This is a genomic window from Roseococcus sp. YIM B11640 (assembly GCF_049727625.1).
Classification (GTDB): Bacteria; Pseudomonadota; Alphaproteobacteria; order Acetobacterales; family Acetobacteraceae; genus Roseococcus.
The window spans coordinates 331,505-389,175 of the sequence record NZ_JBBJOZ010000003.1; the positions used below are offsets into that span (position 1 = coordinate 331,505).

48 protein-coding genes (2 of these 48 running past the window's edge) are annotated in these 57,671 nt (G+C 67.1%); 20 read left to right on the forward strand and 28 right to left on the reverse strand.

The genetic code is table 11. The features are described from left to right. From WJM96_RS15485 to WJM96_RS15495, 3 genes are all read right to left on the reverse strand, one after another. Positions 1-949, reverse strand: the 5' portion of a protein-coding gene (locus WJM96_RS15485; RefSeq protein WP_424813418.1) for an isopenicillin N synthase family dioxygenase. 62 nt of this gene lie to the left of the window's left edge; 949 of the gene's 1,011 nt are visible here — the first part of the coding sequence; the start codon lies at positions 947-949; the stop codon falls past the left edge of the window. Between the two features lie 67 nt (positions 950-1,016). Further along, positions 1,017-1,847, reverse strand: coding sequence for a TauD/TfdA dioxygenase family protein (locus WJM96_RS15490; protein WP_424813419.1), 831 nt, complete (start codon positions 1,845-1,847; stop codon positions 1,017-1,019). Between the two features lie 122 nt (positions 1,848-1,969). After that, a complete protein-coding gene (locus WJM96_RS15495; protein ID WP_424813420.1) occupies positions 1,970-2,143 on the reverse strand; it encodes a hypothetical protein in 174 nt (57 codons plus the stop codon). Between the two features lie 393 nt (positions 2,144-2,536). Between WJM96_RS15495 and WJM96_RS15500 the strand changes: the two genes are divergently transcribed. The 3 genes from WJM96_RS15500 to WJM96_RS15510 are packed head-to-tail and all read left to right on the forward strand — an operon-like array spanning position 2,537 to position 5,376. Next, entirely contained in the window at positions 2,537-3,580 is a 1,044-nt protein-coding gene (locus WJM96_RS15500; protein ID WP_424813421.1) for an ABC transporter substrate-binding protein, read from the forward strand. Positions 3,581-3,583: 3 nt separating this feature from the next. Further along, on the forward strand, positions 3,584-4,588 hold the full coding sequence (locus WJM96_RS15505; RefSeq protein ID WP_424813422.1) for an ABC transporter permease: 1,005 nt from the start codon (positions 3,584-3,586) through the stop codon (positions 4,586-4,588). Continuing rightward, positions 4,582-5,376, forward strand: coding sequence for an ABC transporter ATP-binding protein (locus tag WJM96_RS15510; protein ID WP_424813423.1), 795 nt, complete (start codon positions 4,582-4,584; stop codon positions 5,374-5,376). The genes WJM96_RS15505 and WJM96_RS15510 overlap by 7 nt, the downstream gene beginning before the upstream one ends. A gap of 132 nt (positions 5,377-5,508) precedes the next feature. On the opposite strand, the gene WJM96_RS15515 is transcribed toward WJM96_RS15510, so the two are convergent. The 9 genes from WJM96_RS15515 to WJM96_RS15555 are packed head-to-tail and all read right to left on the reverse strand — an operon-like array spanning position 5,509 to position 16,679. Further along, the gene (locus tag WJM96_RS15515) at positions 5,509-8,304 is read right to left on the reverse strand and encodes a PAS domain S-box protein (protein WP_424813424.1); all 2,796 of its coding nucleotides are present in this window, start codon (positions 8,302-8,304) and stop codon (positions 5,509-5,511) included. Positions 8,305-8,323: 19 nt separating this feature from the next. Beyond that, on the reverse strand, positions 8,324-8,962 hold the full coding sequence (locus WJM96_RS15520; protein ID WP_424813425.1) for a chemotaxis protein CheC: 639 nt from the start codon (positions 8,960-8,962) through the stop codon (positions 8,324-8,326). Further along, complete coding sequence (locus WJM96_RS15525; protein ID WP_424813426.1) at positions 8,959-9,342, reverse strand: response regulator transcription factor; 384 nt, start codon at positions 9,340-9,342, stop codon at positions 8,959-8,961. The genes WJM96_RS15520 and WJM96_RS15525 overlap by 4 nt, the downstream gene beginning before the upstream one ends. Positions 9,343-9,385: 43 nt before the next feature. Continuing rightward, entirely contained in the window at positions 9,386-9,646 is a 261-nt protein-coding gene (locus tag WJM96_RS15530; RefSeq protein WP_424813427.1) for a hypothetical protein, read from the reverse strand. Continuing rightward, positions 9,643-11,544, reverse strand: coding sequence for a chemotaxis protein CheA (locus WJM96_RS15535; RefSeq protein WP_424813428.1), 1,902 nt, complete (start codon positions 11,542-11,544; stop codon positions 9,643-9,645). The genes WJM96_RS15530 and WJM96_RS15535 overlap by 4 nt, the downstream gene beginning before the upstream one ends. Continuing rightward, the gene (locus WJM96_RS15540; protein ID WP_424813429.1) at positions 11,534-12,388 is read right to left on the reverse strand and encodes a CheR family methyltransferase; all 855 of its coding nucleotides are present in this window, start codon (positions 12,386-12,388) and stop codon (positions 11,534-11,536) included. Before WJM96_RS15540 ends, WJM96_RS15535 begins: the two co-directional genes overlap by 11 nt. Next, positions 12,385-13,470: a chemotaxis-specific protein-glutamate methyltransferase CheB gene (gene cheB / locus WJM96_RS15545; protein ID WP_424813430.1), complete on the reverse strand. Its 1,086-nt coding sequence runs from the start codon at positions 13,468-13,470 to the stop codon at positions 12,385-12,387. Before cheB ends, WJM96_RS15540 begins: the two co-directional genes overlap by 4 nt. After that, positions 13,467-14,891, reverse strand: coding sequence for a chemotaxis protein CheW (locus WJM96_RS15550; protein ID WP_424813431.1), 1,425 nt, complete (start codon positions 14,889-14,891; stop codon positions 13,467-13,469). The genes cheB and WJM96_RS15550 overlap by 4 nt, the downstream gene beginning before the upstream one ends. A 3-nt stretch (positions 14,892-14,894) precedes the next feature. After that, entirely contained in the window at positions 14,895-16,679 is a 1,785-nt protein-coding gene (locus tag WJM96_RS15555) for a methyl-accepting chemotaxis protein (protein ID WP_424813432.1), read from the reverse strand. Positions 16,680-17,041: 362 nt separating this feature from the next. Between WJM96_RS15555 and WJM96_RS15560 the strand changes: the two genes are divergently transcribed. After that, positions 17,042-17,440 carry a response regulator gene (locus tag WJM96_RS15560; RefSeq protein WP_424813433.1) on the forward strand — a complete coding sequence of 133 codons (399 nt, stop codon included), beginning with the start codon at positions 17,042-17,044 and terminating at the stop codon, positions 17,438-17,440. Positions 17,441-17,473: 33 nt separating this feature from the next. Here WJM96_RS15560 and WJM96_RS15565 read toward each other — a convergent pair whose 3' ends face one another. Further along, a complete protein-coding gene (locus tag WJM96_RS15565; protein WP_424813434.1) occupies positions 17,474-17,656 on the reverse strand; it encodes a hypothetical protein in 183 nt (60 codons plus the stop codon). A gap of 56 nt (positions 17,657-17,712) precedes the next feature. Between WJM96_RS15565 and WJM96_RS15570 the strand changes: the two genes are divergently transcribed. Continuing rightward, positions 17,713-18,552, forward strand: a complete 840-nt coding sequence (locus WJM96_RS15570) for an exodeoxyribonuclease III (RefSeq protein ID WP_424813435.1) — start codon at positions 17,713-17,715, stop codon at positions 18,550-18,552. 43 nt (positions 18,553-18,595) lie between these two features. On the opposite strand, the gene WJM96_RS15575 is transcribed toward WJM96_RS15570, so the two are convergent. Further along, positions 18,596-19,297 carry a glutathione S-transferase gene (locus WJM96_RS15575; protein WP_424813436.1) on the reverse strand — a complete coding sequence of 234 codons (702 nt, stop codon included), beginning with the start codon at positions 19,295-19,297 and terminating at the stop codon, positions 18,596-18,598. 132 nt (positions 19,298-19,429) lie between these two features. Between WJM96_RS15575 and WJM96_RS15580 the strand changes: the two genes are divergently transcribed. Genes WJM96_RS15580 through WJM96_RS15595 form a run of 4 tightly spaced genes read left to right on the forward strand, consistent with a single transcriptional unit; the run spans position 19,430 to position 22,483 of the window. After that, the gene (locus WJM96_RS15580; RefSeq protein WP_424813437.1) at positions 19,430-20,305 is read left to right on the forward strand and encodes a glycine betaine ABC transporter substrate-binding protein; all 876 of its coding nucleotides are present in this window, start codon (positions 19,430-19,432) and stop codon (positions 20,303-20,305) included. Beyond that, positions 20,305-20,922, forward strand: a complete 618-nt coding sequence (locus WJM96_RS15585; RefSeq protein WP_424813438.1) for an ABC transporter permease — start codon at positions 20,305-20,307, stop codon at positions 20,920-20,922. The genes WJM96_RS15580 and WJM96_RS15585 overlap by 1 nt, the downstream gene beginning before the upstream one ends. After that, positions 20,922-21,566 carry an ABC transporter permease gene (locus WJM96_RS15590; RefSeq protein ID WP_424813439.1) on the forward strand — a complete coding sequence of 215 codons (645 nt, stop codon included), beginning with the start codon at positions 20,922-20,924 and terminating at the stop codon, positions 21,564-21,566. Before WJM96_RS15585 ends, WJM96_RS15590 begins: the two co-directional genes overlap by 1 nt. Further along, the gene (locus WJM96_RS15595; RefSeq protein WP_424813440.1) at positions 21,563-22,483 is read left to right on the forward strand and encodes an ABC transporter ATP-binding protein; all 921 of its coding nucleotides are present in this window, start codon (positions 21,563-21,565) and stop codon (positions 22,481-22,483) included. Before WJM96_RS15590 ends, WJM96_RS15595 begins: the two co-directional genes overlap by 4 nt. Here the strand turns inward: WJM96_RS15595 and egtD are convergent, their stop codons facing one another. The 3 genes from egtD to WJM96_RS15610 all read right to left on the reverse strand — a co-directional run bounded on the left by egtD (position 22,484) and on the right by WJM96_RS15610 (position 25,148). Continuing rightward, complete coding sequence (egtD, locus tag WJM96_RS15600) at positions 22,484-23,443, reverse strand: L-histidine N(alpha)-methyltransferase (protein ID WP_424813441.1); 960 nt, start codon at positions 23,441-23,443, stop codon at positions 22,484-22,486. After that, positions 23,440-24,642 (reverse strand): ergothioneine biosynthesis protein EgtB, encoded by a 1,203-nt coding sequence (gene egtB, locus WJM96_RS15605; RefSeq protein ID WP_424813442.1) that lies wholly within the window; start codon positions 24,640-24,642, stop codon positions 23,440-23,442. Before egtB ends, egtD begins: the two co-directional genes overlap by 4 nt. 113 nt (positions 24,643-24,755) lie before the next feature. Continuing rightward, the gene (locus WJM96_RS15610) at positions 24,756-25,148 is read right to left on the reverse strand and encodes a DUF427 domain-containing protein (RefSeq protein ID WP_424813443.1); all 393 of its coding nucleotides are present in this window, start codon (positions 25,146-25,148) and stop codon (positions 24,756-24,758) included. Between the two features lie 169 nt (positions 25,149-25,317). On the opposite strand from WJM96_RS15610, the gene WJM96_RS15615 reads away from it, so the two are divergent. Then, positions 25,318-26,448, forward strand: a complete 1,131-nt coding sequence (locus WJM96_RS15615) for an acyl-CoA dehydrogenase family protein (RefSeq protein ID WP_424813444.1) — start codon at positions 25,318-25,320, stop codon at positions 26,446-26,448. Between the two features lie 626 nt (positions 26,449-27,074). Here the strand turns inward: WJM96_RS15615 and WJM96_RS15620 are convergent. From WJM96_RS15620 to WJM96_RS15635, 4 genes are all read right to left on the reverse strand, one after another. Then, positions 27,075-27,299, reverse strand: coding sequence for a hypothetical protein (locus WJM96_RS15620; RefSeq protein ID WP_424813445.1), 225 nt, complete (start codon positions 27,297-27,299; stop codon positions 27,075-27,077). A 133-nt stretch (positions 27,300-27,432) separates the two neighbouring features. Further along, entirely contained in the window at positions 27,433-29,613 is a 2,181-nt protein-coding gene (gene glgB / locus WJM96_RS15625) for a 1,4-alpha-glucan branching protein GlgB (RefSeq protein WP_424813446.1), read from the reverse strand. Then, on the reverse strand, positions 29,606-32,920 hold the full coding sequence (gene treS / locus WJM96_RS15630) for a maltose alpha-D-glucosyltransferase (protein WP_424813447.1): 3,315 nt from the start codon (positions 32,918-32,920) through the stop codon (positions 29,606-29,608). Before treS ends, glgB begins: the two co-directional genes overlap by 8 nt. Positions 32,921-32,922: 2 nt before the next feature. After that, complete coding sequence (locus tag WJM96_RS15635; protein ID WP_424813448.1) at positions 32,923-35,751, reverse strand: maltotransferase domain-containing protein; 2,829 nt, start codon at positions 35,749-35,751, stop codon at positions 32,923-32,925. An 87-nt stretch (positions 35,752-35,838) separates the two neighbouring features. Between WJM96_RS15635 and WJM96_RS15640 the strand changes: the two genes are divergently transcribed. The 4 genes from WJM96_RS15640 to WJM96_RS15655 all read left to right on the forward strand — a co-directional run bounded on the left by WJM96_RS15640 (position 35,839) and on the right by WJM96_RS15655 (position 41,525). After that, positions 35,839-36,138, forward strand: a complete 300-nt coding sequence (locus tag WJM96_RS15640) for a hypothetical protein (protein WP_424813449.1) — start codon at positions 35,839-35,841, stop codon at positions 36,136-36,138. 374 nt (positions 36,139-36,512) lie between these two features. Then, the gene (locus WJM96_RS15645; protein WP_424813450.1) at positions 36,513-39,725 is read left to right on the forward strand and encodes a DEAD/DEAH box helicase; all 3,213 of its coding nucleotides are present in this window, start codon (positions 36,513-36,515) and stop codon (positions 39,723-39,725) included. A gap of 118 nt (positions 39,726-39,843) precedes the next feature. Beyond that, the gene (locus tag WJM96_RS15650; protein WP_424813451.1) at positions 39,844-40,608 is read left to right on the forward strand and encodes a histidine phosphatase family protein; all 765 of its coding nucleotides are present in this window, start codon (positions 39,844-39,846) and stop codon (positions 40,606-40,608) included. After that, positions 40,605-41,525, forward strand: coding sequence for an NAD(P)H-hydrate dehydratase (locus WJM96_RS15655; RefSeq protein WP_424813452.1), 921 nt, complete (start codon positions 40,605-40,607; stop codon positions 41,523-41,525). Before WJM96_RS15650 ends, WJM96_RS15655 begins: the two co-directional genes overlap by 4 nt. 264 nt (positions 41,526-41,789) lie before the next feature. Here the strand turns inward: WJM96_RS15655 and WJM96_RS15660 are convergent, their stop codons facing one another. Together WJM96_RS15660 and WJM96_RS15665 are read right to left on the reverse strand one after the other, a co-directional pair. Then, on the reverse strand, positions 41,790-42,191 hold the full coding sequence (locus tag WJM96_RS15660) for a DUF1003 domain-containing protein (protein ID WP_424813453.1): 402 nt from the start codon (positions 42,189-42,191) through the stop codon (positions 41,790-41,792). Positions 42,192-42,370: 179 nt separating this feature from the next. Continuing rightward, positions 42,371-42,673 (reverse strand): SemiSWEET family sugar transporter, encoded by a 303-nt coding sequence (locus WJM96_RS15665; protein ID WP_424813454.1) that lies wholly within the window; start codon positions 42,671-42,673, stop codon positions 42,371-42,373. A gap of 113 nt (positions 42,674-42,786) precedes the next feature. Here WJM96_RS15665 and WJM96_RS15670 point away from each other — a divergent pair, with 113 nt between their 5' ends. Then, positions 42,787-43,092: a hypothetical protein gene (locus WJM96_RS15670; protein ID WP_424813455.1), complete on the forward strand. Its 306-nt coding sequence runs from the start codon at positions 42,787-42,789 to the stop codon at positions 43,090-43,092. 77 nt (positions 43,093-43,169) lie between these two features. Here the strand turns inward: WJM96_RS15670 and WJM96_RS15675 are convergent, their stop codons facing one another. Beyond that, positions 43,170-43,475 carry an AzlD family protein gene (locus WJM96_RS15675; protein WP_424813456.1) on the reverse strand — a complete coding sequence of 102 codons (306 nt, stop codon included), beginning with the start codon at positions 43,473-43,475 and terminating at the stop codon, positions 43,170-43,172. Then, positions 43,459-44,154, reverse strand: coding sequence for an AzlC family ABC transporter permease (locus WJM96_RS15680; RefSeq protein WP_424813457.1), 696 nt, complete (start codon positions 44,152-44,154; stop codon positions 43,459-43,461). Before WJM96_RS15680 ends, WJM96_RS15675 begins: the two co-directional genes overlap by 17 nt. 39 nt (positions 44,155-44,193) lie before the next feature. On the opposite strand from WJM96_RS15680, the gene WJM96_RS15685 reads away from it, so the two are divergent. Both WJM96_RS15685 and ltrA read left to right on the forward strand, forming a co-directional pair. Beyond that, on the forward strand, positions 44,194-44,820 hold the full coding sequence (locus tag WJM96_RS15685) for a CGNR zinc finger domain-containing protein (RefSeq protein WP_424813458.1): 627 nt from the start codon (positions 44,194-44,196) through the stop codon (positions 44,818-44,820). Between the two features lie 726 nt (positions 44,821-45,546). Continuing rightward, positions 45,547-46,923: a group II intron reverse transcriptase/maturase gene (gene ltrA, locus WJM96_RS15690; protein ID WP_424813459.1), complete on the forward strand. Its 1,377-nt coding sequence runs from the start codon at positions 45,547-45,549 to the stop codon at positions 46,921-46,923. Between the two features lie 74 nt (positions 46,924-46,997). On the opposite strand, the gene WJM96_RS15695 is transcribed toward ltrA, so the two are convergent. Further along, entirely contained in the window at positions 46,998-48,194 is a 1,197-nt protein-coding gene (locus WJM96_RS15695; protein ID WP_424813460.1) for a hypothetical protein, read from the reverse strand. A 367-nt stretch (positions 48,195-48,561) separates the two neighbouring features. Continuing rightward, positions 48,562-48,705, reverse strand: a complete 144-nt coding sequence (locus tag WJM96_RS15700; protein ID WP_424813461.1) for a hypothetical protein — start codon at positions 48,703-48,705, stop codon at positions 48,562-48,564. On the opposite strand from WJM96_RS15700, the gene WJM96_RS15705 reads away from it, so the two are divergent. From WJM96_RS15705 to WJM96_RS15715, 3 genes are read left to right on the forward strand one after another with little or no spacing between them, the layout of a single operon-like run. Further along, positions 48,697-54,651 carry a DEAD/DEAH box helicase gene (locus tag WJM96_RS15705; protein WP_424813462.1) on the forward strand — a complete coding sequence of 1,985 codons (5,955 nt, stop codon included), beginning with the start codon at positions 48,697-48,699 and terminating at the stop codon, positions 54,649-54,651. The genes WJM96_RS15700 and WJM96_RS15705 overlap by 9 nt on opposite strands. Continuing rightward, a complete protein-coding gene (locus WJM96_RS15710) occupies positions 54,651-56,387 on the forward strand; it encodes an NERD domain-containing protein (protein WP_424813463.1) in 1,737 nt (578 codons plus the stop codon). The genes WJM96_RS15705 and WJM96_RS15710 overlap by 1 nt, the downstream gene beginning before the upstream one ends. Beyond that, the gene (locus tag WJM96_RS15715; RefSeq protein WP_424813464.1) at positions 56,384-57,394 is read left to right on the forward strand and encodes a hypothetical protein; all 1,011 of its coding nucleotides are present in this window, start codon (positions 56,384-56,386) and stop codon (positions 57,392-57,394) included. Before WJM96_RS15710 ends, WJM96_RS15715 begins: the two co-directional genes overlap by 4 nt. Here the strand turns inward: WJM96_RS15715 and WJM96_RS15720 are convergent. Beyond that, positions 57,387-57,671, reverse strand: the 3' portion of a protein-coding gene (locus WJM96_RS15720; RefSeq protein ID WP_424813465.1) for an SNF2-related protein. Its footprint extends 2,787 nt past the window's final position; 285 of the gene's 3,072 nt are visible here — the last part of the coding sequence; the start codon falls outside the window, past its right edge; it ends in the stop codon at positions 57,387-57,389. The two genes, WJM96_RS15715 and WJM96_RS15720, sit on opposite strands and share 8 nt — an antisense overlap.

The following is a 57,671-nucleotide window of genomic DNA, read 5'->3' on the forward strand; positions in this document are numbered from 1 at the left end:
GCAGGCGGCCCTTCAGGTAGTTTTCGCCCACATTGCGGAAGAGGGGGTTCTGCGGATCCGCCGTGGGACCCGTCGCCTCGGCGGCGAGATGCGGCGGCAGCGCCAGCAATGGTACCTCCGCATCCAGCCGGGCGCCGAGGAAGAAGGCGATGGAGAGCCGGTCGCGCCCGCCTGGCGGGCTCACCACGCGGTGCACCGTGGCCTTGAGGTAGCCGTTGGAGGCGAGCTCCAGCAGCTCGCCAATATTCACGACGAAGGCGCCAGGGATGGGCGTCGCGTCTATCCAGCCGTTCTCCCCCTGCACCTGCAGGCCGCCGACCGCATCCTGCACCAGCAGGGTCAGCAGCCCGCTATCCTTGTGCGCCCCCACGCCCTGATCGCTCTCGCCCGCCGCGCGGCCCGGGTAGCGGATGATCTTCATGGCCTGGTTCGGCCGGTCGCGGGTGATCTCCTCGAAGCTGTCGTCCGGCTGCTCCAGCGCCTCGGCGAAGGCGGAAAGCAGGCGGATCGCGACGGCGGTGAGCGCCGCCTGCCAAGCGAGCAGCGCTGGCCGCAGCGCGGGCTGGGCGGCGGGCCACTGGTTCGGCCCCTGCAAGCGTGTCCAGGGCGGGGCGCCAGGCGTCTGCGGGAGGGTCTCGCGCTCGGCATGGATGTCGAACTGCTCGCGCCAATCGGGCGCGCCGCGCGTGATCTCACGGCCCGCGCGGGTATAGCCGCGGAAGTGCGGCGAGTTGATCATCTCGACCGAGAGTTTCTCGGCCTCGGGCAACGCGAAGAAGGCGCGTGCCTCGCGCCAGAGATCCGCCTCAAGCTGCGCCGGAACGCCATGGCCGACCAGGTAGAAGAAGCCGACATTCCGCGCAGCTTCGCGCAGCTCCGCCAGGAAGGCCGAGTGGTCGGGCCCGCCGAGGCGCGAGAGGTCGAGGACGGGAAGGGAAGGCGACGTCATTCCAGGAACTCCAGGATGGGGATAGGCCGGCTCGTCTGGTGCCGCGCTGATACGCGGTGGGCGTCCCTCATGCCGCGAGGCTCCCGCCTTTGACGGTGACGCGCGATCCGCTGCGCGTATGGGGGAAGTAGTCCCAGATCGCGAGGTGCTGGACTGCGCGGTTATCCCAGAAGGCGACGGAGTTGGGCTCCCACCGGAAGCGGATCTGGAAATCCGGCTTCTCGGCATGCTGCCAGAGATAGTTGAGGATCGCCTCGCTCTCCTCCTCGCTCACCTCGTTGATGCGGTAGGTGAACAGCCGGTTCACGTAGAGGCCTTTGCGGCCCGAGATGGGGTGGCGGATCACGACGGGATGCACCGCGCTCGGGAAGATGCGGCCGCGATCGTCGATGCCGTTCAGCGCGTTGCGGCGGCGGTAGTTGCGCTCCCCGGAGTGAAAGGCGGTCAGCCCGTCCAGATAGACCTTCAGCCTTGGCGAGAGCGCTTCGTAGGCTGCGGCCAGGCTGGCGAAGAGCGTGTCGCCGCCGTGCGGCGGGGTGGTGTGGATATGCAGGATCGAGCCGAGCGGCGGCTCCTGGAAGCAGGAGACGTCGCTGTGCCACTTCTCGCCAGCGATGACCTTGGAGTTCGCGTCGGCATGGATGGGCAGGATCTCGGGATGACCCTCGGGGCCTGGCGTGTTCGGATGGATATCGAGCTCGCCGAAATAGCGGCCGAAGCGCTTCTGGCTGTCATGGTCGAAGCGCTGGTCCCGGAAGAAGAGCACGCCGAATTCGCCAAGGGCCCGATGCAGCTCTTCGACCTGCCGGTTGGTCAGGGGGCGGGTGATGTCGATGTCGCGCACCTCGGCGCCGACATGCGGCGAGACGCGGTGCAGCGTCAGGGTTTCGTAGGTCATGGTCCTGTCCTTCGGGATGCGCCGGCGGGGGAGGCGCTTCGATAATGGGCGCGGTAATCGGTTCGCCGGCTCAGGGACCGGCGGGTGCAGGACGACATCGGTCGGACGGGCGAGGCATGCGGTCAGGTCAGCGCCACGATGAGGGCGACGAGCAGGAAGACACCTACGGTGATCAGCGAGAGCTCGCCGGCAGGCATCCACATCCGGGGCGCGTCGAATTCGCTGAGCGTGACGTCCCGGGCGTGCTCCTGCGCTTCGCGCGGCCGGCTGGGGACGGCATGCGGGACCTCATTCACCTCCATTTTACGTCCATTGCATATAATCCATAACAACATGGTGAATTAGCGGATCGAGTTTGTCGAGTCCCGCTGGAGAGTTCGAGAGCCCTATCAGGCTCTGCCCCGCCGCAGGACCGTGGGTAAGCGTTTGCTTGAAGGTCCTGGCCGTACGGGCGCTGCAAAAAGAACGATAATTAAAAGTTATAACTAATTGACTCTCATTTTACACCGTGAAATTGTGCCGCTCGATCCCCGTGGTCATCCAGGAAGCCCGTATGTCTGAGTCCCGCATCGCTGCGCTCCATCCGGTCCGGCCCGCCCTCAGTCGGAGCTGTTGACCCGGTTCCGCCGACCGAACCGCCTCACCCCTTGGCCAATCCCACGACGCGGCCTCGCCGCACGGAGAACCCCATGTCCCAGTTCCGCCTCCACGGCCGGCGCGCGCTTCTTGCCGGCGCGGCCGGGCTTGCCGCCACGCCGGCCCTCGCCCAGCACCATCATCACGGCGCGGCCACTCCCGCCGCCGCCACGCCAGCGGTCGCGCCGCTGCCCGAGCGCGTGAAGCTGAAGCTCACCTGGAATGCGACCGCGCTCTGCACCTCGCCCATCGCCGTCGCGGATCGCGAGGGAATCTTCGCGCGCTACAATCTCGACGTGGAGCTCATCAATTTCGGCGCCTCCACCGAGGCGCTGCTGGAGGCGATCGCCACCGGCCATGCCGATGCGGGCGTGGGAATGGCGCTGCGCTGGCTGAAGCCGCTGGAGCAGGGCTTCGACGTGAAGATCACCGCAGGCACGCATGGCGGCTGCATGCGCCTGCTGGGCGGACGCGGAACCGGCATCACCGAGGACATCGCGAGCCTTCGCGGCAAGACCATCGCCGTCACCGACATGGCCGCGCCGGACAAGAACTTCTTCTCCATCCTCTTCGCCCGCCACGGCATCAACCCGGACCGCGACGTCACCTGGAAGGTTTTCCCCGCGAACGTGTTCGAGTTGGCGCTTAGCCGCGGCGAGGTGCAGGCGGTGGCTCTCGGCGACCCGCTCGCCTACCAGTACCGCAAGCGCCTCAACCTCATCGAGGTCTCGACCAACCTCAGCGAGGATTACGCCGATCGCGCCTGCTGCGTACTCGGCGTGCGCGGCAGCCTCATCCGCAGCAACCGCCCGGTGGCGGCCGCGCTCTCCCAGGCGCTGGTGGACGCGCAGACGCTGGTGAGCCGCGATCATGACATCGCCGCGCGCACCTTTGCCGCCTATGCCCCCGGCGGCGTCAGCGTGACGGAGATGCGCGAGATCCTGGAGAGCCACACGCATGGCCACAGCCCCGTTGGCACGCAGCTGCGCGACGAACTCCAGGCCTACATCACCGACCTGAAGCGCATCAACGTCATCCGCGCCAACACCGACCCCGCGCGCATGGCGGAGCGCATCACGGCCAACGTCTTCGCCTGAGCCGTGAGCACCTCGGTTCCCATCGCCGGCGGGGCATCCCTTGCGGTCCGTTGGCCGCTTCCGTGGTGGCCGGGCCTCCTCGCTTCGGCGAGCTGGGCCCTGGCCGCCTTCGTGACCCACCACTTTCCCGACCAGGTCGACATCATCGAATGGGCGCAGACGGAGCCCTTCGCCATCGCGCAGGCCGCCATCGCCGGTGCCTTCCTGGTGCTGGCCCTGATCGGGCCGCTGCTTCCACCGTTGTTCCGGAAGGTGCAGCCGCTCGGGCCGTGGTTCGTGGCGCTGGGCCTCTTCTTCGCGGTCTGGCAGCTCATCACGGCCAAGCTCTCGCTGCTGCCCATGCCGTTCTTCGTGCCGCCGCAGCAGCTGGTGGAGGTCTATCTCGACGACTGGCCGCGCCTGTCCCAGAGCGTGTTGGCCTCGCTCTGGCTGCTGGCGCGAGGCTATGCGCTTGGCGCGGCAGTGGGCTTCCTGGTGGGGCTCGGCCTCGGCTGGTCGCCGCGCTTCGGCTACTGGGCCCATCCGGTGATGCGGCTGGTGGGGCCGCTGCCGGCCACCGCCTGGCTGCCGCTGGCCTTCTTCCTTTTCCCCTCCTCCGCGAGCGCCAGCACCTTCCTCATCGCGCTCGCGACCGGCTTCCCGGTGGCGGTGCTCACCTGGTCGGGCGTCGCGTCGGTGGATCCGGACTTCTACGACGTGGCGCGGACGCTGGGCGCCAAGCAGCGCTTCCTGGTGCTGAAGGTCGCGGTGCCAGCCGCGCTGCCGCACGTCTTCGTGGGCCTTTTCATGGGGCTCGGCTCCAGCTTCGCCGTGCTGGTGGTGGCGGAGATGCTGGGCGTGCGCTCGGGCCTCGGTTGGTACCTCAGCTGGGCGCAGGGGTGGGCAGCCTACGGCAATATGTACGCGGCCCTGCTGGTGATGGCCTTGATGTGCTCGGCGCTCATCACGCTGCTCTTCCGCCTGCGTGACCGGCTGCTCTCCTGGCAGAAGGGCGTCGTGAAATGGTGATCGACACCCTCGAGCGCCCCGCCCGCACGGTGGGCGCGGCGCTGGACGTGAATCACGTCAGCCACCGCTACCAGCTGAAGGGCGAGCCTCTGCCCGTGCTGGATGACGTCTCTCTCAGCGTGGCGCCGGGCGAGTTCGTGGCGCTGCTGGGCCCTTCGGGCTGCGGCAAGTCCACGCTGCTGCGCCTGGTCGCGGGGCTGGAGCCACCGGCGGAGGGCGAGCTGCTGGTGGATGCGGCGCAGGTAACCGGCCCCGATCCCTCGCGCGTCGTGGTCTTTCAGGACCCGACGCTCTATCCCTGGCGCACCGTCTGGAAGAACGCCGCGCTGGGTCTGGAGGCGCGGGGACTACTCAAGGCGCAACGCGGCCGGGTGGACGAGGCGCTGGAGCTGGTGGGGCTGGGAGGCTTCGCCTCGGCCTATCCGCACCAACTCTCGGGCGGCATGGCGCAGCGTGCGGCGCTCGCCCGCGCGCTGGTGAACGAGCCGCGGCTGCTGATCCTGGACGAGCCCCTGGGCAAGCTCGACAGCCTGACGCGCATCGCCATGCAGGGCGAACTGGTGCGGCTCTGGCAGCGTCAGCGCTTCACCACATTGCTGGTGACTCACGACGTGGAGGAGGCGCTGCTGCTGGCCACGCGCGTGGTGGTGTTCAGCCCCCGCCCGGCGCGTATCCGCGCCGAGATTGCCGTCGATCTCGAATATCCACGCCACCGCGATGACCCGCATCTGGTCAACAAGCGGCGCGAGGTCCTGGCCCTTCTGGGAGTCGGCGATGCGACGAATTGACCTTCTCGGAGGCATCTTGTTGGCGCTGGCTCTGTCGGCCAGCGCTGTCGCCGTCGTGGAGGCGGCGTCCACGCCGGCCGGCGTGATTTGCCGTACCGGGCCGGCTGAGTAGCCACTCCTGACCGGGAGCCCTCAACGAGGTACCGGCGCTCCCGCCAGGATCGCCTTCACCCGGAGCCCGAGATCGCTCACCGCAAAGGGCTTCGTGATCAGTTCCATTCCGGACGCCAGAAACTTGGCCTGATCAGCGGCTTCCTTCGCGTATCCCGTCATGAAGAGAACCGGGAGCGTCGGCCGGGTCTGGCGCGCAATCTCCGCGATTTCGCGGCCGCTCATTCCGGGCAGCCCGACATCGCTGATCATCAAGTCGATGTGGCGATCCGACTTGAGGATGGGCAGGGCTTCATCTTCCCCGGCGGTTTCGATGGCGCAGTATCCGAGTTCCTCGAGGAGCTGAAGCACCACCAGCCGCACCGCGACATCGTCCTCGATGACCAGGATGGTTTCGCCGGTTCCGGAAAGCTCCGTCTTGGGAGGGGAATCGATTGCCGCTTCAGCGACCGCCGGCTGGCGTGGAAGAGAAAGCCGGATGCGCGTCCCTTCTCCCTCACGGCTTTCAATTGCCACGTCGCCGCGAGACTGTCGCGCGAAGCCATAGACCATCGACAAGCCAAGGCCCGTTCCCTGGCCCAGGGGCTTTGTCGTGAAGAAGGGGTCGAACGCCTTGGCGATCACGTCAGCCGGCATGCCCGTGCCGGTATCGGTGACGGAAAGCTCGACGTAATTTCCCGCCTCGGCCCTATCACCCTGTGCGGGCTGGCCCGTCGCGAGGGATGTGTTCCTTGCGGTGATGGTCAATCGCCCGCCAGCTGGCATGGCATCGCGCGAGTTGATCGCTAGATTGAGGATGGCGCTTTCTAGCTGATTGGCATCCGCCACGGCCATGCCGAGATCGGGAGCTATGTCTACAACCAACTCGATGCGTTCTCCCAGCGTCCGCCGCAGCAAGTCCTCAATGGAGTTCACCAGGTCGCGAACATCGACCGGCCGGCTGTCCAGGCTTTGCCGCCGGGAGAAGGCGAGCAGCCGGTGGGTCAGCGCGGCCGCGCGCTCCCCGGACTGGAAGGCGGCGTCCAGAAAGCGGATGACATCGTCCATGCGCCCCTGCGCGACACGATGACGAGCCATGTCGACGCCGCCCAGGATGCCGGTGAGCATGTTGTTGAAGTCGTGCGCGATGCCGCCTGTGAGCTGGCCTACGGCTTCCATCTTCTGGCTCTGCCGCAGCTGATCTTCCAGCAGCTTGCGCTGCGTGATGTCCCGGCCGATGCCGTAGATGTTCCCGCCTTCCGGCACGAACGTCCAGCTGATCCAGCGGAAGCTCCCGTCCTTCGACCGCATCCGGATGTCGAGGTTGGCCGCCACTTCCCCGCTCAGGACCTCGGCGATGCGGGACGCGACGACATGCGCGTCATCCTCCAGCGCCAGGTCTCGTAGCGGCACGCCAATCAGCTCCGAGGCGGGATAGAGCAGAAGATGTGGCCAGGCGGGGTTCACCGCCCGGAGAGTCCCGTCGGGGCCGACGACGCTCAGGAGGTCTGGCGAGAGGTTCCAAAGCCTGTCGCGTTCCTGGGTCCGTTCGGCCACGCGCTCCTCGAGCGTCTCCGAAAGAACACGAAGTTTCTGCTCGGACTGCTTCGTCGTCGTGATGTCGTAGATCACGCCGCTGAAGATCGTCCCGCCCGAGGGCGCGGCGCGGTGCTCCCCGCGAACCGCGAGCCAGCGTTCTTCACCTGTATCCGCGCGGGCTATGCGGAATTCCTGAAAGGCGGCGCCCGAGCCGCTTCGCGCCTCGGGGCTTTGAATCAAAGGAGGATCGTCCGGATGCACGACCGAGTTGATCGTGCGCACGGGCAGGTTCTCCGCGGGACGAAGGCCGAGCAACCGGCAGAACTGGTCGGAGACGTCGGCCGTGCCGAAGCCCTCGACATATTCGAAGGATCCGACGCCACCCGCCGTTTGCGCGATGTGCAGGCGCTCCTCGACTTTTTTCTGTTCCGTGATTTCGGTCAGTACGCCGGCAAATCGGACCGGAGTGTCATGGGCGTCCAGGAAAGTTCGCCCACGTGCGGCGACCCACTTGATCTCGCCATCCACAAGAATGCGATAATCCCTGGAGAATACCTCGGCACCGTGAAGCGCTGCGGCGACGGCGATCCTCAGCCGCGTCCGATCGTCTTCGTGGACGGGCCCGAAGAAGGTCGATGTCGGCAGCCCCGCGGCCGCCTCGGCGATGTCGATTCCGTAGATGCTGGCGAATCGTGCGTCCGCGACCAGCTTCTTCGACGCGATTCCCCACTCCCAGGCCCCCGCGGCGCCGGCGACGGCCTGGATGACGCGAAGCCTTTCCCTGGCCTCAGCCGACTTCACGTGGTTGAGCCGCAGGCCCTCTCTCACGCCTGAGGCGTCGGAATACTCGATGCTGACGTCGGCGAGGGTGGCGAGGCGGAAGGCGGGAACTCCCTGCTCATCGCAAATCGTGCTGAGGCGAATCCGGTTCCAGAAAGGCTCGCCGTTTCGCCGCCGGTTGGGCAGGTCAGCCGTCACGGTCGAATTTTCGGCGAGCGCGGCCCTGATCGGTGCGAGCAAGGCCGCTTCGACCGGCGTCCCCTGCAGGAACCGGCAGTTCCGGCCGAGCGCTTCCTCCGACGCATAGCCGGTCAGGGCCTCGAATGCATTGTTGACGAAGATGATGGGATCATCGGGCAGTCGCGCGTCGGTCACGATCATCGCCGTGCCCGAGCCGGCCAGGGCATCGAACCACGCACCTCCGAGCGCCGGCAAAGCCTGGCCGCGAGCAGACCAGCTGTTATCTGCCTGGGGCTCTGGAGTGGAACTTTCAGTCACGGCCTCGTAACGCGCAGGCATGCAGGCGGTTCCCTAGGCGCTAAATGTCATCGCCGATAATCCGCCGAAGAAACTCCGAGATGAGCATGCGCAGCGCCTGGAGCGACGGCACGTCCATCAGCATGGCGATGTAGCCGCGGATGTCACGATCGTTGATCGCGAAATTGATGTAGAGAAAGAGGACCACGCCGTCATCGTCGGACGCGGCGGTCTGTTCGAACAAAGGCGCCCCGTTGCTGCGGATGACCTGCGGCAGCGACATCGTCAGCGGTTGCTTCAGCATGTTGGCCATGGTGGCCAGGCAGCTATTGAGCACCACGTTGCCGGTTTCCATCAGCGCCTCGTCCTCCATGAGGGCGGCATCGGTCTGCGCCAGCGCGCCGCCGGTCACCGCGTGGACAAGGGCCATGCTGTTGGATTGCGGAAAGATGAGCAGCGCGCGCCCGGAGAAGACGCCACGGAAATCCTGGCTCACGGCGACGAGCTCGCCGGCCTCGCGTTCCCGGATCAGTGTCGCGGCGCCCTGGCGGGTGACGACCTCCAGCGACGGGACCGAGAGAAGCACCTGCTGACCTACCATCTTTCGCAGGCTGGCCGCGGCGCGGCTGACGCCGATGTTGACCAGTTCGGTCAATGCATCGCGTTCGAGATCCTCCAGCGGAACGAGGTGCTCGTTCATGGTCCTGAGGATCTCAGCCGCAGCGCCGCGCCGGAGATGAAGCCGCGTGCCGCATCCTCCGTGACGGGCTTGGCGATGAAGGCGGCGTTCGCGGCCCGCGCCCGCGCTACGATCTCGTCCTGGATATTCGCCGTCGCGATGGCGATCGGCATGGCGGGGAAACGCCGGCGCATCTCCTCGGCCAATTCCAACCCGTCCCGGCCGGGCATGTTGTAGTCGATAATTGCCAGGTCCACCGGCTGGGTATCGATGACGGTCATCGCTTCGTCGGCGTTCCCGGCCTCGACGCGCTTCCAGTCCGGCTGCAGTGCAGCGATCACCTTCCCGACCACGATACGCGCCAGCTTGCTGTCATCGACGATCAGTACCGTCGCCATCATCAATATTCTCCTGACATTCACGCAATACTTGCGTGTTGTTCAATTATGCCCCGGGAGGTTCGGATTGTCTCTGCCCCGTGATCGCGGGAAGCCATTGCGCCAGGAACGGCGCGCGGGGGTTGCCCGTGATTTTCGGCCTGAACGCGAGCAGGGCCTGCAGCACGGCCGAATGGAGTGCCTCACATGATGTCAGGTCAACGGTCGAGCCTGGCATCCGTTGCAGCAGCGCCACCAGCGGCTCCGCATCCTCGACCCGGCAGGGGCCTTCGAGGCGGATGATGGTCCCGTCGCGCACCACGCTCACGCCACGAGCTCCCGGAGGTTCAGAACCATCAGAACCGCGCCATCGGCGAGCACGGTCGTCCCTATGACGCCCGGTGCCCCGGCGAGCAGGCCGTTCAGGGGGCGCACCACTGCGTCCATGCGGTCGATGATCGCGTCCACCGCGAAGCCCACCAGCTCGTCGCCGATGCGCGCCACCAGCACACGCTCGGCCGCAGCGCCGGCCGGCGCCCCTGCACCGACGAGCTCGCCGAGGGAAATGAGGGGAAGGGGGTGGTCCCGGAACAGGAAGGCGCGGCCGGACCTCACCTCGTGGATGCGGTCCTTGGTCACGCGCGTTGTTTCTTCGACATCGGCCAGCGCCACGCCGAACCGGTCCGGGCCGCAGGCGATGACCATCACAGGTGTGAGCAGGGATGTTGCGGGAAGCACGAAGCGCACCGTCGTGCCCCGGCCGGCCTCGCCAAGGATTTCCACCTGCCCGCCCAGGCCGGAGGCCGCGGCGCGTACCACGTCCATGCCCACGCCGCGGCCCGACACCTCGCTGACCGAAGCGGCCGTGGAGAAGCCGGGTGTGAAGATCAGATCGAGGGCGGCGGCATCGCCCAGCGCCTCCGCGACCTCGGGCAGGACGAGGCCACGGGCGACGGCGACCGCGCGGATGCGCGCCGGATCGATGCCCGCGCCATCATCGGTGACCTCGATGACCACGCGGTCTCCATCCGGCCGTGCAGATAGGCGGATGCGGCCCTGCTCGGCCTTGCCGCTCGCGCGCCGCGTCGCCGGCGCCTCGACACCATGGTCCACGGCATTGCGCAGGACGTGGAGCAGAGGATCGAAGAGCCTGTCCACGATGGCCTTGTCCACCTCGGTCTCACGGCCTTCCAGCTCCAGCTCGACGGATTTGGACAAGGAGCGTGCGATGTCCCGGACCAGGCGAGGGAAGCGGTCGAACAGGGGCGACAGGGGGACGAGCCGCACCGTCCCGACTGTTGCGTGAAGATCCCCGACCAGCCGGTCCAGTTGCGCCTGCCGTTCCCGCAGCAATTGGCCGAGAGCGCGGCCGCCGGCGAGTTTCTCCGCCTCGGCGGCCAGCTCCGCGAGCCCGCTCTTCGCGATGACGAGGTCGTCCGCCAGTCCGGCCAGCCGGTCGACGCGCGCAGCATCCACGCGCAAGGTCCGGCGCGCGCTGCCGCCCTCCGCCGCCGGGGCTGCCCGGGCAGGCGCCAGCGTGGCCAACTCCACCTGGTCTCCAACCAGGCGGAGCGCGGCCTGGATCTCCGGACGCGGCGCGGAGGACACGGCTTCGAGGACGAGATTGCAGGCAAACGGATCATAGGATTCGAGCGAACCCCACTCGTCCCGCGGTGAAATCTTGAGCGCCAGGATCGCGGGTACGGCCGCGATGATGGCGAGCGGGTCGTCGCCGGCGAAATAGGCGTCGGGCCGCGGCACGTAGCGAATGGCGGTGCCAGCCAGTCCGGCGAATTCGGGCGGGACGCGCCAATCCGCCGTCGGCGCAGGTTCGGAAGACGATGTCCCGTCCCGGGCGCCGAAGCGCGCGATGGCGGCTTGCGATAGCTGCACGGAGCCCTCAGGCAGCGCACCATCCCGCTCCAGCGCATCGAGCCAGCGGTCCGTCTGGTCCACGGCCTCGACCAAGGCCGCAAAATCGTGGGAACCGGCGGGGCGTCCGCTACGGATGGCCGCGAGCAGGTCTTCGGCTGCGTGAAGCATGGCCCCCATAGGGGCCAGATCGAAGAGGCCGGTGGAGCCCTTGAGGGTGTGGATCGAGCGGAAACAGCCATCCAGTGCCATGGCGTCTCCCGGATCGCGTGCCAGCACGGCGAGCTCGCGTGCCGCATCCGCGACCAGCTCGCGCCCCTCGACCAGGAACTGGGCCATCAGCTCATCGGCCATCGGCATTGTCCGGCCGCTGGAAGACGACGGCATCCTCGAACCGGCGCACGGCGAAGCGATCGCTGATCCGGCTCATGGATTCGGTATGGCCGAGGCAGAGATAACCGCCCGGCGCGAGGCGGTCGTAGAGGTTCTGCGCTGCGATGAGCCGGGATTCGTCGTCGAAATAGATCAGCACGTTGCGGCAGAAGATGACGTCGAAGACCCCGTGCGCCGCGAGACTGGCCCCGTCCACCAGATTGGCCTGGGTGAACGAGACGGATTCCTTCAGGTCCTGAATGATCTCCCGCCGGTCATGGTGGACCGGCCCGAAATAGCTTTCGACCAAGGCGCGCGGCAGGCGCGAGAGTGCGCGCTCTCCGAAGATCCCCTCCTTCGCGGCCTGCAGGGCACGCGTGTCGATGTCGGATCCGACGATCTCGATGTGGTAGGCGTCGACGAGGCGCCAGTTCTCCAGCAACCAAATGGCGATGGAGTAGGCCTCCTCGCCGGTCGAGCAGGGCACGGACCATATGCGGATCCTGTCGCCAGGCCGGCGCGTCCGGATCAGATCCGGCAGGAGGGAGCGGCTGAGGCAGGCTAATTGATGCTCTTCGCGGTAGAAATAAGTCTCGTTCACCGTGAATGCGTTGATCAGCGCCTCGCGCTCCGCCGCCTGTGTCTGCAGGACCTCGAAATAGCCGGCGAAATCGGGCGTGTTGGTGGCGGCCAAGCGGTCCGCCAGGCGGCGTTCGATGTAGTAGCGCTTGCTCTCGCCGAAGATCATCCCCGTCACGCGGTACAGGAAGTCGGAAAGGCGCCGCAGATCGGCCGCCGTCACCAGCGGGGTCGTGCTCTGGCTCACGACGGGGTCACGATCTGCACCAACTGCCGCGCGATGTCTTCGAGGGGCAGGACGTAGTCCGCGCCCCCCGCCCGGACCAGTTCTCCGGGCATGCCCCAGACCACGGCGGTTTCCTCGGCCTCGGCGATGGTCGCGCCGCCCGCTGCGCGTAGCGCCGTCATCGCGGTGGCACCGTCATTGCCCATACCCGTCATCAACACGCCAGCGAGGCGCTCGGCGGGCAGGTGTGCAAGTGCGCTGGACACCAGCCGGTCCACGCTGGGATGCCAACGATGCTCGGCGCTGGAGGGTGTCGGCAGCACGACGGGGCCATCGGCACGCAGGCTCACGATCATGTCCGCGTCGCCACGCGCCATGTAGACGCTGCCGGGGGCGACAGGCGTCGGCCGATCCACATGCGTCACCCTCAGCGCACAGAGCCCGTCGAGCCGCTGGGCGAGGGAGGCGGTGAAGGTCGCCGGCATGTGCTGCGCCACCAGAACGGGGCACGGGAAATCGGCGGGCAGCTTGCCCAGCACCTTTTCGAGCGCTGGCGGGCCACCGGTGGAGGTCCCGATGATGACCATGTCGAGCGGGCGGCCCGTTGCAGGGTTTCGCGGTGGCTGAGGGCCAGGGGCGGGGGGCCGGGGGGCGGGCAGCGAAGGCCGCCGCGCCCGCAGCCGCTCCGCCAGGCGGTGGGAGCGCCGGACCCGGGACAAGGCGGCGGCCCGGACCTTCTCCAGGAGAGCCGGCGCAAGCTCGTGCAGGGCGAGGGTGATCGTGCCGCCGGGCTTGGCCACGATGTCGACAGCGCCGAGGTCCAGTGCTTCCAGCGCCGCATCGGCGCCGTCGGACGTCAGTGAGGAAACCATGACCACCGGCGTCGGGCGCTCGATCATGATGCGATCGAGGCATTCCAGCCCGTTCATGCGGGGCATCTGAACGTCGAGCGTGACGACGTCGGGATGGAAGGCGTGCAAACGCTCCAGCGCCTCGACGCCATCGCGGGCGAGGGCGATCTCGAAGCCGCCCGCTTCGCGGAAGATGTCGCCCAGGACACGGCGCATCAGGGCGGAATCGTCGGCGATGAGAAGCTTGATCACGGGTCGCGGGAACTCGATGCGAGATCGCTCAGCAGGTCGGCCTCCGCGCGGTCGAGCAGCACGGCAGGATCGATCACCAGGACGACCTCGCCCTCCCGGTCGAGGCGCGCGGCCCGGCGGAAGAGGGGATGGCCGCCCTCTGACAAGTCGGGCGCGGGCATCAGGTCCTCCGCCTCGACTTCCAGGATCTCGGACGCGGCGTCCACCACGAAGCCCGCCTGAAGGGGACCTATCGTGAGAACGACGACGCGCCCGCCGCTGGATTCTCCTTCCACGGCGAAGCGGCGCCGCTGGTCGATGAGGGGGATCACGCGGCCACGGAGATTCATCACGCCGCGCACATAGGCGGGAGCCTTGGGCAGCCTGGTCGGCGTTGCCGGCATCCGCACGACCTCGTCCACAGCTTCCAGCGCCAGGGCGTAGGCCTCGGGGCCAAGCCGGATCACGAGGAAGCGCTCGCGCTGCGAGGAGGATGCGCTGCGGGCCACGGCTTCGTCCTTGTTCTGTTCCGTGGCGCCCAGCAGCTTCGCCACACGCTCATCCGCCAGGACGCGCTCCGGCGCCAGGATGGAGACGAGGCCGCGCTCGTCGGCCAGCCGCAGCACGAGGTCGATCCGCGCCTCGCCGCCTGCCTTGTTGAAGAGACTCGGCGCCGGCGAGAGGCGTTCGCGGGGCGCGCGGAGGATGGTGTCGACGCGGTCCACCACCAGGGCCAGCAAATGCCCACCGACGCGCGCGACGATCACGCGATCGGCCGATGTCGGCGCGCGGGTCGGCAGGCCCAGGAGTCTTCGCAGCGACAGGGCCGGCAGGATGCGGTCGCGCCATGGAAAGACGCCGAGCAGAACATCCTCGGAATGCGGCAACGCCGTCAGCGAAGCCGGCAGCGCCAGCACCTCGGCCACCGCATCCAGCGGCAGGCCGTAATCCTGGCCGGACAGGGCGAAGGCCAGGAAGGCCAGGTCCGCGGCCGCATCCGTGGTCCTGGCCTCTCGCCTCGCCGGCAGCCCCCGGTCCTGGCCGCGGAAAGCCCCCAGGCGCTCCCGCAGGACGCTTCCGAGGTCCAGCCATCGGCCGCCATCCTCTTCGCCGACCAGAACGCGGTCGCCGGGCTCCGCCTTATCGGTCTGGACGGAGCGCAGCGCCTGGATCGCATCGACCGCCAAGGCCACCAGCGGATCGTGACGCAGCACTACGATCTGCTCGGCCGTCGCAGCGGCGCCTTCCCCTTCCAGCAGGCCGCGCAGCGACACGACGGGCAGGACCGTGCCTCGCAGATGCGTGACGCCGAGCAGGACAGGAGGGGCGTTGGGAACGCGGGTGATCCGCGGCCTCCGGATCACCTCGGCGATCTGGCTGGCCGGCAACGCCACCTGGGCTTGGCCAGCCCTGACCGTGAGTCGCTGGCTTTCGCGCTCCACGTCTCAGCCTTTGGCCGAGCTGTGCAACTCACCGGCGAGCAGCGCGATTTCCTCGATCGCGGCGGCCAAGCCCTCCGCGCCCTGGGACTGCTGGCGGGCGGCCGTCGCGGCTTGTGCGGCGGCGCGGCTCGCCTCTTCCGCGGCGGCCGCGATCTGGGTCATGCCGGCGAGGACCTGCCCGCTGGCAGCCAGGATCGCCTCGCTTCCGCGCGCGACGTCGTTCGCGCCATTCTTGAGCGCGGTGGTTTCGGCTTCCATCGCCGCCATTCTGCCGTCGATGGTGCGGTTTCTTTCCACCTCCGCCTCGCTGAGCGCCGAGATCTGGTCGATGTCCCGGCGCACGCGGCTGATCTGCGCGACGATCGTGGAGACGAGGTCGCGCGCCAGGTCGGCGTTCTGCGCGGCGTCCCGCGCCAAGCTGCGGATGTCGCCCGAGACCAGGGCGAAGCCCCGGCCTTCCTCGCCGGCGCGCGCGGCCTCCATGGCGCCGCTGGTCGCGAGCAGGGTCGTCTGCACCGCAATCAGGGCGAGACCGTCGACAATCCTGCCGATCGCGCCGGCCTCGGCCTCCATGCGCTCGATGATGGCCTGAACCGACAGATTCTCCTCGAGGGCGGAGGCCACGCCCGCGATGAGCGCACCGACAGCGGTTCGCCCCCCGGCAATGAGCTCCGCGACAGCGGCCGCGCGGCCCGCGGCGGCTTGGGCGGCTGAGGAGGAGGCGCGGGCCGACCTCTCGATCTGCGCCATGGCGGCGCCCGCCTGTTGAGTGGCAGCGGCCTGCGTCTGCGCGCCACGGCTGATCTGGTCCACGGCGACGAGGATCTCCCCAGCCGAGCCGGAGAGTTCCTGCACCATGGCCGAGAGCTGTTCCGCGGCGGCGGCCACCTCCTGGACGGCTTCGGCCTGGCCATCGCCCTTGACCAGCTGTTCCGTCATCTCGGCGAGCGTGGAAGAGGCGAGCTGGCTCTGCTCCAGCGATTGCCCCTGCTGCTGCACGGCGCGCTGTGCCTCCGCAGCGGCGGAGGCCTGCTCCTCGGCCGCGCTGGAGACGCTTTCGGCTCCGCGCCGCGTCTCGCTGGCGGCGGTTGCCGCTTCGACGGACGCGATCAGGATCGACTGGCTCTCCCCGGCGAGAGTCGCCATCTCCTTTTGCACGACGCCCAGCATCTCCGAAACGCGGGACGCGGCCTTGGCCTCGGTCTCCGCCCGGTCGGCGGCGGACCGGAGCCGGGTGGCGACTTCCCGTACGCTGGCCGCAATGCCATCGGCCTGGCCCTGGATGTCCAGCGAGCGCCGCTCGGCCGTCTGGGCCAGGCCTCGGACTTCATCCGCCACGACGGCGAAGCCGCGGCCTTGGTCACCGGCACGGGCGGCCTCGATGGCGGCGTTCAGGGCGAGCAGGTTCGTCTGATCCGCGATGTCCGCGACACCCTGGGTAATCTCGCCGATCCGCGCCGCGTGCGCTTCCAGCGCAGCCACCACTTCGACGCTGCCCCGCTGCCGATGGGCGGCGATGCCCACGGCGCGGATGGAGGATTCAATCGCGGTGCCTGTCTGCGTGAGAAGGACCTGCATGGCCTCGGTACGCTGGCGCGATGCCTCCGCCTTCTCTCGCGCTTCGCCGAATGATCTTGCCATCGAGACCACGGAGGCAAGGGATTCATGCGCCGCTCCTGCCGCTTCTTCCGCGCCCGTCGCGATCTGGCCGAGCGCGCGCCGAAGTTCCTCGACGGCGGCGGCCGCCTCGGTGACGCCTCCCGCGAGCTCGAAGCTTGCGGCTGCCATTCGTTCACCCGCGGTTTGCTGGCGGGAGAATGTCTTGCGGCTCGGCGGGGCGACGACGCTCTTGGCCGGAGCGGGCTGCGCCGGTTCCGCAGGGCCTGTCTTCGGCTGCCGCGCCAGCGTCGTCGTTTTCACCAGAGGCATATCCGATCCTTGTCGCCGCGTGCCGACCTGAGCGCCAGCGGTCATGCCGCGCTGTCACCCGTGATTGGCGATACATTCAAACATGTTTGTTCGCGAGCGCCCATGAGCCGGAAAAGGCGGTTCGGATTCTGATCCATGCGAATATGGGAAGCTATGGCCCGCCTTGATCATCGGCAGACGATGCCGGATAGGCTGTCGAGACCCGACTGGCCGGAGACACGATGACTGCTACCGATACGACAGATGGAGGTTCACGCCGGCCCGGCGAGAAGACGATCCTCTTCGTCGAGGACGAGTTGATCATCTCCATGGTCGGCAGCGCGATGATAGCGGATCTGGGCTACACCGTCCTGCAGGCGAGTTCCGGGGCGGAGGCCCTGAGGCTGTTGGACGAGCGCCCTGTCGATCTCCTCATCACAGATCTGTCCATGCCGGGCATGGATGGCGCCGAACTCGCGCGCATCGCCCGCGACAGGCAGCCCGGCCTGCCCGTGCTCGTGGCGACGGGATACTCGGAACTCCCTTCGGGCCTCGACGCGAATCTCAGCTTTCTTCGCAAGCCCTACGAAAAGAGCCGGTTGCAGGCCGCGATCCAGAAGGCCCTGGACGCGCCCGGCTGATGCCCGGATTTTGACGCCCGGCCGCTTAGCTGCTCAGTGCGTCTTGCGATCGCCCTTGTCGCCCTGGCCGGGCTTGGCCGCCGTCTTGGCCTTCCGCCGGCGGTCGGCCGTCAGGGAGCGCCCGACATCCTCCACCTCCTTGAAGCGCCCATTCTTGTCCCGGCGCACGTAGCGCTTGTCGGTCCCCGTATCGATAAGTTCGCGCTTGGCTGGCATGACGGTCCTCCTGCGTGCTGTTCTCAACGTATGGGAGATCGGCGCGTTTCCCCGCCATGTCCCTTGGGTCCGCCGGATTGAAGATCGCCACCTTCAATATCAACAACGTCCTGCGGAGGCTCCCCAACCTCCTGGCCTGGCTGACCGAGAGCGAGCCGGATATCGTGTGTCTTCAGGAGCTCAAGACGCCGCAAACCGCCCTCCCCGCCGGGGCTCTCCGAGATGCCGGGTATCACGCGGCCTGGCATGGGCAGCAGACGTGGAACGGCGTTGCCATCCTGTGCCGCGGCGCCGAGCCAGTCGTCACCCGCAGTGCGCTCCCCGGCGACCCACGGGATGCCCAGGCTCGCTATATCGAGGCCGCTGTCCGTGGGGTCATCGTGGGCTGCCTTTACGCGCCCAATGGCAATCCGCATCCCGGGCCCAAGTTCGACTACAAGCTCGCGTGGATGGAACGGCTTGCGGCCCATGCCGCCACGCTCCTGGCATCGGGGGCGCCCGTCGTGCTCGCCGGCGACTACAACGTGGTGCCGACGGATGCCGACATCTACGCCGTGCGCTCCTGGGCGCGGGACGCCCTTCTGCAGCCCGCGCCCCGGGCTGCCTTCCGCCGCTTGCTCGACCAGGGATGGACGGATGCGTTGGGCGCCCTGCACCCGGACCACGCGCCCTATACGTTTTGGGACTACAAGCGAGAGGCTTGGCCGCGCGACGCAGGCCTTCGTATCGATCATCTGCTGGTGAGCCCCTCTTTGCAGCCCCGGCTGGCGGCGGGCGGCGTGGACCGCGATGTTCGTGGCCGGGAGGGCGCCAGCGATCACGCGCCGGCCTGGATCGAGCTGGCGCCCGGGACACACAGGCGATCAGGCCGCGGCATGCGTCGGACCAAAGGCTGACAACCCGCGCCAGTGTCCGACTCCGGTATGGAAATGCGGTTGGTCATGCATGGAGAACCTTACGCAGCGACGCCTCGATGCGGCCGCCGCAATAGGCTTCGCCGTATTTTTCCCGGCTTTGTGCTGCCAGCCGCGAGAGGGGAGGCAATGCGCTGACCCGTCGGGCGAGGGCTGCCGTCACGGGCGCCGCTTCCTTCATGATCGCACCGATGTGGGGGAAGCGGTCGCTCATAGTCGACCAAAGGGTGGCCGTGACGACGTCCGCGACGCCCGCCGCTTCCCCGCCCAGCAGAAAGCCGGAGTTGCGCTTCAGCCCATGGCGCCGGCCCATCTCTTCCCAGAGCGACATCCACTTCTTCAGCCGCGGGACGAAGTCCTGCCAGCGCGTGTCCGTCCACATCTGGCGGCCGCCGTCGAGGGTGATCTCGTCGATCACGTCGTTGGCGTCGTGGACGACCTTCATGGTCAGGGCGCGCAGGGCAGGGGTGGCGGGCATGAGGTCCAGCGTCTCGCCGAGATAGAGGATGATCGCCGGCATCTGGGCGATGGCGACGTCCGCCTTCCTGTCAATCAGCAGGGGCGGCCCCATGAACGGAACGGGCATGCGCTTGACTGGACCGGCCATCAGTTCGGAGATGGCGGCATCCCCGGCTTCGGTCCATTCCTTGCCGGCATGGGCCAGGACGGCGCGGACGAATTGGCCGCGGAACGGCACGGACCAGTAGTACAGATCGTAATCAGGCATCTTCGGCGCTCCGCGTGGGTTGGATGCTCGTCAACAACGCCGGCCAAGGTCAGGAGTTCGAAGCGCCATGGAGCCGAACCGCCGCGGGTACCGCCTTTCGGGCCTGGATAGGGGCCTCGATAGGATGCGGCGGTGACCCTCACGCGGCGCTTCTCGCTGGCCTTGCCCTTGCTGCCGCTGCGCGCCGCGGCGGCGGGTCCGCGACTTCGCGTCGGCTCGAAGAACTTCACGGAGCAGCTCGTCGTCGGTGAGCTCTATGCCCAGGCGCTCGAAGCCATAGGAGCGACGGTCGAACGGCGCCTCAACCTGGGCGGCACGGCCATCGCGCAGAATGCGCTGCTGAACGGCGAGATCGACCTCTATCCGGAATACACTGGCACTGGCCTTGGCGTGGTGCTGAAGGAGCCCACGGAGGGCGACGCGGCTACCCTCCTGGCCCGGGTCCGTGCCGGCTATGCCGAGCGCTTCGGCCTGCAATGGATCGCGCCCTCCGGCATCGACAACGGCAATGTGCTTCTGGTGACCGCGGATACGGCGCGACGGCTCGGTCTCGCGACCCTGTCGGACCTGTCCGGGGCCGCGCCCCGTCTGACCCTCGCCGCCGGAAATGAATTCGCCGACAGGGCGGACGGCCTGCCGGGCCTGCGTCGCGTCTACGGCATGGAGTTCCGCCGCCTGAGGCAATTCGCCGCTCTCGGCCTGCGCTATGCGGCGCTGGCGCATGGCCAGGCGGATGTCGTGAACGCCTATGCCACGGACTGGCAGATCGCCGCCCGAGGCTACGTCTCGCTGCGCGACGACCGCGGGCTCTGGCCGGCCTATCAGCTCTGCGCGGTGGTCCGGGACGCGGTTCGGCGCGAGGTGCCCGGCCTCGAGGAGGCCTTGGCCGCGGTTGGGCGGCGGCTCGACAATTCGGTGATGCAGCGGCTCAACCGCGAGGTGGACCAGGACGGCGACGAGCCGCGCGAGGTCGCGCGTCGCTTCCTCGGCTCACAACGGCCGGCCTGATGCGCTGGACCAGCCGAAACCTCGACACCATCGCCGTGGCGATGCTCACTCATCTGGAGCTGGTGCTCGCGGCGCTCGTCATCGCCATGGCCCTGGCCCTGCCGCTCGGGCTGCTGGCGGCGGGGCGGCCGCGGCTCAGCGCTTGGCTGCTCGGCAGCGCGGGCCTGCTCTACAGCCTGCCGACCCTGGCCGTCTTCGCGCTGCTCGTACCCGTGCTGGGCTTGGGCTTCGCCCCGGCGCTGGTGGCGCTGATTACCTATGCCCTGCCAGTGCTGTTGCGCGCCGTGGTCGCTGGCATCGCCGCCGTGCCGATACCCGTGACCGAGGCGGCAACTGGAATGGGACTCAGCCCCTGGCAAAGGCGATGGCGCGTGGAGCTGCCGCTTGCCCTGCCCGTGGTGCTCGGCGGGCTGCGCGTCGCCTCGGCCACCGTCGTCTCCGCTGCGACGGTCGCGGCCTACATCAGCGCCGGCGGCCTGGGCACGCTGATCCTCACCGGGCTGGATCAGGGACATACGGAGAAGATCCTGGTGGGGGCCTTCCTGGTCTCGGCCCTCGCCCTGGTGCTGGACCAGGCTTTCGGCGCTTTGCAGCGCCGCCTCCCGGCGACCGCCTGATGCAGATGCTGGGCGCCATGCTTTCCTGGCTGACGGCCCATCCAGCGGCCTTCACCGGCGCGGTCGGCGAGCATCTGCTGCTGTCGGTCGTGGGGCTGGCGCTCGGGATCGCGGTGGCGGTGCCGCTTGGCCTGGCGGTCGCGCATCGGCCGCGCCTGGCGGAGCTTGCCATCGCTTCCTCCGGCCTGTTGCGCACGGTGCCGAGCCTGGCTGTCCTCGCCGCGCTGCTGCCGCTGCTGGGTGTGGGCTTCACGCCTTCCGTGATTGCGCTGGCTCTGGTCGCTGTGCCGCCGGTGCTGGTCAACCTCCTGGCCGGGCTGCGCGCGGCGGATCCCGCGGCGGTCGCGGCAGCCAGGGGGATTGGCATGTCGCCGGGACAGGTCCTCTTCCGCGTGGAACTGCCGCTGGCGCTGCCGTTGCTCTTCTCGGGGCTGCGGGTCGCGGCGGTGCAGGTCGTGTCCGCCGCCGCGCTGGCGACCTTCATTGGCGGCGGCGGGCTCGGGGACCTCGTCACGCAGGGGCTGGCGCTGCTGGACACCGGGCGGATGCTGCTCGGTGCCGCGTCTATCGCCGCGCTCGCCTTGCTGACCGAGGCGGGTTTCGGCCTTCTCGAAAGACGGCTGCAGCAGAGGGTTGGCGCATGATCCGGCTGGAAGGCCTCACGAAGAAGTGGCCGGGCGCCGCCAGGGCGGCCGTGAAGGACGTCACGCTGGAGGTGCCGGAAGGAAGCTGCTGCGCGCTGATCGGCCCCTCCGGCTGCGGCAAGACGACGACGCTTCGCATGGTAAACCGCCTGGTCGAGCCGACGGCCGGGTGCGTGTGGATCGCGGGCGAGGATGCCCTCAGGCAGGATCCCGTCCTGCTCCGCCGTCGCATCGGCTATGTGATCCAGGAGGTCGGTCTCTTTCCCCATCGCAGCATTGCCGAGAACGTCGCGACCGTGCCGGTGCTGCTGGGCTGGGACGCCACGCGGATCCAGGCCCGCGTGGCGGAGGTGCTGGAACGGGTCGGTCTGCCGCCCGCGCGTTTCGCGGACCGGCGGCCCCACGAGCTCTCGGGCGGCGAGCGCCAGCGGGTGGGCGTGGCCCGCGCGCTGGCGGGGGACCCCCCGGTGCTGCTGATGGACGAGCCCTTCGGCGCGGTGGATCCGCTGCGCCGCCGGCAGCTTCAGGACGAGGTGCTGAAGCTGCTGCGGGAACTGGGCAAGACCGTGCTCCTCGTGACGCATGATGTCGGCGAGGCGATGCGGCTCGGCGACGCGGTGGCGATCCTGCGGGACGGCGCGCTCGTGCAGCACGCCCCGCCGGCGGAGCTGCTGGCCCGGCCGGTGGATGCCTTCGTGGCGGACTTCCTGGGAACGGATCGCGCGCTGACCCGGCTTGGCCTGTTCCCCGCGAGCGTGGCGCGCGGCGATGCGGCCGCGGCCGGTGCGCCCCTGCCCGAGCGAGCGACCCTCCGGGACGCGCTCTCCCAGATGCTGGCCCGCGGCGCGCGCTCCGTGCCCCTCGAGGGCGGCGGATCGGTCAGCCTGGATGCCGTGCTGGAGAGGGCCGCGACCTGATCAGGCTTCCAGGAGCCAGACGGAGAACAGCGCTTCCGGGTCCGTCCACATCCGCCGTGGCTGCCAGCCCGCGCTGGCCGCCAGCGCGCTCAGGCGCTCGGGACGGTATTTATGGCTGCTCTCGGTGTGGATGCTCTCACCAGCCGCGAAGCGGAAGCGGCGCCCGCCCAGCTCCACGCTCTGGGCCCGCTGCGCGACGAGGTGCATCTCGATCCGCTCCAACTCGGGATTCCAGCGCGCCTCATGGCGAAAGGCGCCAAGGTCGAAATCGGCGCCGGCCTCGCGGTTCAGCCGGCTCAGCAGATTGAGGTCGAAGGCCGCGGTGACGCCGGCCGCATCGTCATAGGCGGCCTCCAGCACCGCCGTGTCCTTCACGAGATCGGCGCCAAGCAGCATCCGCGCGCCCGGCCGGAGACTGGCGCGGGCCCGGCGCAGGAAGGCCACCGCATCGCGAGGCTCGAAATTGCCGATGGTCGAGCCGGGGAAGAAGCCCAGATGAGTCCGGCTGCCGGCCGCGCGGCCCGCGAGCTCGAAGGGCAGGGTAAAATCGGCCACCACGGGCCGCACCCGCAGCGCCGGGAAGGCGGCGCTCACGCGGGCGGCCGCGGCTTCGAGCCACTCCGGGGCGATATCGACCGGGAGATAGGCGGCGGGCGCCTCCAGGGCACCCAGCAGCTGCACGGCCTTCGCGCCATCCCCGGGGCCGAACTCGATGACGGCGGCGCCGGTCCCGATCGCCTCGGCAATCTCGCCGCCGCTTTCCTCCAGGATCCGCATCTCGGTGCGCGTGGGGTAGTATTCCGGCAGGCGCGTGATGGCCTCGAAGAGGCGGCTTCCTTCGGAATCATAGAGCCACTTGCAGGGCAGGGTCTTCTGCGCGCCGGAGAGGCCGGCAAGGGCGTCGGCCTGGAGCGCGGCGGCCTGCGCCGAAACGGCATCCTGTGCGAAAGCTATGCTCATGCCAGGTCCTCCGCGAGCCGTAGGCCGGTGAACTGCCATCGGGCGCTGGGTGGGAAGAAATTGCGGTAGCTCGGCCGCGAATGCCCGGGCGGTGTCGCCAGCGAGCCTCCGCGCAGCACCATCTGGCCGACCATGAACTTGCCGTTGTACTCGCCGACGGCGCCGGCCCAGGGCGTGAAGCCGGGGTAGGGGCGATAGGCGCTGCCGGTCCATTGCCAGGCGGTGTCCGCCAGCTCGGAGAAGCCGGGACGCGCCGAGGCGGCCTCCCACTCCTGCTCGGTCGGCAGGCGCTTGCCGGCCCAGCGCGCGAAGGCGTCCGCTTCGTACCACGAGATGTGCCGCACCGGCAGATCAGGATCGACGGGCCGCAGGCCGCCCAGGCCGAATTGCGACCAGGCGCCGTCGCGGCCCTCCCAGTACATCGGCGCTTCCCAGCCCTCGGCCTGGCAGGCGGCCCAGCCGTCGCTCATCCAGAGGAGAGGCTGGCGATAGCCGCCGTCCTCCATGAAGGCGAGCCATTCCCCGTTCCGGACGAGCCGGTCCGCCAGCCGGAAGGGCGCGAGGTAGGTGCGATGGCGCGGCGCCTCGTTGTCGAAGGCGAAGCCCCCGCCGGCATGGCCGATCTCCACCACGCCCTCCGGGCCTTCGAGCATGGCGGGGGTGCCGCGGGCGGCGGCAGGCTCGCGCCAGGCGGGATCATAGGCCGGGCGCAGCGGGTTGCCCGATAAGGCGTGGAGAATGTCTGTGAGCAGGAGCTCCTGGTGCTGCTCCTCGTGATGCAGGCCAAGCTCGATCAGTGGCAGCGCTTCTTCTGGTGGATCGCGGAGCAGCTGCGCCATCGCCGCATCCACCGTCGCGCGATAGGCGGCGACCTCCGCGTGGCCGGGGCGGGTCAGGATGCCGCGCTGCGGCCGCGCGTGACGAGGGCCGGCGGCGACGTAATAGGAGTTGAAGAGTACCGCGAAATTTTCGTCGACGCGGCGATAGCCCGGCAGGAAGGGCAGCAGCAGGAAGGTCTCGAAGAACCAGGTCGTGTGCGCGCGATGCCATTTCGTCGGGCTCGCATCCGGCATCGACTGGACGACCTGGTCCTCCGGCGAGAGGGGGGCTGCCAGTGTATCGGTCCGCGCGCGGACATGGGCATACCTTTCGGCCAGCCACGGGGTGGTCTCGGTGCCCCTTTGGGTGATGACGTTCATGGGGACGCGTTTCCTCCCAAGATCGAGGTGCGGTCGGCCGAGGCTGAAGGTTGATGGCCCAGAAACGGGTTAAGCCCGCGGCAAGCGCTCAGGTTTCAGCCCATACCGAAAGGTTACCTTTTCGGCCGGGCAGGACCGTAGGCGATGGTGTCGACGCGGTCGGGATAGAAGGCGAGGTGCTCCTTGATGTTCGCGACGGCCTGGAAGGGAGCCTCGTAGGTCCAGACGGCGTTGTCCGACCGGGTGCCGCCGGCGGGAATGCTGAAATAGGAAGCTTCGCCCTTGTAGGGGCAGTAGCTGACCTGCGCGCTCCGCACGAGCAGGCCCATCCGCGCGTCCTGGCGCGGAATGTAGATCACGGGCGGGTAGGCCGCCTCCTGGAGAATGATGGCCCTGTCGCTGGCTGCGATCGTCTGCCCGCCGACCGTGACCACGACGCGGCTGCCGAGTGGTTGCAGGGTAATCGGGTGGTCGGGGCCAGGCTGAAGAACACGTCTCGTCGTCATGGAAATCCCCTCGTGACGATCGTCGGTTCCTTATAGCTCCGGCTGCGCCGCCCATGGCCAGCTTCTCTCCATCAAAGGTGAGCAAGGATCGGCTGGCGACCTGCGCATAGTCGCGCTTTCCTGCGGAGGGCGCTGTGGAACACGAGACAGGTTGCGGAGCACGGTGGCGGTGAGCCAGCCGGTGTCGCGCGACGGACTGGACCTGCATGGCTTTTTGCGAAACCCCCTGTTCAAGTCTCGCTGTCAGATGCGAGCTCAAGCTCTGGATTTCGTCAGCAGCTTTCCTCCATTGGACGATCTCGACGAACTTGCCGAGGCGGGCTTCTTGTCGGCCCCCTTGCCCGAACGGTTCGGTGGCCTCGGTTGGGGAACCGAGGCCGGCGGGGCACTCGACCTGTTCGAAGCTCTTCGGCTGATAGGCCGGCTCAGCCTACCCCTGGGAGAGATCTACGAGGCTCACGTCGGCGCGGTCGTGCTGGCGATGCGTCGCGGCTCGGAAAGCCAGCAAGAGTTCGTCAAGGCAGCGCTCTTGAAGCGCCAACTCTTCGGGCTTTGGACGACCGACCGACCTGGCGCGGCACTTCGCGCAACCGCAGGGCTGCTCCAGGGAGGCAAGACTCAATGCGCGGGGACGGGTGTGGTCCAGCAGGCGTTGGTCACAGCGCGACATGATCCGGATGGCACGAACGAACTGCTGCTCGCCCCGTTGGACCAGTTCTCCGAGCGTGGCGATCTGTCGTGTTGGAATCCGGCGGGTATGCGGGCGTCGGCACGCGGCAATGTTGACCTGACGGGGCTGCCCGTTTCGGTTTGCCAGCGGCTGGAGCCATCCCAGGATCCCCTCTCCGAGCTTCTGCCGGCGCGATGGCGAACCCTGACTGTCATGCTCGGCGGGATAGAGGCTGTCGGCGAGGCGCTGCGGGCCCATCACGCGGGCCACGGGAACGGATCGGATCCGCATATGTCTTCCCGGTTGGCCAAGGCCATGATCGCTGCGGAGACAGCACGGCTCTGGTGCAGACAAGCTTGCTGGCTGAGCGAGGTGACGAACGCCGCCGAGAACCGGGTTATCGGGTATATGGATCTAGCGCGAAACAGCGTGGAGCAGGCTGCGCGGGCGGTGCTCGAAGCGGCCGGGCGCTCGCTTCCTCTGCAGTTGCTGGCGTCGTCGAATTCCGTTGAGCGAATGCTGCGCGACCTGGGAATTTATCTCTGTCAGCCTGGACTGGATGGATCGCGCATGGCTGCGGCCCGATCGATGGCAGGGCTTGATGGTCATGTTGGTGACCTCTGGCCTTAGACGCAGCGATCGCTTTTCGACGCTCTTCGGCATGCCGCTTCGCAACATCCATACGATCTTGCATAGCGGCCTGCCATGGCTTCCGACCGAATTCCTTTCTGATCGCTGCGATTTTTGAAAAGTTATCGAAAGTGAGCGGGAGTTTCGGGCGAGGCGATCATTGTCCCATTTTCGTGGAGAGTTCGGCCATGGACTGGGCAGCCATCTATAGAATTTCCTTCTTCGACAACGAGGGCGATCGGCCCATCTCAGTTGTGCATTGGGGCGGAGGTCTCGAGTGCGCTGAGGAATGGGCGGAGCGACGCCTGAACGTCCTCGCTTCAACGCACGATTTGCGACCACGACCCCGCCAGGCGTCTATTCACGACGAGTGTGGAAGGCTCCGGGCGCACTTCCAGTTTCTGGGCGGGGTCGAGCATCTGCCTGACCAATTGTCGCCGCGTCGGACGATGCCATCGCCGTGAGCAATATCGCTTCGATCGACAGCAATATTCCGCGTTTCATTTCCGTTCGGCGAAGCTTTGAAATTCAGGCCAGTGACCGCTCCCGCAGCTAAAGCTGCCCTTGGTAAAATCGTTGCGCTTCCACACCCTCAGGCGCGCCACAAGCCATTCTAGGGGTGGTGATCAGTCCGGCTTCCGCAATTCGACGCCTTTAAGGTCGGGCCGGTCGGTGACCGCAACGCCGTACTGCTTTGCCCAGGCGACAAGCTCCAGCAGCCCCCCGGGGAAGATTCGCGCCACTTCTTGGTTGGGCAGGACGAGCTTATCGCCGGGCGGAGCCTCCCGGATGATCTGCTCCAGACCATCGCGGAGGTCCGGCAGCCCGAAAAGAGAAGCCAGTCGTTGCATAGCGCCATAAGGTAACATCCGCCCCTGCGGGTGCAACCGCTACCGTCGGTCGCGCCAGGATGGGCGAAATGTGGGAAACCGACCTCGGTCACAAACATCCCCGGCGCGGCCCTCACGGAGCAGTTGGGTCAGGCTATGGCGGCTGGGTGGTGGAGGCTGTCGGCCCGAGGATCAGCGTGCCGAGCGCCGGCAAGGTCAGCGAGACCGAAGCCGGCAGCCCGTGCGAGCCGTCGGGCGCGGCCTGCACCGTCCCGCCATTGCCGGTGTTGCTGCCCGCGTAGATCGCCGCGTCCGAATTGAACAATTCGCGCCAGGCGCCGGCCCGGGGGACGCCCACCCGGTAGCCTTCGCGGATCACTGGGGTGAAGTTGCATATCACCAGCACGGGCTGCTCCTCATCCGGCCCGTAGCGCAGCCAAGCGAAGATGCTGTTGTCAGCATCGTCCAGCACGACCCAGCGGAAGCCGCCGGGCTCGCAATCCCGCGCATGCAGCGCGGGCAGGCTGACATAAAGGCGGTTCAGGTCACGAACCATGCGCTGCAGTCCGGCATGGCGCGGCTCGTCCAGCAGGTGCCAGTCGAGCGAGCGGTCATGATTCCATTCGCGCGGCTGGCCGAACTCGCTTCCCATGAAGAGCAGCTTCTTGCCCGGATGCGTCCACATGAAGCTCAGATAGGCCCGAAGATTGGCGTAGCGCTGCCATTCGTCGCCCGGCATCTTGCCGGGTAGCGAGCCCTTCCCGTGCACGACCTCGTCATGCGAGATGGGCAGGATGAACCGTTCCGAGAAAGCATAGACGAGACCGAACGTCAGCAGGCCGTGATGGTAGCGCCGGTAGATCGGGTCGGTCTCGATGTAGCGCAGCGTGTCGTTCATCCAGCCCATGTTCCACTTGAAGTCAAATCCCAGCCCGCCCTCGCGCGGCCTTCGGGTGACGTTCGGGAAGGAGGTGGATTCCTCCGCGATGAGCAGCTTGCCGGGGCAGCGCTCTGCGATGGTGTCGGAGAGCTCCTTGAGGAAGGAGATCGCCTCCAGGTTCTCGCGGCCGCCATGGATGTTCGGCACCCACTCGCCCTCGCGGCGGCTGTAGTCGCGATAGAGCATGGAGGCCACCGCATCTACGCGCAGCGCGTCCACTCCGTAGTGCTCCAACCAGTGCAGCGCACTGCCCATCAGGAAGTTCCGGACCTCCTGCCGGCCGAGGTTGTAGATCAGCGTGTTCCAGTCCTGGTGGAAGCCCTCGCGGGGGTCGGCATGCTCGTACAAGGCCGTGCCGTCGAAGCGGGCGAGGCCATGCACGTCGGTCGGGAAATGCGCGGGAACCCAATCCAGCACGACGCCGATCCCCGACTCGTGGCATCGCTCCACCAACCGGGCGAAATGCTCCGGCGCGCCGAAGGGCGCGTGCGGGGCGAACTGCCCGAGCGGCTGGTAGCCCCAGGAGCCGCCGAACGGATGCGCCATGATCGGCAGGAATTCGAGATGGGTGAAGCCCATCCCCTTCACGTAGGGAATCAGCTGGTCGCCCAGCTGCTCCCAATCCAGCGGCGTGTCCCCGTCGCCGCGGGCCCAGGAGCCCGGATGCACCTCGTAGATCGACATCGGCTTGCGCGCCGGATCACCCCCGATTGCCAAGGCGCGTGGCGGCCGGATGCGGCCGGTATCGGCGACGATGGAACCCGTGGCGGGGGGCGGCTCGGCCTGCCAAGCGATGGGATCGGCCTTCATGGGTAGGAGCTGGCCCCAGCTGTCGACCAACTCGTATTTGTAGATCGTGCCGGGCTGCAGGCGTGGGAGAAAGAGCTCCCACACCCCCGCCTCGTGCCGCAGGCGCATCGGGTGGCGCCGGCCGTCCCAGCTGTTGAAGTCGCCGACGACCGAGACGCGCCGGGCGTTGGGCGCCCAAACTGCGAAGCGCACGCCGCTGACCCCTTCGACGACCATCGGATGCGCGCCCAGGCAGCGGCCGATGTCCTGGTGGCGTCCCTCGCGCAGCAGGTGGACGTCGAGTTCGCCGAGCAGCGGGCCGAAGCTGTAGGGATCCTCCGTCTCCTGGACCACGCCGTTCCAGTCGATGCGCAGGAGGTAGGGGCCGGGCACCATGCCACGGGCGTAGAGCCCGGCCGGGTGCAGCAGCGTCATGGGCAGCACGGTCCCGCCCACGACGAGCGAGGCACCGCTCGCGCCCGGCAGGTAGGCACGCACGATGGGCCCGGCCTCCGTCTCGTGCAGACCGAGGATGGAGAAGGGGTCGCCATGGCGGCCATCTATCAGCGCCGCCAGGGCTTCGGGATTCAGGCCTGCCTCAGCCATCGCGGGTCTCCGTGCCCAGGATGCGGTTGGCTAGTGCCTCCAAGCCGCGCAGGGGAATGTGGATCCAGCCGGGCCGGTTGGCGGCTTCGTAACAGACCTCGTAGGCGGCCTTCTCCAGCAGGAAGAGGTCGAGCAGCGGCGTCTCGGCCTCGGCCGTCATCCAGGGCTGCGGCGCCTGGGCGTGAGCCTCACGATAGGCGGCGAGGAAGCTCTCGCCGGCGCTGTGCCGGAACCGCTCCAACAGCGCTGCGAAACGCTCGGCGCCCGGGCCCTCGATGCCCTGACGGTTCGCCGCGGCCGCGGCCGTCGCATAATCGAAGGAGCGCAGAAGCCCCGCGACGTCGCGCAGTGGTGACGACTTGGCGCGGCGCTGTTCCAGCGTCTTCGCCGGCTCGCCCTCGAAGTCGATGATGTAGGCGTCGCCTTGCACAACCAGCACCTGGCCAAGATGGAAGTCGCCGTGCACGCGCGTCTTCAGCGTGCCCTCCGCGGCGGCGGCGAGGCGCTCCACGCCGGCCAGCAACTCCTGCCCCCGCGACAGGATGGTTTTGGCGCGGGCTTGGTCCTCGGCGGCGTTCCACTCCGTCACGCCGGCCAGAGCCTCCAGCGCCTGCTGGAGCTGCGCGCGGGCCGCTTGACCCCAGGCCTCAGAATCCTCGCGTGTGGCGGGCTCGGGCCGGAAGGCCTCGTCCTCACAGGGGCCGGCGAGCACGGCGTGCATCTCGGCCAACCTATGGCCCAGCGCGCTCGCAAAGAGGAGGTAGCTGTGGATGACACCGTCCTGCTCCTCGAACGAGCTGTCCGGCACCGCCATGGTATCGATGCTGCGACGAAGGAAATCGGTGGTCCAACCCCATCCGTCGCCCTGGTTTCGTACGAAGCCCTGCAGGATGATAAGGGTCCGCGGCACGCCGTCGGGCGTCACGCGAACCACTTCTCCCAGCAGGGGAGCGGTCTGCCCGAAGCCGCGCTCCGTCAGGAAGCGCGTCATCTCGGTCTCAGGGCTGATGCCCTCCGTGATGCGACGGACCAGCTTCAGGACGGCCTGCTCGCCGATGATCAGCGAGGAGTTGGACTGCTCGGCGTCGAGCCGTCGAATCTCGGCGCCATCCGGGATCTCCACGGCCTCGAAAGCCGAGGTCGGCAGGAAGCGGATCTCGCCCTCAGCCAGCGGCAAGGTCGCGCTCCCCCGCAGGTGGTGGACAACCGTCTGGGCCAGTGCGTCCAGCGCGAAGGCGTCGGTGAGCACGCCCACGCGGCGCCCGCGGCGGATCCGCGCCAGCGCCAGCTGCTGCGGGAGCGCGGTGCTGGTCTCGTCCTCCCAGCCGAGGCCTAGGGGTAGGAAGTAGCGGCCAGGCTCGGCACCTGTGGCGCCTGCCACCTCCACCTCCGTCATCAGGGCTTCGGCGCCGTTCTCGCCGCGAAGGACCTCGACGAAGGCGAAGCGCGGTTTGCTGTGCGCCGTATCCTTCCCCGAGAACCAGCGCCGCTTCGAAAGGTATTGCGCCAGGACATCCGTCTCGAGCGTCCGCAGGGAGGCGGAGGACAGCACTTCCGCCAGGCTGTTGCGCAGGACCAGTGTCGCGAGCTCCGACATGGGCTCGGGCGCCGGCAGGTGCCAAGTGGGCATAGCGGCCTCCGTTGCGAGCAGGAACCAGTAGAACCCGTAGGGAGGCAGGGTCAGCAGGTAGGAGAGCTGCCCGATCGGCGGAAAGGAGGAGCCGCCGATCAGCTCCACCGGCACGCGGCCCGCGAAGGCCGAGAGGTCCAGCTCCACCGCCTGGGCCGTGCGCGAGAGATTGCAGACGCAGAGGATCGTCTCGCCTTCGAGCTCCCGCAGATAGGCGAGGATCTTGCGGTTGCCGGGATAGAGGTAGCCGAAGCTGCCCCGCCCGAAGGAGCGGTGCCGTTTTCGCACCGCCAGCATGCGCCGCATCCAGTTGAGCAGCGAATGCGGATCGGCCGACTGTGCCTCCACGTTCACGGCCTCATAGCCGTAGACCGGGTCCATGATGGCCGGCAGCACGAGGCTCGCGGGGTTGGCACGACTGAAGCCACCATTGCGGTCGGGCGACCACTGCATCGGCGTCCGGACCCCGTCGCGATCGCCGAGATGGATGTTGTCGCCCATGCCGATCTCGTCGCCGTAGTAGATCACGGGCGTGCCGGGCATGGAGAGCAGCAACGAGTTCATCAGCTCGATGCGGCGGCGGTCGTGCTCCAGCAGCGGGGAAAGGCGGCGACGGATGCCGAGGTTGATGCGCGCGCGCTTGTCGGCGGCATAGGTGTTCCAGAGATAGTCCCGCTCGCGATCCGTCACCATCTCCAGCGTCAGCTCGTCATGGTTCCGCAGGAAGATCGCCCATTGGCAGATCTCGGGGATCGAAGGCGTCTGGCGGAGGATGTCGGTGATGGGAAACCGGTCCTCTTGCGCCATCGCCATGTACATGCGCGGCATCAGCGGGAAGTGGAAGGACATGTGGCATTCGTCGCCGTCGCCGAAATAGAGCTGCGTGTCCTCCGGCCACTGGTTAGCCTCGGCGAGCAGCATGCGGCCCGGCGCGATGCGATCGAGCTCCGCGCGGATCTTCTTCAAGACGGCATGCGTCTCTGGCAGGTTCTCGTTGTTCGTGCCGTCGCGTTCGATGAGGTAGGGGATTGCGTCCAGCCGGAGGCCATCGACGCCCGCCTCCACCCAGAAGCGCATGACGGAGAAGACCTCCTTCAGCACGTGCGGATTGTCGAAGTTGAGGTCCGGCTGGTGGCTGTAGAACCGGTGCCAGAAATAGGCGCCGGCCACGGGATCCCAGGTCCAGTTGGACTTCTCGGTGTCGAGGAAGATGATCCGCGTCCCGTCGTACTTCCTGTCGTCGTCCGACCAGACGTAGTAGTCGCGATGCACCGAGCCCTTCTTCGCGCGCCGGGCACGCTGAAACCAGGGGTGCTGGTCCGAGGTGTGGTTGATCACCAGCTCGGTGATGACCTTGATGCCGCGCGCATGCGCCTCATGGATGAGCTTCCGGATGTCGGCCATGCTGCCGTATTCCGGATGAACGTCCTTGTACTCGGCGATGTCGTAGCCGTCGTCGCGGCGCGGTGAAGGGTAGAAGGGCAGCATCCAGATGGTGTCGACCCCGAGTTCGGCGATGTAGTCGAGCTTCTGCAGAAGGCCGGGGATGTCGCCGACGCCGTCGTTGTTGGCATCGAAGAACGATTTGATGTGCAGCTGATAGACGACCGCGTCCTTGTACCATTGCGGGTCGTTCACGGCCTCCGGGGCGGGGTGGCGTTTCGTCTTGTTCGGCATGCTCAGGCCCTGTCGGCGCGGAGGCGCCATAAGGCGAAGGGAAGGACGGCGGGATCGAGGCGCAGCGGGCGGTGCGTGCCCTCCCAGCGCTGCTCGCCGCCCGCGATCAGGTCTTCCGCGAGGAAGGGCGCGCCCGCGCCGAGGCCGAGGACGCGCTGCGGCAGCTCCATCTGCGTCTCCACGATGTCGAAGGGGTTGGTGGACACCGCCACCAGGACGATGTTGGAGCGATCCTCCGTCGCCTTGGCGAAGAGCATGATGCCGGGATGGCCCGAGGCGAGGACGGTGGTGCCGAGATGCGTCTGCAAGGCAGGATTCTGCCGCCGGAGGGCGTTGAGCCGGGTGATCTCGGCCTCGATGTTGCCCGGGCGGCCATAGTCCCAGGCGCGGATCTCGTATTTCTCGCTGTCGAGATATTCTTCCTTGCCCGGCTTTTCCGGCCGCGCCTCGCAGAGCTCGAAGCCGTTGTACACGCCCCAGAGGCCGGAGAGTGTGGCCGCCAGCGCGGCGCGGATCAGATGGCCCGGCCGGCCCGATTTCTGCAGGAAGACGGGGTTGATGTCCGGCGTGTTCACGAAGAAGTGCGGCCTGAAGAAGTCCGCGACCGGCGCCTGGTTCAGCTCGGTCATATACTGGCCGAGTTCCCAGGGCTCATTGCGCCAGGTGAAATAAGTGTAGGACTGCGAGAAACCGACCTTGGCCAGCCGGTACATCACCTTGGGCCGCGTGAAGGCCTCCGAGAGGAAGACGCAATCGGGATCGCGCGCGCGCACCTCGCCGATCATCCATTCCCAGAACGGCAGCGGCTTGGTGTGCGGGTTGTCCACACGGAAGAGCTTCACGCCCTGCTCCGCCCAGAAGAGCACGACGTCGCGCAGCGTCAGCCATAGGGAGGGGACGGCGCCCTTCGCGTAGAAGTCGACGTTGACGATGTCCTCGTACTTCTTCGGCGGGTTCTCGGCGTAGCGGATCGAGCCGTCAGGCCTCCAGGCGAACCATTCCGGATGGTCCTTCAGCCACGGATGGTCCGGCGAGCACTGGATGGCGAAATCCAGCGCGATCTCCAGCCCGTGATCCTTCGCGGCGGCGATCAGGCGGCGGAAATCGTCGAGCGTTCCCAGCTCCGGATGAATCGCGTCGTGTCCGCCTGCCTCGGAACCGATCGCATAGGGGCTGCCGGGGTCGCCGGGCTTCGCCACCAGGCTGTTGTTGCGACCCTTGCGGTTCTTGCGGCCGATCGGGTGAATGGGCGGGAAGTAGAGCACGTCGAAGCCCATGTCCCGCACCCTTGGCAGCGCGCGGATCACGTCGTCGAAAGTCCCGTGGCGGTTGGGATCGCCGCTTTGCGACCGCGGGAAGATCTCGTACCAGGACGCGAAGCCGGCGGCACGCCGCTCGACATCCAGCGGCAACTCCTGGACCACCCGGAAGGGCCGCTGGTCTGCCTTGGCCATCAGCGAGATGACGCGGGGCATGCCAAAGAGCTCGACCGCGACCTCGGCATCCGCCCGTGGCAGGGCTTTGAGCAGGGCCGTTATTTCCGCAGCCTCGTTCCTCCGGAGATGGCGCTTCGCCTCTTCCAGCAGCGCCATGCCCTCCTGGCGCTCCAGCGTGATGTCGACGCCCGCGGCCTGCTTCTTGGTGATCTCGTTGCGGAACGCGGCATAGACATCCACCCAGGCGCAGACGGCGTAGAGATGGCGGCCCACGCGGTCCGGCACGAAGGTCCCGCTGTAGATGTCGTTGACCATGTGCCGCATCGGCACCTCGCGCCAGGCGGCCTCATCGGCGGGCCGCCACAGCAGGCGGACCGCCAGCTTGGTCGCGCCGTCCGTGAAGACGTCGGCGGTGACGGTCACGGGATGGCCCACAATGCGCTTGACCGGGAAGCGGCCGCCATCCACCGCTGGCGCCACGGCCTCGACGGCGATGCGCGGGGATTCCGCGAAGCTCCGGGCGCTGCGGTCGCCCGGGGCGGGCTTCTGCCGGACTGGCTTTGTCGCCTCGACGGGAATGGCTCGGACCTCACCCGGCTCCAGCTGGATGAGGCCGGCAGCCTCGGGCCGTCCCCCGGGGAAGGACGCGGGCCGCGGCAGCGCGCCCAGTGCCTGCGCGGTGGACAGCTCGGCTGGACGAGAGAGTGAGGGATTCGCCAGCACCAGGAGTTCCGGTGCCTGAGCCGGGCCGCGCATGACAGCGGCGACGGGCGCGCCCGGTGGGGAGAGCACCACTGGAGCGTCGGCGCCGGCCGTGGCGGGAGATGCCCGCCGGCCGGCATTCAGCTGACGGATCGTCTCGCTGAAATCGATCCGCGGCGAGCGACGAAGATCGTCGAAGGCTTCCGCCTGACGGCCATCATGGCCCATCCGGTGGATGTCCCCGAACTCGAAGGCCATGGGAAGCATCCAGGCCGAGCCCGCGAATGCCGCGAAGCGCAGCGCTCGCTCTCCGGCGCGACGGGCCTCGTCGCGGCTGCTGAACCCGGCCAGGAGACGGCGTGCGAAGGGCGCTTCGGGCATGGTAAGGATCGGAGCGACCTTCGAGAGCCGCGCAGCCTCCTCACCCCACCATGCAGCTTCGTAATCCCACCAGGGGAGCGAGGAGGCTGACAGATCGAAGCGGCACGTTGACAGCTCAGCCAGCCGAGCCGGCGTGACGCCCAGCGTCCAGGCCATGAAAATCAGATCGGGATGGGACTGACGCGCGTCGCGTATCAGCGGTTCCCAGAAGCTTTGGCCAGCATCGGGATCGAGGCACCGGAAGCCGCCGATCCCCGCCTGTGCCCACTCGGTCACACGCGCCACCCACCAGGCCTGGAGCGGCTCTGGCACGGGCAGCGGCAGGCGCACGCCAGAATGAAAAGGTTTGCGGGGGTCGGGCGGAGCTTCGACGGAAGGGGCGTCTTGCCGCCACTCGGGATGGGCGTCGAGAAGTTTCGATTGAGCGTCCACACGCTCCGTAGCGAGATCCAACAGGATGTTCAGCCCTTGGGCACGTGCCATGGCGCAAATGTCCGCGAGCGCCGCGAGGGCATCGCCACCGCCGAGGCTGGCGTGCAGGACTCGATGATCGGCTGCGAGAAAAACGGAGCGGTCGTGGCCGGTCCCAAAGGGCGGCGCGAGGACGACAGCATCGAACCCGAGCGACGCGATGCGGGCGAATTCCTCCGGCCAACGGCGCAACTCGGGTACGAGGAGCGGGTGGAAGTAGTAGAGTGAACGCGGAAGGATCTTTGGTTCAGCCAAGGGCTCGGGGTCCTCGCAGCGGCAAGGGCAGACCGCAATTTCTCAGCCCTAAACATCTCCCGCAGGGCGCGGTTGCCCACACATGCGCCATCCGTTGTGGAAGAACGGCCGGTTTGGCGTGCGCGCCTCAACAACGCGTGCCGCGCGCATGTTCCACTCCGCGCACCTTCCCTGGATGCATCCGATGAATCCCGGCGCGTTCTCGCGTCTGAATCCGCAACCAACCTCGGTCCACGTGCCGTCCGGCTGCCGCGTCCCGCGTTGCAAGATCCTGTGCGACATCCGGGGGGGCAGTGGCCGATCTCATCGAAGGGTCTGAAGCGGGTCTGGCGGCTGCGCTCACTGAAATGGCTGTCGCGTCCGGGGGACTCATCTTCCTGGCGCGGAGCGAAACCCGCGCCGTGCGCCTGGCGCGCGCTGCCCAGGCCCTTGAGCCGGAGCTGGGTGTGGTCCTCCTTCCGAGCTGGGACTGCCTGCCCTACGACACGACTTCGCCCTCGCGGCAGGTCATGGGCCAGCGCATGGCTGCGCTGAAGGTTCTGAGAGACGGGGCCGGGCCGGGATTGCTCGTCGCCACGATCCCCGCGGCCACTCAGCGTCTTCCGCCCGGGGAGATCTATCGCGAGCTCACGTTGCGCCTGGATGAGGAGATTGACCCCGCGGCGGTGGAGGAAGAGCTCCGGCGCCTTGGCTACGCCTTCGAGGATTGCGTTGACGAGCCTGGCGAGGCCACGCTCCGGGGTTCGGTGCTGGATGTGTATCCTGCGGCCAGAAACGGCCAGCCCTGCAGGATCGAGCATGCGGAAGGCCGCATTAAGGCCTTCCGCCTTTACGATCCTCTCACTCAGCGAAGCACCGCGGAAGTCGATGCGGTAACGTTGGGCCCCGCCTCCGAGCTCGTACTGCCCCCGGACTCGGAAGCGGTGCACGTGCAGGGGATCGAGCACGCCCTGGCGGGCTTTTACCCGAAGCTCTCGACCGTGTTCGAACTCCTGCCCAAAGCCCTGATCGTCGTCGATCCCGAAGTGCCGGACCTCGCCGATCAGCGGGCGGATGAGGTGCGGGATGCCTATCGGCTGCGCGCATCCACCTTGCCCGAGGAGCCGCCGGCCTTCGTGCCTTCGGAGCCGGATTCGCTGTACCTGCTCGGCGAGGCGTGGCGCGAGGCGCTGGCGGGGCGGGCGGCCACGACGGTCCAGCCAGCGGAGAACGGGGAGCCTCCAGTCCCATGCTTCTCGGACATGCCGGAGCCGGAGGAAGCCTTTATCGCATTCGTCGAATCTGAGCTTGCGGCAGGGCGCTCAGTCGCGATCTCCGGCCGCAAGCACCGGACGACTCTCTCGCTCCAGCGGCTGGCCGCGCGCAGGCTTGATCTGGAGGCGGCTTCCTTCGCTTGCTGGTCGGCTCTCCAGGCCGCGCCACCCGGCTCGTTCGGGATCCTGGACGGCCTACTTGCTTCGAGCTTCTCCGTCGGAAAAGTGTCTGTGGTTGCACCCTCCGATGTGCGACGGACCGCCGGGCGGCGCGACGCCAGCCAGCACCGCGAGTTTCTCGCTCTGGGCCAGGCTACGCTTCAGCCCGGCGACGCCGTCATTCACCTCGACCATGGATTGGGCGCGCTGAGCGGGCTGGAGTCGGTGGAACTGGAGGGCGCGCGGATGGACTGCCTCAGGCTCGAGTATGCCGACGGCAAGGCGCAACTCGTTCCACTCGACGAGATGGACCGGCTCTGGCGGTACGGTGCCGAAGCGGAAGCCGTGACGCTCGACCGGCTGGGCAGTGGCGGTTGGGAGAAGCGACGGCAGGAGGTCGCGGCACAGATCAGGGAGACGGCGGCGGCCATGGCTGAGCTGGCTGCCGAGCGGGCGAGGCTGACGGCGCCCGTGATCCGACCGCGTGGCCGCGTCTACGAAAGCTTCGCTGCACGCTTTCCGCACAGCCTGACCGAGGACCAATCGGAGGCCATCCAAGCCGTCCTCTCGGACTTCGCCTCAGGCCGCCCGATGGACCGCCTCGTCTGCGGCGACGTCGGCTTCGGCAAGACCGAGGTGGCGCTGCATGCTGTCGCGGCTGCGGCCCTCGCTGGCTGGCAGGTGGCAGTCCTGGCGCCCACGACGGTGCTCGTGCGGCAGCATCTGAACACCTTCCGACGGCGCTTTGCCGGACTGGAGACGAAGGACGGGCCGATCCGCATCGAGCAGCTTTCGCGGTTGTCGACCGCGGCCGAGGCGAAGGCGGTAAAGGCCGGGCTGGCGGATGGCAGCGTGCGAATCGCGATTGGCACGCAGGCTCTGCTGGGCAAGGCGATAAGCTTCCGGGAGCTCGGCCTGGTCGTCATCGACGAGGAGCAGCGCTTCGGCGCCCGGCAGAAGACGGCACTGCGGCAGCTTGCCGCCCGCGGCCACGTGCTCTCGATGACCGCCACGCCCATCCCCCGCACCTTGCAGGCGGCGCTGCTGGGGCTGGGGGAAGTCAGCGTCATCGCCACCCCTCCCGGTCGCCGACAGCCCATCCGCACGGCCCATGTGCCGCTGGACGATGTGCTGCTGCGCCAGGCGCTGGAGCGCGAGAAGCGGCGCGGCGGGCAGAGCTTCGTGGTTTGCTCCCGCATCAAGGACCTGCCGGCGATGCGCGAGCGCATTCGTGGCCTGCTGCCCCGCCTGAAGCTGATCGAGGCGCATGGGGAGCTTCCGCCGGCCGAGGTAGACGATGCGCTGTTGCGCTTCGCGGAAGGCCAGGGCGATGTCCTGCTCTCCACCAACATCGTGGAGACTGGCCTCGACGTGCCGCGGGCGAACACGATGCTGGTGTGGCGCGCGGACCGCTTCGGCCTCGGCCAGCTGCATCAGCTACGCGGGCGCGTCGGCCGCGGCCGCGTGCGCGGCACCATCTTTCTGCTGACCGATCCCGCGCAGCCGCCCACCGCACTGACGCTCAAGCGGCTCAAGACGCTGGAGGCCTTTGACCGGGTGGGCGCCGGCTTCGCCATCAGCGCGCGCGACATGGACCTGCGCGGCGCGGGCGACCTGCTGGGTGAGAGTCAGGCCGGCCACGTGAAGTTGATCGGCCTCGACCTCTACCAGCACCTGCTGGAGCGGGCCTTCCGGGCCGCGCGGGGCGAGCCGGTCCCGGAGGAGTGGACACCGGCCCTGTCCATCGAGGCCTCGGCCGGCATTCCCGAAGAGGTGGCGGAGGAGGACGGGCTGCGCATCGAGCTGCATGCCCGGCTCGCCGGCATGGTCCGCCGCGATGACCTCGCTGCGTTGGAGGATTTCGAGGACGAACTGCGAGACCGCTTCGGCCCGCCCTCCGAGCCGGTAGCGAACCTGCTTGCCCTGGCGCGTCTGCGGATGGAGTGCCGCCGCCTGGGTGTCGTACGGATGGATGTCGGCCCCACCGCTGCGGCCGCGACGCTGCTCGCGGAGCCCCCGTCGCTGACTCCACCGCTGGAGCTGCGGGGCGGCCGCGCCGTTCTCGCGCGACGGAGCGGGAATGCGGCGGACCGGATCGCCGCCGCGGCAGAGCTCCTGCATCGGCTGGCCCGGCGGAAGGCGGCATGAGACAAGCTCAGGCAGAGGTACCAGCGCCAGGATTTGGACCGCGGATGTCATGATCGGCGCCGCGAGATAACCCCGTCATTCCTCCGGCGTTATCGCTCCGGATAGCGGGGATACATTGATGGCGCAGCGCTGGCCGGACCGCCTTTGGATCGTCCGCCATGGGGAGAGCAGCGGCAATGTCGCGCGGGACGCGGCGCATGCCGCCCGGCTGGCGCGGATCGATACCGGCGGCCGCGACGTCGACGTGCCTCTGAGTCCTCTGGGAGAGGAGCAGTCTCGGGCGCTGGGAAGATGGTTCGCGCGGATGCCCCGCGACCAGCAGCCCGATGTCGTCTTGACCTCGCCCTACCTGCGGGCGCGGCAGACCGCTGGGTTGATCCACGCGAGCGGCGGCCTGGCGGTAGAGGCGGCCGACTTTATCGTGGACGAGCGATTGCGCGAAAAAGAGTTTGGAATCCTCGACCGGTTAACCAGTCACGGCATCCGGGAGGAATTCCCCGAGCAGGCCGAATTTCGCCGTGTGCTGGGAAAATTCTACCACCGGCCTCCTGGCGGAGAGAGCTGGTGCGACGTCATCCTGCGGCTACGCAGCGCGCTCGATACCGTGTCGCTGCATCATAGCCAGGCGCGATTGCTGATCGTGGCGCATCAGGTCGTCGTGCTGTGCCTGCGGTATCTCCTGGAGAACATGACGGAGGAACAGATTCTCGCGATCGACCGCGCGGGGGACGTCGCCAATTGCGGGCTCACGGAGTACGCGTTCGATCCCACCCAGGCACGGGACGGGGCACTGGTGCTGAAGCGCTACAATTTCGTCGCGCCACTCGAGCAGGAGGGGGCGAAGGTCACAGCCGAGCCCGACAGGCCCGTGGGCTCCCGATGAGCGGCAACACGACCCCGGTTGACGAAGTGTTGCTACAGGGGATGCCGCTGCCCCGCCATGAGGATGGCGAGGACAAGAACGAGCGCGGGCGCGTGGCGGTGGTGGGCGGTGGTGCTGAGATTCCCGGCGCCGTGCTGCTGGCGGGCGTGGCGGCGTTGCGCGCCGGCGCCGGCAAGCTTCTCGTCGCCACGGCCCGCAGCACGGCTGCGCCGCTCGCGATCGCATTGCCGGAAGCCCGGGTTGTTGGCCTGAGAGAAACTCCCGCCGGCGGCTTGGCGCCCGAGGCAGCCGAGACGCTGGCCGAGCAATGCGGGCGATACGACGCGCTTGTGCTGGGGCCGGGCATGGTCGATCCCGAAGCCGTTGCCGAGCTGACCGGTGAGCTCCTACGTCGGATCGAAGGCGTGCACTTCGTCCTGGATGCGGCATCGCTTTACTGTTTGGCGGATTGCCGCGGCTCGCTCCGCCGCCACGGCGGGCGAGCTGTTCTGACGCCGCATGCGGGGGAGATGGCGGGCCTGCTGGGCGTGCCGGAGACCGCGGTGCAGGCCGATCCGTTGGGGGCAGCACGGCAGGCGGCCGCCGACCTGCAGGCGGTGGTCGTGATGAAAGGCGGACGTACGTTCATCGTCACGCCACAAGGTCAGGCGTGGAGCTGCGACCGGGGGAATGTCGGCTTGGCGACCTCCGGCTCAGGAGACACGTTGGCTGGCATCATCGGAGGGCTGCTGGCGCGTGGAGCCGTTCCTGCGGAAGCAGCCCTCTGGGGTGTTTTCCTGCACGGGGAGGCTGGGGCAAGGCTCGCGCGGCGCGTGGGACGTGTCGGCTTCCTGGCGCGAGAAATACCGGCCGAGATCCCATCGATCATGGCGGAATTCGATGCGGTGGACTCAGCAGGCGCGATTACGCCGCGTTGAGCTGCAGCCCGGTCCTTTGTGGCGAGCCGGGGCTGGGTGCGGGCTCGGAGCACAGCGACATCGCCGCCGGCGAGGACGACCGGCGCGCCGGTTTCATGGCGGCACTTCAGTGGTGCCGGCAGCCATGGGCAGGCGCAGCAAGTGATGCGCCGGCCGGCAATGCGGGCAGAGGAGCTGCGGGGCAGGTTATCTACCTTGGCGCGGGCGCTAACCGAACGGGATTCCAATGCCGGGGCGGGTCCTAGATCGCTGGGCTTGGGCTTCCTATTCCTTCTGCTGCGCCTCGATTGCATCGAGTACGGTATCAGGCGCTACATCCCGCGTAATCTCTCGCAGCTCGTGCACCCGCGGCTCGATGCCCAGCCGCTCGGCGATGTCGGCTACAACCCTTGCCAACGAAGTCAGCTCTTGCTCCGCCAGCATGCTGATCTGGAGATCCAAGTCGGCCCGCCTTTCAGCCGAGGCCGCGCTGCGGTTCTGGCTGATCAACACGAAGGTTGAGAGGAAGATCGCCTCCACCGACGCTACCATCGCCAAAATCACGAAGGATGGGTCAAACTTTTCTACGCCAGGCACCAAGCCCAGGTTGACCAGTATCCACGCGCCGTAGAGGGCCAGGTGGAGATAGACGAAGCTCATGCTTCCGGTGAACGAGGTGATGGCCATCGCCAGACGATCTTGACGGGAGGCAGAGCGCTCATCCTGGCGGCGCCGCTCTTCCAGCTGCCTGATGTTTCGCATGACGGAAGGGCTAAGTTCTTCGGGTCGATCCGGCGGAGCCGGTGGGTGCGTGGACACGTAAGCCTCCGCTAACATCGGGAATGGCGACGAGCCTACAGCTGGAGCTAGCTGGCTGGGTCAATCGCTTTGGCGACGGCATCCTTTTTCTTCGGCGGCAGCAGCTTCATTGTCAGAATGAAAGCCGCCAGCAGAAGGCAAATCGCGTTGGTGATCATGATCGGCCACTGCCCGAGCACCGCGCCGTAAGCCAGCCAGAGCGCAAAGCCCGTCACCGTCAGCGCGTACATGCCGGTCGAGAGGCTCGACGTATCGCGCGTCTTGATGATTTTCCACGCCTGTGGCGTGAAGCTGGTTATCGATGCCACGGTGGCGGCGGCGCCGAGCAAGGTCTGGACGTCGAAGTTCATGATGTGCGTTACCGCTGCCGCACGTCGCGATCCAGCACCTTTGTTAATGGCTGAACCCGCAACTCCCACTCTGTGCCTGACGTTTCCTCTGGGTTCAGACGCGGAGAGGAAGCATGCCCCAGACCCTGACAGGTCGCTTCGAGACCAGACGTGAGGCCGAGCTTGCTATCGAGCGCCTTGTTCAACAGGAGAGCTTGGACCGGCAGTCGATTTCAGTGCTTCCGGTGGGCAAGGATAATTCGGCGGGGACGCAGATCTCCGGATCCGACCAGCCCGATGCACACGCGGGAAGCCGGGAACGCGAGGACGCGGCGCTCAGGGGGCCGGTCCAGGTCTCGGTCTCGTTTCCGGAAGGCAGGGCAGAGGCCGTGCGGCAAGCCCTTCAGGAGTCTGGCGCGCGGGATCTGAGCGCCCGCTGACGGGAACTGGTGACGGGCGGCTGTGACGTCGCGTTGCTCGATGTCGAGAGCCGCGCCCCTTTCAGCACGGCGGGCTGTTAAGCGCCGAGCATTCGCGCGACTGCTACGGCCATGACGCCCGCTGTCACCGCAAGAAGGTCCCGGCGCGTCGCGCACATCACGAGACCGACGATCAGAAGAGCGAGAAGTTCCGGCCACTGTCCCTTGATAAGCGTCGGGGTGATGATGCCGATCATGACGCCTAGCGGCACGGCGCGAAGGGTCGCCTGAATGCGCGGCGTCATCTGCACGATACCCATGGCCATGTAGCCCAGGACACGGCAGGCCATCGACGCTGCTGCGAGAGCAGCGAGCAAAATCAGAAAGTCAGCGCTCGTCGACATGGCGGTAGGAGGCGATCGCGCCTGACGATACGCCGGCGGCGATGACGGCCCAGACCTCTAAGCCCGCGGCGGCCATGGCCCCTGCGGTGAGCAGCGCCGCGATGGCGTTCCACACGTCGCCACTCCCGCGCCACATCGCGATTCCGAGTGCGGCGGAGAAGGCCACGAACATGAAATCCAAGCCGAAAGTTGAGGGATCGCGGATCGATTGTCCCATGACATGGCCCACCGCCGTGCTCACGACCCAGGGGACGAACATGACAAGTCCGGATCCGAACAGAAAGCCGATATCGTCGTCGCCATCCTCGAACTGACGCAGGGAAAGAGCCCAGTTCGCGTCGCCCATCACGACAAGGCTGGAGCCGATGCGGATGCCGCCGAGCCCCTCGAGCCAGGGACGAAGCGTTGCGCCGTACACGATGTATCGCGCGTTCACCACGAGAACGGTCATTACAAGGGCGGTCGTGGAGACCTCAGGCGTCCAGCTTTGAACCAGCGCCAGCTGTGCGGAGCCCGAATAGACGAAGGTGCTGAGAAGTGTCGCTTCCATGGCGCTCATGCCGACGCCAGCGGACAGCACGCCGAACATGAGCCCATAGGCGGCCACTCCGATGGCAAGCGGTCCCGCGGCACGCCACCCTTGGCGGACGCCGCGCCAAGTGAAGGGGCGAGGGCTCAATTCGGCTTTACCTAACCGTTAAGACGGTTAGAATGAGCCATGGTCGAGGCTGCCGTCAATGCAGGTGGAAGGGCACCGCGTTTCATCGCCGGCGCGCTTTGCCTCGATTTCGTGAACACCGTCGCATGGCGTGGTGACCCGGCGCGCCGCGAGGACAGGATCGGACGCTACTCCGACCTAGTGCATTGGGCCCGGTCGGCAGATGTCGTCAGTGCCGCCGACGCCGGGAAGCTGATGGCGCAGGCGGAACAGGCGCCGCGCTTGGCCGCACGGGCTCTTCGATGTGCGGCCGGTCTGCGCGAGGAGTTGTATGGCCTGACGATCGATGCTGCCGGGCCGCTTTCTTCGCCTGGCCAGCTATCGAACCTCCTTTCTCGGCTCAGTGGTATCGCGGTGTTGAACGTCAGCGGGGATCGGCCGCTATGGCAGCCGGCGGGAGAGGTGCCTGACCTGCGTTTGCCGCTGGTTCCAGTCGCGGTGAGCGCGGCATCGCTGCTGGTTCAGAATGCGAAGGAGCGCGTTCGGGGTTGTGCCGACCCGCAATGCGGTTGGGTTTTCCTCGACGAAACTCGCGGCCGCACGAGGCTCTGGTGCTCGATGGATGATTGCGGAAATCGGGCAAAGGCACGTCTGCACTATCGCCGGAAGGTGCATGGATCTGGCTAACGCTTGCGCAGCGTCCTTGGAGCGATAGGTGGAATGGACGGGAACTGGCGGTACGCTCTCGGAAGGCTGGAGACGCGCCTCGTTGCGGGGGCGCACCATCAAGTTCGGCGCGGAAAGCACGGCAAACCTAGGCCATTGCGGGGTGCCGTCGATCGAGAGAATGAATTGTGGGATATCGGCTGGAGCAGCGGTAGGAACCGGGGACGGAAATTCTCTGCGCGCCGGGACCGGTGGATGGAAGCGAATGAAAGAGTCGTACGTCGAAGGAGTAGCCACCCACGACGGCCCCGAGTCATGCGTTGACGCCCGTGAGGGCGGCGGCGAAGCGTTGACAGGGGAAACCGCGGGCTGGGTATTGAGCCGCGAAATTTTGAAAGTCGAGGGCGCTGACGCTGTAGAGAAAAGCGGAAGGCCACACGACGCGCACCATCATGGCGAGGTGCGCGCCGGCCCTGCGCGGTCCGAGGCCCCATGCACGCGGGGACACCATCCACACGGGAACCGGGAGATCCATGGGCTGCCTGGCGGGCTATCGCCAGGCCGCGACGGGAAGGCTTCGGCCGAAATCCGCTGATGCACGGCCCAGGGAAGTCAGACCCGTCCATAGTACCAGGGAAGCGGCCGAACAGACCCGGGCGACCGGGCGCGGAGGCCGTGGAGGGAAGGGGCGGGGCCGAGGGAACCGCGGGGCAGCAAAGCACGGTCCGGACGCTGAGCCGGGATGCCGTGTCACAGGCGCTGACCCGCGTACGAGAAGCTGCGAAGCGGAACAAGCGTGAACGGTTCACCGCGCTGATGCACCACGTCACGCCGGACCTGATGGCCTGGGCCTTCCATCAGCTCAAGCCGAAGGCTGCTCCCGGCATCGATGGGGTGACGTGGGACGAATATGCGGTGTCGCTCGATGCCAACATCGACGACCTGCACCGCCGTGTGATGCACGGTGGATATCGAGCGAAGCCGTCGCGGCGGCAGTACATCCCGAAGCCCGACGGCCGGCAACGACCGCTCGGCATTGCCGCGCTGGAGGACAAGATCGTCCAGCGTGCGATGGTGGAGGTGCTGAACGCCATCTACGAGACGGACTTCCTCGGCCTCTCCTACGGGTTCCGGCCAGGGCGCTCCCAGCATGATGCGCTGGACGCGCTCGCCTACGGGATCAATCTACGGCAGGTGAATTGGGTCCTGGATGCCGACATCCGAGCCTTCTTCGACTGCATCAGCCACGACTGGATGATGCGGTTCCTGGAACACCGGATCGGCGATCGCCGTGTGCTTCGGCTGATAGCCAAATGGCTGAAGGCCGGGGTCATGGAGGAAGGGGCGTGGACGGAGGGCACGGTGGGAACGCCACAGGGCGCGGTCATCTCGCCGCTGCTGGCAAACATCTACCTGCACTACGTCTACGACCTCTGGGTGGATCAGTGGCGCAAGCGCAGGGCGACCGGCGAAGTCATCGTCATCCGCTATGCCGACGACACCATCGTCGGCTTCCAGCGGCATGCCGATGCCGACCGGTTCCTCCGCGATCTGCGGGAGCGGCTGGCGACGTTTGGCCTGGCACTGCATCCCGAGAAGACCCGCCTGATCGAGTTCGGCCGCTATGCGGTGCCGCGCCGATCGGTGAAGGGGCTTGGGAAGCCGGAGACCTTCGACTTCCTGGGTTTCACGCACATCTGCGGGAAGCGCCAGGACGGGAAGTTCATCCTGCTGCGGCAGACCATCGCCAAGCGGATGTGGGCCAAGCTCCTGGAGATCAAGGAGACGCTCTATCGCATGTGCCACCTGCCGGTGCCCGAGCAGGGGCGCTGGCTGGGGCAGGTGATGCGCGGCTACTTCGCGTATCATGCGGTGCCCACCAACTCGCGGCGGACGACGGCTTTCGCATTCCATGTGGTCCGGCACTGGCGGCGAGCGCTCATGCGGCGCAGCCAGAAAGCCTACGTCCCATGGCGGCGGATGAAGCCGATCGCCGCGCGCTGGATACCATCCGCCAGAATCCGGCACCCCTGGCCGCAACAGCGCTTCCTCGTCCAACACCCGAGGTGGGAGCCGAGTGCGTTAGCAGCGCACGCTCGGATCTGTCCGGGGGGCGCGGGGTAACCCGCGTCCCTACCGGGATGGGCGCCGGCGCCGGGCGAGGCTGTCGCGCCATGCCCAAATTGTTCCCGACGAGATCACTGTTCCTCCCGCCAAGGCTTCCGGAAGGTCCCGCTTGCAACGGGGTCGATACGGTCTGCCTGCGCGAGGGCCCATTCGGCCCAAGCATCCAAGTCCACTGGCAGCATTGGTTCGGCGCTGCTCTCATTGGCGATCCGAACCTGCGCAACATAGCGCCGGATCGTCTCAGCCTTCTGAAGTGCCTCGACTTCGCAGAGGAGTCGCTCGACACGCCTGCGTTCCAGTTCCGCGATGCGTTCGCGCTCACGACGCACGGCCTCCTCACGTTCCTTGCGGCGCTCCTCAATCAGTTGGGTTCGCCGCTCGATGCGCCACGCATGTTGACGTAAGACCCCTTCGCGGTGCTGCTCCTCGCCCTTCAAGACGATCGCGACCGCGATCTCACCCAGTTGGCTCTCGAGCCGCTGCTCACCATCCTCCCAGATGCGTCCATCGGGTCTGCCGTTATCCTCTGGATCGAGCGCGATGCGGATTTGCTCGACCGCGGTCGTCTTCATATCCGCACCCTTGCCGCTGCGTCGTTTTGTCTCGATGACGGCGACACGGACGCGCACGCTTTGATCACCGACGCGGACCATGAATTCGTTGATCACACCGTCGTAGGGTTCGCCGCCCGATGTTTCAGCGCGGCAGCCGCATGAGGCGGTCGCCAGGAAGAGCGCCGAGATCATGCGTAGTCGGCGCCGTTGGATCGCGCTCTCGTATCGGGGCGCGTACCATGACGACAGAGAGCCGTACTGCTTCGCCTTCTCCTGGCGCGCTTCGTCATATTTGAGGATCCGTGCGACTACCGGGTGTGGGCGATCGAGTACCTTTGGAACAGTGACCCGGCGGATGCTCTGCTCGATCGAGAGCCGAACGTCCTCGATCGGTTCCTCGAACGTTGGCTCTGGCGGGATCGGGCCGAGGGTCTCGTCCTCGGATAGTTGTGGCCAGTAGTAGCGCCAGTACGGATTGCCGCCAATTACTACCCTATCCCGAAGGCCAGGCGGCCTCTTCGGAAGCGCAGTCCTGATTACGGACTTACCGTTCGATCTCCGGGCCCAGTAGCCACGAGGTGGCACCGGTACGTCTACTCTGGCGCATGTCTTGGCGATGGCCACCCCGGAGATCCCCACCTCCGGAGCCAGTTTCGTCAGAGGCTGAGACCAAACAAGGTCGTAGAGTTCCTGTCGGGTGAATTCCTGGGCCATGGGCACCTCCGTGGCGTTGCCATATTCACCGCTTGTCGCGAGCACTCCAACGCCACGCGGCCGAGCCTTAACGCCACAGGTTACACGGGCCTGTCTCGTGGATGAGTCTCTCCGGCCCCCCTGACTTGGCTGATTTGGTACATGTTTTTGAAATTTAGATGGTTGGCCCTTTCCCGGTCAGCCTCGCACTGATTATCCTGCAGATTGTAATCGGTGCGATCGTCCAGGAAATCCGAGGCGGCGACTCGATGCTTGGCCCCAACGCAGGGCCTTTTTGCTGGGGATGGTGATGGACCGAGAGCTAAAGCAGTATGCTACAGCCCTGCGCACTTACATTACTTCTACGTACCATATCTCGCATCCAGCGCTAGTAGACCTTCGCGACGAACTTCTCGCCCGCGAAGGCGCAATCGCACAAAGACCTTACCTCGAGAGCACCGCGCGCTACGAAGGCGCTCGGCGCTTCGAGGACCTCGAAATCCCGAAGCCAGTCGCGGACCTCTTGGCGCATCTCGGGGAGCGCAAGGCCGTCTTCGACCCGCCGTATGACCATCAGGCGAGTGCGCTGGAATTGGCGCTCGCGGCGGACTACCGCGATATCGTCGTCACCACGGGGACGGGTTCCGGCAAGACGGAGACGTTCCTCCTACCGATCCTCGGCCGTCTGGCCGCCGAGGCCTCGGCCACCCCGTCCTCGTTCTCCACGCGAGCGGTCCGCGCGTTGCTGCTCTACCCGATGAACGCGCTGGTCAACGACCAACTCGGGCGCCTTCGGGTGTTGTTTGGCAGTAACGACGTCGCGCGGTGGTTCACCGACCACGGCGGCCGCCCCATGAAGTTCGCTCGCTACACCGGGCGTACGCTCTACCCCGGGCGACGGAAGGAGGACACGGCTAAGCACTGGTCGCGCCTAAAGGAACCACTCGAGTTCTTCACGAAAATCGAGGACCGCGCTGCGTCGGACGCGGCTACGCGGGCGCTTATCGCCGAACTCCGGAGCCGAGGAAAATGGCCGGCCAAGCCTCCGTCGAGCCCGACGAAGGAGGACGGCGTCAGCAGATGGCTCGGCACCGGCAAGTGGAAGAACCAGGGCAGGTGGGTCCGTACCGTTGAGCAACCTGAGGACCCGGAACTTTTCCTGCGCCACGAGGTGCAGGAGCACGTTCCGGATCTGCTGGTCACAAACTACTCGATGCTAGAGTACATGCTCCTGCGGCCAATCGAACGCGACATATTTCGCGAGACTGCAGATTACTACGCTGCCAACCCTAACCAGCGCTTGATGCTGATCCTCGACGAGGCGCACCTCTACCGCGGCGCGCAGGGGACCGAGGTTGCGATGCTGATCCGGCGCCTGCGCAACCGCCTGCAACTGCCGCTCAGCCAGTTTCAGGTCATCTGCACTAGCGCCTCATTCTCCGACCCCGAGGCGGCCAAGCGCTTCGCTGCCGGCCTCGCTGGCAAGCCCGTCCCCGGGTTCGAGGTGCTGACGGGCAACAAGCGCGCGGCGCAGCCCTCGGGGCCGGGCGACAGCAGGGTCGCGCAGGCGCTCGCGAGTGTCGATCTACAGCGCGTCCATGACGGCGAACTCGCCGCACGCTTCACCGCCTTGCTCCCCGTCCTCAAACTGGCGGACCCCGAGACGTCGGTCGAGGCGCTAACGCGCCTTGCGGCAGACGTGACCAACGCGGACCCCGTCGCGCGCGCGCTGAACTCAGCCCTCAGCAAGCTTCCGGTCACGGGGCGGCTGGTGAACCTCACGAGCGGCGCGCGAGCCGAGGGTGATCACGAGCGCGATCCTGTCGGCGTGGGGCCCGCGCAGGACGCGGCCCGTTTGGCACTCCGGTTGTTCCCGGACGTCGACCCCGCTTTGGGGATTCCAGCAGCCAACGCCCTCGTGGAACTGGCGTCGTTGGCGAAAGAGAGTAACGGGAAGGCGCCGCTTCTCGCCGCGCGCGCGCACGCGTTCTTCCGGGGACTGCCAGGGCTGTGGGCGTGCTCGGATCCGAGATGCTCCTGCGTCCCCAACAACATTCGGCAGCGCTGGGCCGACAACCCCGCTCCGACGGGTGCGCTCTATGCGCAGCCGCGCCGCACGTGCCAGTGCGGCGCTCGTGTCTTCGAGTTCCACACCTGTCGCTCGTGCGGGTCGGGCTACTTCAAGGCGTTCTCCTTCGACCCAGCCGCGCCAGAGTACCTGTGGGCAGAGGACGTGGGCGAGGTGGACGACATCGATGGTGTCGTGAAGCCGGTCTTCCTCGCGCTTGAGGAGCCACCCCAAGGCTCTGGCGCGAGCCTTGACTACTTAGACCCGGTGTCAGGACGCGTCGGCTCCAGGAGCAATACGGCGCGGGAGATCTGGTTGCCGCCTGTCGGGCAGAAAGACACCCCGCCTGGGCACTTCCCGTATTGCCTGCGCTGTCGCGCGGACGGCGAAATGATCCAGGATCATGTCACTAAGGGTGACGAGCCGTTCCAGGAACTCGTCTCGTCGCAGTTGCTTGAGCAACCCCCGCGCCCTGATGTCGAAACGCCGCTCAAGGGCCGCAAAGCCCTCATCTTCTCCGACGGGCGGCAAGCCGCTTCAAGGCTCGCCGGCAAACTTCAGCAATACTCGATGCGTGACGCGGTCCGCCCACTCATCCTCGACGGCTTCGCGGAGTTGGAGCGGCGGTTCGGCGCGCCAGTCGCGCTGGAGCACGCCTACGCTGCGCTGCTGACCGGTTGTGTGATGCGGGGAGTTACGCTGCGTCCCGCACAGGCGCCGCACTTCGAGGAGGACCTACAGCTATTTCGCGAGTTGCTGGCCAGCGTCCCTCCGCTCACCGAGCGCGCCTTCCTCTCGCGGTCTGCGGAGTTGAACACGCACCGCACCAACAAGGCGCTGATGCTCGCGCTCTATCCTGTGCTGAAGGACCCGCATACCGGCCTTAGCGCGCTTGGGCTCGGGACCATCCAAGCCCTGCTGGACGACACCGACCTCGCAGCGCTCCACAAACTGCCCGCGCCGGCCGAGCCGGTGGATTTGAGTGACGACGAGCGCCGCCTTGCGCTGCTGGACCTGTGGCTCAATGACGCAGTTCTTGGCCACGCTGTCTTCCTCCCGACTACGCCGAGCGACTGGCTGGATTCACCGAAAGGCGCGAGGATCAACCGGACCAAGGCCAGCTTTCCAGGGTTCGTGAAGGACCTGGTTGGCACCAAGTGGTTCAACGCAAACCTGCGGGGAACGACTGCCGCCCCAGCGCCCTGGGGGACGTTCCTCCGCAGGACGTTCGGCGCGAGCGAGACCGCCAACGGCTTCATCTTACGTGCGGCAAAACTCCGGGTCGCCTCGACGGGCATCCAGTGGCGCCGTTGCGACACGTGCACGACCGTGCAGCACTTCAATCCGCTGAGCGGCGACCGCTGCCGCATGCGGCTCGGCCAACGCGAGTGCGGCCAGACCACCCGCCCGCTCGACCCGTCAACTGACCCGGTATTTCGCTCTCGGAAGGGCCATTTCCGCCGGCAAACCGAACGGCTTGCGTCAGAGTCCGGCTACGCGCCGCACCCGTATGTCGCCGCCGAGCACTCCGCGGCGCTCAATGACGGCGGCAACAGCGCCGCGGTCGCTCGGACAGAGTGGCACGAACTCCGCTTCCAGGATCTAGACGTCGAGGGGCCCGAGGGCCGCAAGGATGGCCCGATCGACGTGCTCTCGTGCACGACGACGATGGAGGTCGGCATCGACATCGGCAGCCTCACCGCCGTCGCGCTCAGGAACGTCCCGCCTGGACGCGCCAATTACCAGCAGCGCGCTGGCCGTGCAGGTCGTCGCGGATCCTCGCTCTCGACGGTCGTAACCTACTGCGGCGCCGACAGCCACGACCAGGAGTTCTACGCCAGCCCGGCGGCGATGGTGAGCGGGCCGGTCCCCGACCCAACGCTGAACCTCGACAACCTCGAGATCGTGCGTCGTCACTGCTTCGCGCTGGTGATGAGCATGTTCCAGATGGACGCCATCGCCGACCCGCACGACGACAGCGTCAGCGCCAACGTGTTTGAGAGCCTTGGGCGGCTCCGGGATTTCCGCCGTGGCGGACCGTCCGAATTCTCCTACGCCGGTTTGGAGCGTTGGCTCGGTGACAACGAGTCATCGGTCAGAGCCGCTCTGGCGGAGGTCGTCCCCGAAGACGTCACCAAGGTGGACTCTAGTTTCGTCGAGTCGGTCCCCGCACGGCTTCTCAACGCACTCCGGGAGGTTGGTGCGGGTCCGCCCGACGTTGCGGACCTCGAAAGCGTGCTCTCGCCAGCGATGGACGAACTCGTCGTCGAGGGAGGCGGCGAAGAGGCTGCAACCGCGCGAGGCGGACTCACGATGGATTGGGGTGATGCTGTCGACTTCGACGCGGTTGGTGCTCCTGCAGCCACTCCCGACGCTTCGGGCGCCGCCGACGTCGATCGTGCCGAGGAGGCTCCCGAAGGTGGGCTCGATCCCGAGAAACTGCTCGACCGGCTCTTTGATCGCGGCGTGCTCCCCCGGTACGCGTTTCCCACGGACGTCGTGACCTTCCACGTGTTCGACAAGAGCGCGAGCACCGAGCGCAAAGCGGTCCTCAAGTACTCGCCCCAACTCGGGCTGAACCAGGCGCTGTCGAGCTATGCACCCGGCCGCGAGGTGTGGGTGAACGGGGAACGCCACTACTCCTTCGGCATCTGGACGCCCTTTAAGCGCCGAGAGTGCTGGCAGGCGTGGTTTGGAATGAAGGTGTATTTCGAATGCGATCAGTGCGGATACGCGCGCGTCGAACAACGGAGCGAGGAACATTACGTCGGGCAGGTCTTGGACTGCCCGGCCTGCGGCACCCCGGGCTCGCTGGGCGTCGGCACCCGCTGGCTTCGGCCGCCAGGTTTCGCGCACCCTGTAGACGTCGACGCGGAACTTCCTCTTGAGGACAGCCCAGCCCCAACGCGTCCGACACGCGCAAAGCTCAGCGCGCCCTTCACCGACCGCGGCCCGCCCGCGCATGCCGCTCAGGCTGCAAATGGCGCAGGATACGAGGTCTGGACCGCGAAACAGCGGCTTGTACTAACGAACACCGGCTCCCAAGATCGAATGAAGCCGGGCTTCCTCTACTGCCCGCGCTGCGGGCGCGCGGAGCCAAACGGTTGGAGTTCCGGCAAATTCCAGCAGGGCGGCCACCCAAGGCCAAACCCCGACCACTTTCCGCACGGCGCGAATTGCAATGGCACCCCGACGGTGGTGGTGCTTGGGAACGAGTTTGAGACGGACGTCGCCCTGTTCCGATTCCGCCTCAGCGGGACGGCGACCATCGCCCCAGGCTCCACGGTAGCGAAGATCGTACTCACGACAGTAGCCGAGGCCCTGGCTGCGGCCGCCGCGAAGATCCTCGACATCGAGGAGTCTGACATCGGAGCCGAATTCCGCGTTGCCATGACGAGCGGCGGGCGTACCGGCCGCGAAGTCGAGATCTATCTCTACGACCTGACGCCGGGCGGCGCCGGCTTCGTTCGTGCTGCAGTGGAGCGGCCCGGCGCCCTATTCGATACTGCGCTGAAGCGCCTAGAGTCTTGCGACTGCACCCACTCCTGTTACCAGTGTATGCGTAGCTTCAAGAACAAATGGGATCACAAGTATCTCGACCGTAAGCTGGGCGCCGCGTTCATCCGGCACGTCGTGCGTGGAGAGCAGCCGACGATCGACACTGACGACGAGAAGCGCATGCTCCAGGCATTGCGTGTGGATCTGGAGGAGGCGGGGCATGCCGTCGTCGTTGTCGATGGTGGGCTTCGGCTCCCGGGTATCGGCGGTCGGGTCGTCGTACTCGGCCATCCCATGTCGCACGGGGAGGCGGGCTCTGTGCGCGGACGAGTGCTCGTCGAGCAGGCCGGGCAATCAGTGGTGGTGGACCAACTCCTTGTCGATCGGGCGTTGCCCGCAGCTGTGAAGGCTGCGACAGGCGCGCTTTCAGCAGAGCGCGAGGGCTTCGCTGTGCCGTCATTCCTTGCGGAGGCACCTGGTGGGTGCCCCGTATACGACCCGAAGACACTTGGCCTCGCGAATCCTCCGTCGGCGCTCACCACGGTGCTTGTTCCCGGCGCACCGTCAGGGGCGTTTGTTGTGAAGCTCACACGCCCCACGCTCGAGCGCTGGGGGAAAGGCGAACTCGGAATAGACGCCTGGGTCGTATTCACTCCGACGGCTCCTGCTGACTTCGCGCAGGGTAGGGACAAGACGCCGCGGCTGCTGGTGAGCAAGGTGGGGGCCTTCAACGCGACGAAGGAACGGTGGACCTTCGGACTTCCGTCCACGCGCGGAGACAAGGCCCATATTCTTTACTTCTCCCACGTCGCGCCCCGCTCCGAGGCGCCGCGCGTGGAGGAGGTCATCGTCGTCGGTCGCGCATTCGGGGTATTCGTCGGTGGCGAACTCCAGTTGTTCGGAGGCGCTTAATGGCCCGGATGTACCCAGACGTTCCGCCGGGCGATCTCGAGCACGCCTCCGAGGAACTTGTCTACGTAGCGCTACGCGATCAACTCGGCGACGACTACGCGGTCCTGCATTCGTACCCGTGGCTGCGGCCCTGGCGTGGGGACGCGCTACTTGAGGGCGAAGCTGACTTCGTCGTGGTCCATCGTCATCACGGGCTCTTGGTGCTCGAGGTGAAGGGAGGGGAAACGATCAGGTATGACGGGCGGAAGTGGTCTCGCGACACGTCAAACGGCCCGAAGGACTTTCAGGACCCCTTCGTCCAGGCACGGAGGAACATGCACGCGCTGCTCGATATTGTCAGGGAGCGCTCCGGAAAGCGGCTTGGGAAGGAGGATATCGCGCATGGATATGCGGTCGTCTTCCCCCACCTCGACTATGAGGGTTCACCGCCTCCGCATGCTGACAAGGCGATCATCATCTCGCGCAAGCACCTCCCCATGATGGCGCAGGCTATCGAGACTGCGTACAGGGCGTGGACGGGCACAACGAACGCTGCGAAGCCGCTTGGTCATGAGCAATACAGAATGCTCTTGAATGACTGCTTGATGCCCAAGTTCCGCATATTCCGACCTGTAGGGCCCGACATTTCGAAGACCGCCGACCGTCTCCTCGAACTGACTGAGACACAGGCGCAGGTGTTCGAGGGGCTGTACGTTCAAGACCGAGTCCTCGTTGAGGGCGTTGCTGGCTCGGGGAAGACGTTCCTTGCTCTCCACCGCGCGCTGGCGTTTGCGCGTGAGGGCAAACGTACGCTGTTTGTCTGTTACAATAAGGAGTTGGCTGCGTGGCTGCGCGCACATGTCGAGGAGGATCCCACAACGGCGGAGTTTCGTAGCCTTCTCACCGTCAAGCATTTCCACTCGCTCGCCGCTGACTTTGCGAAGGAGGCCGGGATCGAGTTCCGCCCGCACGACGGGGGCGAATTGACGGACTCGTTTTGGAACGATGAGGTGCCCGACCTCATGGAACAGGCCATCCTCACGCTAGGTGACGCGGCGCAGTACGACGCCATCGTCGTCGATGAGGCTCAGGATTTCTGCCTTGGCTGGTGGTACGCGCTGACAAACTCTGTGCTGTCACAGCCGGACGGGCCTCTATACGCCTTCTTGGACCCGAACCAGTCTCTCCGCGGCGTGGTCCAGTGGCCGGACGTCGAGTTCGGCGCGCGCTTCAAGCTCACAATCAACTGCCGGAACACTCAGCGGATCGCAGCCGGGAGCGCCTCGGTCCTCTCGCTGACGCCGCACATCTTCAAGCGGGCGCCGGTCGGTGGCGCGCTTCGAGTCCTTCGCGCCGGCTCTGACCGCCAGCAGAAGGGCCTCGTGCTCCAGGAATTGAGATCGCTCCTGCAGCGCGAGGGCGTGACGCCCAAAGAGATTGCCGTCATCGGGCCCGCAGCAAAGGATAAGGGCAGTCTCGCCGACGTGCGCGACGTCGACGGCGTTCCGCTCGTGACGTCCGCGCTGACGTGGCGCGCGGGCGGCGGTGTGCTCGTGACAACCGCGCGCTCATTTAAGGGGCTCGAGGCCGAAGTCGTCGTCCTCTACGACCTCGGTGGGTTTGGCGCTCTCTTCAAGCGTGAGGATCTCTATGTGTCGTGCACGCGGGCGAAGGTGCTGCTCATCGCAGTCGTGCATGGTGAGCAGTGCAGGGAGGTGATCGCCGCGGCACAGGCGGCGTCGGAGGCGGAACAGTGACGATCGAGACGCTCACGCGCGCCCAACTCGCTAGCGAACTCGGGTCCACGGACCTTGAAGGTAACGCAAGCGCGCGCGCGATTGCACAGTTCATGCGCGATGCCATGAGTCGTTGGGGCCTCTGCCCGAAGCGGGCGCTTCTCAAGCACGCCAGAGAGCAACTTCGAGCCGGCGATGTGCCGACTGACTCCGTCCCCCAGGTCCTCGAGCGGCTCGTCGCGCTGGGCGAATGTATGGAAGTCGCGATCGGCCACGAGTCGTACATCGCGCCCGCTGAGCCTCGCTGGGTAGCCTCCGGGGGCGGCTTGGCGGTTATGCTCGGCCCGGTCGACGTGCCACCGGAGATACCCCGGCTGGGGACGCAGGAGCCCACCGACGTGGCCGTCCGAGTCCAAGTCGCAAGCGAGGAACAAGCCGCGATGCTCGAGGCGTGCGGCGCCCGGCAGATCTCGCTGGCCGAGTGGCTGCACCCGCTAGGCTATCTGCGCCACGTCTCACGGCGATCTGGCGATGCCATTCGCGGAGATCGATTCACCCTCGCGGCATTTTGGGAGCATCTGACTGCCGCTGTTACCGAGGACGGACTTCAGGTCGACCTCGATGCCGAGATCCGCTTCGCGGTCGGTGCGCCGGGCGGCTTTTTCGGACGATACAGCGCTGCCACGCTCGAGGGACGCTGGCGGGATTCCGCATCGGATGGCGTGTGGTGTGCTTACCGCCGAGGCTACGGCGACGCTCATTGGCTCCCCACGCTGGTCTCGGTGGATGGCAATGATCGGCGGACGTTCGACCTGTTCGACGACGACGAGTGGCGGTGGGCGCTCCTCGCGCGTTCGAGAGCCATTGGCCCGGAAGAGGTCGTTCAGCACTCGGGAGATGAGGTTCAGGTGACCTGGCCGCTACCGCAACAGCTCCGCGCCGCGTTGGACATCGTCGGAGTTCCGTCTGGAAGATGGCAATGGCGAATGACCCCCGACGCCCCTGATCTTTGGGCCTTGCTCAATTAGTGGTCCGCCTTGCACGAATGGCCGCGACGAGCCTCTCGCGCGGCCGCAAACCGATGGTCGCTGCTTCGCAATTGCGGAGCCACGCCTCGCGTTCCCGCCAGTATGCTTCTGTCATTGCAGCAACATCCGCAGCGGCATCGCGGACATTCTCCGCACGCGTGATCTGCGCCCGGTTTCCTCGCTCCTGAGCGTCTGCCAACGCCGCCGCGGCACGTATCAACTCCCGACTAGCCAACTCCAGCGCATCTCCTGCCTCCTCTGCGACGACGCCGAGCCT

Coding starts and splice junctions, on each gene's coding strand:
- WJM96_RS15595 (WP_424813440.1), top strand. CDS start 21,563: ATGATCCGGCTGGAAGGCCTCACGAAGAAGTGGCCGGGCGCCGCCAGG.
- WJM96_RS15560 (WP_424813433.1), top strand. CDS start 17,042: ATGACTGCTACCGATACGACAGATGGAGGTTCACGCCGGCCCGGCGAG.
- WJM96_RS15520 (WP_424813425.1), bottom strand. CDS start 8,962: ATGAACGAGCACCTCGTTCCGCTGGAGGATCTCGAACGCGATGCATTG.
- WJM96_RS15695 (WP_424813460.1), bottom strand. CDS start 48,194: ATGGCCCAGGAATTCACCCGACAGGAACTCTACGACCTTGTTTGGTCT.
- WJM96_RS15565 (WP_424813434.1), bottom strand. CDS start 17,656: ATGCCAGCCAAGCGCGAACTTATCGATACGGGGACCGACAAGCGCTAC.
- WJM96_RS15585 (WP_424813438.1), top strand. CDS start 20,305: ATGCGCTGGACCAGCCGAAACCTCGACACCATCGCCGTGGCGATGCTC.
- egtD (WP_424813441.1), bottom strand. CDS start 23,443: ATGAGCATAGCTTTCGCACAGGATGCCGTTTCGGCGCAGGCCGCCGCG.
- WJM96_RS15555 (WP_424813432.1), bottom strand. CDS start 16,679: ATGGCAGCCGCAAGCTTCGAGCTCGCGGGAGGCGTCACCGAGGCGGCC.
- WJM96_RS15640 (WP_424813449.1), top strand. CDS start 35,839: ATGGGCGTCGAGAAGTTTCGATTGAGCGTCCACACGCTCCGTAGCGAG.
- WJM96_RS15670 (WP_424813455.1), top strand. CDS start 42,787: ATGCCCCAGACCCTGACAGGTCGCTTCGAGACCAGACGTGAGGCCGAG.
- WJM96_RS15510 (WP_424813423.1), top strand. CDS start 4,582: ATGGTGATCGACACCCTCGAGCGCCCCGCCCGCACGGTGGGCGCGGCG.
- WJM96_RS15675 (WP_424813456.1), bottom strand. CDS start 43,475: ATGTCGACGAGCGCTGACTTTCTGATTTTGCTCGCTGCTCTCGCAGCA.
- WJM96_RS15660 (WP_424813453.1), bottom strand. CDS start 42,191: ATGGCCATCACCTCGTTCACCGGAAGCATGAGCTTCGTCTATCTCCAC.
- WJM96_RS15590 (WP_424813439.1), top strand. CDS start 20,922: ATGCAGATGCTGGGCGCCATGCTTTCCTGGCTGACGGCCCATCCAGCG.
- WJM96_RS15610 (WP_424813443.1), bottom strand. CDS start 25,148: ATGACGACGAGACGTGTTCTTCAGCCTGGCCCCGACCACCCGATTACC.
- treS (WP_424813447.1), bottom strand. CDS start 32,920: ATGCCGAACAAGACGAAACGCCACCCCGCCCCGGAGGCCGTGAACGAC.
- WJM96_RS15710 (WP_424813463.1), top strand. CDS start 54,651: ATGGCCCGGATGTACCCAGACGTTCCGCCGGGCGATCTCGAGCACGCC.
- WJM96_RS15685 (WP_424813458.1), top strand. CDS start 44,194: ATGGTCGAGGCTGCCGTCAATGCAGGTGGAAGGGCACCGCGTTTCATC.
- WJM96_RS15515 (WP_424813424.1), bottom strand. CDS start 8,304: ATGCCTGCGCGTTACGAGGCCGTGACTGAAAGTTCCACTCCAGAGCCC.
- WJM96_RS15645 (WP_424813450.1), top strand. CDS start 36,513: ATGGCTGTCGCGTCCGGGGGACTCATCTTCCTGGCGCGGAGCGAAACC.
- WJM96_RS15500 (WP_424813421.1), top strand. CDS start 2,537: ATGTCCCAGTTCCGCCTCCACGGCCGGCGCGCGCTTCTTGCCGGCGCG.
- WJM96_RS15575 (WP_424813436.1), bottom strand. CDS start 19,297: ATGCCTGATTACGATCTGTACTACTGGTCCGTGCCGTTCCGCGGCCAA.
- WJM96_RS15525 (WP_424813426.1), bottom strand. CDS start 9,342: ATGATGGCGACGGTACTGATCGTCGATGACAGCAAGCTGGCGCGTATC.
- WJM96_RS15665 (WP_424813454.1), bottom strand. CDS start 42,673: ATGAACTTCGACGTCCAGACCTTGCTCGGCGCCGCCGCCACCGTGGCA.
- WJM96_RS15700 (WP_424813461.1), bottom strand. CDS start 48,705: ATGCGCCAAGAGGTCCGCGACTGGCTTCGGGATTTCGAGGTCCTCGAA.
- WJM96_RS15655 (WP_424813452.1), top strand. CDS start 40,605: ATGAGCGGCAACACGACCCCGGTTGACGAAGTGTTGCTACAGGGGATG.
- WJM96_RS15650 (WP_424813451.1), top strand. CDS start 39,844: ATGGCGCAGCGCTGGCCGGACCGCCTTTGGATCGTCCGCCATGGGGAG.
- WJM96_RS15570 (WP_424813435.1), top strand. CDS start 17,713: ATGTCCCTTGGGTCCGCCGGATTGAAGATCGCCACCTTCAATATCAAC.
- egtB (WP_424813442.1), bottom strand. CDS start 24,642: ATGAACGTCATCACCCAAAGGGGCACCGAGACCACCCCGTGGCTGGCC.
- glgB (WP_424813446.1), bottom strand. CDS start 29,613: ATGGCTGAGGCAGGCCTGAATCCCGAAGCCCTGGCGGCGCTGATAGAT.
- WJM96_RS15490 (WP_424813419.1), bottom strand. CDS start 1,847: ATGACCTACGAAACCCTGACGCTGCACCGCGTCTCGCCGCATGTCGGC.
- WJM96_RS15620 (WP_424813445.1), bottom strand. CDS start 27,299: ATGCAACGACTGGCTTCTCTTTTCGGGCTGCCGGACCTCCGCGATGGT.
- WJM96_RS15535 (WP_424813428.1), bottom strand. CDS start 11,544: ATGGCCGATGAGCTGATGGCCCAGTTCCTGGTCGAGGGGCGCGAGCTG.